The organism is Streptomyces sp. NPDC059455, assembly GCF_042750115.1.
Classification (GTDB): domain Bacteria; phylum Actinomycetota; class Actinomycetes; order Streptomycetales; family Streptomycetaceae; genus Streptomyces; species Streptomyces endocoffeicus.
Genome location: NZ_JBHYVB010000090.1, coordinates 1 through 42,572, shown reverse-complemented (window position 1 = coordinate 42,572; position 42,572 = coordinate 1). Strand labels below are relative to the sequence as shown.

The following is a 42,572-nucleotide window of genomic DNA, read 5'->3' as shown; positions in this document are numbered from 1 at the left end:
CCCCGGGGCCTGGGGCGGGAGCCCCGCCTTCCAGCCCCTCCGGCGATTGAGGAGCGGGGCCTGGGGCCGAGCCCCAGTTGTGGGAAGGGGCGGGGAGGGGAAAGCATCGATTTGCGGCTCCGCCGCGCGGCCCGCCGCAGGCGTCAGAGCCCGGCGGACGCCCCCTCGTTCGGCCAGCGGCTCAGCCCTTGGGAAGGCTCGGCGCCGCGCAACCGTGGTGTTCGGCCGAGGCGGCGGCGAACGCCGCCAGGGCGGCGCGTTCGTAGGCGAGGTCGGGGCGGCGGCGGGTCTCGCCGTCGGCGGCGTCGGCGCGGATGAGGTAGAGGGCGGACTCGGCGCCGCGCGGGCAGGTGGCACCGGCCCAGTAGGCGCTCTGGCCGAGCCGCCCGGCGGGCTTCTCGGCGGGGGTCACGTTCTCGTAGTCGTAGTCCCGGGTGTACTGGGAGCGGGCGTCCTCCGCGTACGGGCCGTAGTACGCCTCCAGCCGGTACAGCGGTGAGCCGTCCCGGGTGCCGAGGACGCAGCTCTCGCGCGGTGCCCGGTCACGGGCGGTCTCGCGGGCGGTGGAGACGGCGGAGCGGGAGGCGGTGGGGACGGCCGCGCAGGTGCCCTTGGCGCCGAGCAGCGGTTCGTACTCGTCCGCGTTCACCGGCAGGCCGACGGTGCGGACCGGCTTGCCCAGGCGCGCGCCGCAGCCCCAGTGGTCATTCGCCGCCTCGGCGGTCGCGGTGGCGGTGCGGACGAAGTCGGGGCGGACGGCGGGGTCGTCGAGGGTGGCGGCGCCGCGCAGCGCGGTCTCGACGGTGATCAGCAGACTGTCGCCGCGCCGGGCGCAGTCGAGCAGCACGGCGGTGGTGGCCGTGCCGTCCTCGGCGTCGTCCAGCCGTGCGGTGTCGGTGGCGAACAGGCCGGACCAGCCGTGGCCGAGGGGGACGGGGAGCGTGCGGCGGGCGGGTACGGCGGTGTAGAGGTCGTCGTACCCGTACTCGGCGCGGGGGCGGGGCGAGCCCGCGATGGAGACGGCGATATGGCCGGTGTCCTCGGCGGTGACACGGCAGTGGACGGAGAGGGAGTTGGCCCGCTTGGCGCCGCTCTCGTCGCTGTTGGCGCTCTTGGCGCTCTTGGCGCTCTCGCCGCTCTTGGCGCCCTTGGCGGCGCTGCCGGCCTTCTTGCCGAAGGAGCCCTCGGTGCGGTTCGTGACGTCCAGTTCGGTGTCGTCGCCGAGCACCGAGCGGACCTCGCCCACCGGAAGCACTCCGTCGCAGGCCCCCTCCAGCGCCCGGTCCTCGCTGCCCACGAACCAGACGAACGCCCCGGTGAGGGCGGCCAGCGCCACCGCGACGGCCACCAGGGCGCGGATCCGGCGGCGGGTGAGTGCGGGTCGGGTCAGTGCCACTGCTCGACCTCCCCGAGCACCTTGGTGTCGCGGCACTTCGCGGACGCGGGCCAGCCGTCGTCGGCGTCGAGATAGCGGTCCAGGACCGTACGCGCGGCGGTGGAGAGCCTGGCGCGGTCCTTGCTGCCGATGACGGCCGTCTCACCGTCCTCGAGCCGGATCTCGGGGAGCACGGCGACCCGGTGGTAGGTGGTGCGGCCACCGCACACCGACTGGGCCCACAGGGCGAGTTGGGGCCGTCCGGCGTAGGCGGAGACGCGGTCCTCCTGCCGGGTGTCAGCGCCCGCGTCCGTCTCGGAGTCCGTCTCGGAACCGGCCTCGGAGGGGCGCTTGTCGTCCTCCGCTCCCCACCCGGGCACATGGCCCTCGCGTTCGTAGGAGTCGTACGCCGACCGGCCGAGGATCCCCGACCAGCTGGCCGCCTCGACCTCGGTGACCCGCCACTGCTTCGGGCGCGGGCGCTCACCGGCGTTCTTCTCCGCGTCCCACTCCCCGGCACAGGCGCTCAGGCCGGTGGACTCCTGGAGATCGCCGAGGGTGGTCCAGGAGCCGGAGGCGACACCGGGGAGCGAGGAGCCGTCGATCCACTCGCATTTGCGCAGGCCCTGGCCGGGCGCGCCATGGGTCTCGTCCGTGTCCACCACGGCGGTGGGCGTCGTGAGCGGGCCGGAGCCGCAGTGCTGGGCCTTGGTGAGGGCGTTGGCCACGTGTACGGCGGTACGGAAGCCGAGGAGCGCGGCGGCGCGGTCCGGCTTGCCGCTGCCCGCCGTCGCCTCGTCGTCCTCGTCGGCCTCGCTGGCCTTGCCGGGCTCGTCCGCCGAGTCGGTCCCGTCAGTCCCGTCAGTCCCGTCAGTCACCCGGGCCGTCACATACAGATCGGTCGTGGGCCGGACCCGGCCGCCGAGCCCGCCCAGGCAGTCGGCCACCAGCCAGGCGCCCCGCTTCCCGTACTGGCCGGTGGTGCCCGGCGCCACGAACGTGCCACGGCCACCGGCCGGTTCGAGGAGGTCCCGGGTCTCGACGGCCTCGGGCACATCGGAGACCAGCGCCTCGGCGTGGACCGTGACCCCGTATCCGTCGCCCCACGACAGGGAGCAGTCCAGCAACGAGCGGCTCTCCTGGCCGGGGGCGAGCATCGTGCCGTGCTCTCTGAGCTCGCCCGGCCGCTCGTCACGCACCAGCCGTTCGAGGTCCCCGTACGGCAGGGTGCCGTCGCACGCCTTCCTCAACTGGGCCCGGTTGGCGGCGAGATGGCCGCCGCCGCTGTCCCGGGTCACGAGGACGGCCCCCGCGATCCCCACGACCGCCATCAGCACGACAAGGGGCGTGCGGCGCTGCCACACACGGCCCCATAAACCACGCATCCCGCCCTTAACTCCTTACATCCCCTGACCAGTTCCCCCCTTGATCAGGCGGGGACAGTATCAGAGGGCCGGGACCACGGCGGCGGCGCGGGCTACCCCTTCGTGCCCGACGGCCGCCCCTTCGCCCCGGAGCCCACCGGGTCGAAGCGGAAGACCTGCCCCGGGGCGTCGGACCGGCACGGCAGCTGGACCACATGGGCCCAGCGCCGGGTGGTGCCGCCGGGCAGCGCCAGACACTGGTCGGTGTGCGCGGGCCGCAGCCGGAACCCCTCGGCGGGCCGGTCGACGGCCTCCAGCCGGAACTCCTCGCCCGCTCCCCGGCTCTCGCAGTAGTCGTCGCCCAGCCAGGCGCCCTCGGCCTTGCTCTGGCCCATGATCCCGGAGCAGCCGGGGCCGTGCTCGGGGTGCAGGGTGGCGATCTGCCACAGCCCGTCGTCCAGGCGCTTGAGCGAGAACGAGGGGAAGACCTCCGCGCACGGCACCTGATAGACCCAGGAGGTCTTATCCGTCCGGCGTTCGGACAGACACAGCGAGGAGTGGACGGCCCGGATCCGGTACTTCCCGGGCGCGGGCGTGGGCGCCGAGTCGTCCGGGGAGACCGCCACGGACCCGCCCTTGTCGTCCCGTCCGCCGGGCCCTTCGCCCCCGCCCTCGTCGTCGTGCGCCCGCCAGACGAGCACGGCGGCGACGGCGGCCACGACGACCGTCAGCCCGAGCGCGGCGCTCAGCATCGGCATCCGTAAGCGCCGGGCGCCCGCCTCGGGCGTACGGGAGGAGGAGAGGCCGGTCGACGGTGCGGGCTCATCACTTTCACCACGCTCACCACTCTCGACCGGCTCGACCCGCTCGACCCGCTCGACCGGCTCGATCTCGGTGACGCCGGCGGCACGGGCCGCGAGGTCCTTACGGACGGCCAGCCACACGGTGAGCTCCGCGGGCCCCACCCCACAGGCCCGCACGAAGGCCGCGACCAGCTCCTCGCGGGGCAGCGTGGCGCGCCCGAGCATATTGGCGACCGTGCTGCGCGGCAGTACGTCCCCGACCGCGTCGGCCCGCGTGGTCAGCTCCCGGTAGGTCAGCCGGGACCAGTCCTTGAGCGCCTGCAGCGCGGCGATGAACTCCCCCGGGCTCCGCGCCCCCTGTGGATCCGGTGCTCTGTCCGCCTCGGCCATCTGTGGTTGTCTCCCCCGCCGTTGTGTCCCGGCCCTGTCCGGGACTGCTCCGGAACATGTCCCGGACAGGGGACAGCCTTGTTCACTCCGGCCGTTCGTTCAAGGCTGAACCTCGCCAACAGCGCACGGCCGCGGCGGTCTTGATCTTCCACGGGGGGATGATCAAGACCGCCGCGGCCGACGAGGACGAGAGACGTAGACGAGAAGGAGACGAGAGACGGGAAAGAGAGAGCCGGAGGCCGTGGCGGGTCAGAAGACCGACTCGGCCTCGTCCATCCGGTCCACCGGCACGGTCTTGAGCTCGGTGACCGCGTTGGCGATCGGCACCATCGTGATGTCCGTGCCGCGCAGCGCGGTCATCATGCCGAAGTCGCCCCGGTGCGCCGCCTCGACGGCGTGCCAGCCGAAGCGGGTGGCCAGCACACGGTCGTACGCGGTGGGCGTGCCGCCGCGCTGCACATGCCCCAGGATGACCGGGCGGGCCTCCTTGCCCAGGCGCCGCTCCAGCTCGGCCGCGAGGCGGTTGCCGATCCCGGTGAACCGCTCATGGCCGTACTGGTCGATCTCGCCCTTCTGGTACTCCATGGAGCCCTCGGCCGGGTGCGCGCCCTCGGCGACGCAGATGACGGCGAACTTCTTGCCGCGGGCGAACCGCTCCTCGACCATCTTCACCAGCCCGTCGATCTCGAAGGGCCGCTCCGGCAGGCAGATGCCGTGGGCGCCGCCGGCCATCCCGGACTCCAGCGCGATCCAGCCCGCGTGGCGCCCCATGACCTCGACGACCATCACCCGCTGATGGGATTCGGCGGTGGTCTTCAGCCGGTCCATGGCCTCGGTGGCGACGCCGACGGCGGTGTCGAAGCCGAAGGTGCGGTCGGTGGAGGAGATGTCGTTGTCGATCGTCTTGGGGACGCCGACGATCGGCAGCCCGGCGTCGGAGAGCATCCGCGCCGCGGTGAGGGTGCCCTCGCCGCCGATCGGGATCAGCACATCTATCCCGTAGTCGCGGGCGTGGTCCTTCGAGGTCTCGCACGCCTCGCGCAGCCGGGCGCGCTCCAGGCGGGAGGAACCGAGGATGGTGCCGCCGCGGGCGAGGATGCCGCTGACGGCGTCGAGGTCGAGCTTGCGGTGACGGCCGTCGAGGAGCCCCTTGAAACCGTCCTCGAATCCGATCACCTCGTCTCCGTGGCCGGCGACCGCGCGGTGCACCACCGACCGGATCACAGCGTTGAGACCGGGGCAGTCGCCGCCTGCGGTGAGAACTCCGATGCGCATCGTGCTGTGTCTCCTGCTCCCTACGGGTAGATGTGAGCCAGTCCGATTGTTTCATGGGCGGGGTGGTGCTGTATCCCCCGAGCAACAAGCGCCTTAATCACGGTCGCAGGTATTGTCAAGAGGACTGGGCCGGTCAATGTGGCCAATTTGTGTCCGATGGGCGCACATAACGAAAACACCGACGAACGCCAGAGGAACGGAGAGCACGCGTGACACGCAGCGTGTACGTGACCGGAGTCGAGCGTGGCGACGGACGCCAGGTCGTGGAGCTGGGAGTCATGGAGCTCCTGACCCGCCATGTCGACCGGGTCGGCGTCTTCCGCCCGCTGGTGCACGACGACCCCGACCGCCTCTTCGACCTGCTGCGGGCGCGCTACCGGCTCGGCCAGTCGCCGGAGTCCGTCTTCGGCATGCGTTACGAGGACGCGGCCACGCTCCAGGCCGAGCGGGGCACCGACGAGCTGGTCTCGCAGCTGGTCGGCCGCTTCCACGAGGTGGCCGACGCGTATGACTACGTCCTGGTGCTGGGCAGCGACTACGCGGCCACCAGCCTCCCCGACGAGCTGGGGCTGAACGCACGGCTGGCCAATGAGTTCGGCGCCTCGGTGATCACGGTGGTCGGCGGACAGCAGCAGACCGCCGAGTCGGCCGGCGCCGAGGCCCACAACGCCTACCGCGCCTATGAGGGGCGGGGCTGCGACGTGGTCGCGGTGGTCGTCAACCGGGTGGCACCCGGGGACCGCGCGGCCATCGCCGACCGGCTGGCCGCCAAGCTGCCGGTCCCCAGCTATGTGCTGCCCGAGGACGGGTCGCTGTCGGCGCCCACCGTCTCCCAGATCGTCCGCACCCTGGGCGCCGAGGTGCTGCTCGGCGATCACACCGGGCTCTCCCGGGATGTGCGGGACTTCGTCTTCGGCGGCGCGATGCTGCCGAGCTTCCTGCCCGCGCTGACCGAGGGCTGCCTGGTGGTGACGCCCGGGGACCGCGCCGACCTGATCGTCGGCGCGCTCGCCGCGCACAGCGCGGGCGCCCCGCCGATCGCCGGGGTGCTGCTCACCCTGGACGAGCGGCCGGGTCCCGACATCCTGGCGCTGGCCTCACGGCTGGCCCCGGGGACGCCGGTGGTGTCGGTGGCGGGCGGGTCCTTCCCGACGGCGGCCGAGCTGTTCGCCATCGAGGGCAAGCTCACGGCGAGCGCGCCGCGCAAGGCGGAGACCGCGCTGGGCCTCTTCGAGCGGCATGTGGACACCGCGGCGCTGACCGAGCGCATCTCGGTGGGCCGCTCCGGCCGGGTCACCCCGATGATGTTCGAGCGCGAGCTGATCGAGCGGTCCCGGTCGAACCGCCGCCGGGTGGTGCTGCCCGAGGGCGCGGAGGAGCGGGTGCTGCGCGCCGCCGACGTACTGCTCCGCCGCGATGTGTGCGATCTCACACTGCTGGGCGAGGAGGAGCCGATCCGCAAGCGCGCCGCCGAGCTCGGCATCCAGCTCGCCGAGGCGCAGATCATCGACCCGCAGACCTCCCCGCTGCGGGAGCGCTTCGCGGAGGGCTACGCGAAGCTGCGCGCCCACAAGGGCGTCTCCTACGAGCTGGCGTACGACGTGGTGGCCGACGTGTCGTACTTCGGCACCCTGATGGTCCAGGAGGGGCTGGCCGACGGCATGGTCTCCGGCGCGGTGCACTCCACCGCCGCCACCATCCGGCCCGCCTTCGAGATCATCAAGACCGCCCCGGGCGCCCAGATCGTCTCCTCGGTCTTCTTCATGTGCCTGGCCGACCGGGTGCTGGTGTACGGCGACTGCGCGGTCAACCCCGACCCGGGCGCCGAGCAGCTCGCGGACATCGCCATCCAGTCGGCGACGACGGCCGCCCAGTTCGGGGTGGAGCCGAGGATCGCGATGCTGTCGTACTCCACCGGCACCTCCGGCTCCGGCGCGGACGTGGACAAGGTCCGCAAGGCGACCGAGCTGGTCCGCGAGCGGCGCCCGGATCTGCTGGTCGAGGGCCCGATCCAGTACGACGCGGCGGTGGACGCCGCGGTGGCGGCGACCAAGCTGCCCGAGTCCGAGGTGGCGGGCAGGGCCACCGTGCTGATCTTCCCGGACCTGAACACCGGCAACAACACCTACAAGGCCGTGCAGCGCTCGGCGGGCGCCGTCGCGGTCGGCCCGGTGCTCCAGGGCCTGCGCAAGCCGGTGAACGACCTGTCCCGCGGGGCACTCGTGCAGGACATCGTCAACACCGTCTCGATCACCGCCATCCAGGCCCAGTCCCCGGCGACCGCCACCTCCCCGACGTCCCCGGCGTCCCCGACACAGAAGGCGCACTCCGCGTGAACGGCTCCCGAGTCCTCGTCCTCAACTCCGGCTCCTCGTCCGTGAAGTACCAGCTGCTGGACATGGCCGACGGCTCCCGTCCGGCCTCCGGCATCGTGGAGCGGATCGGTGAGGGCCCCGTCGCCGACCACTCGGCGGCCCTCAAGCAGGTGGCCGACGAGCTGGCCGCCAAGGGCCTGGGCCTCGACTCGCCCGAGCTGGCGGCGGTCGGCCACCGGGTGGTGCACGGCGGCACCCGGTTCACCGAGCCGACCCTGATCACCGACGAGGTGGTCGAGGAGATCGAGAAGCTGATCCCGCTGGCCCCGCTGCACAACCCGGCCAATGTCACCGGGATCAAGGTGGCCCGCGCGCTGCGCCCGGATCTGCCGCAGGTCGCGGTCTTCGACACGGCGTTCCACTCGACCATCCCGGAGGCGGCGGCGCGCTACGCGATCGACGTGGCGACCGCCGACCGCTGGGGGGTGCGGCGCTACGGCTTCCACGGCACCTCGCACGCGTATGTCTCCCGGGCCACCGCGGAACTGCTGGGCAAGGAGCCCGCGGAGGTCAACACGATCGTGCTGCACCTGGGCAACGGGGCCAGCGCCTCGGCGGTGCGCGGCGGTGTGTGCGTGGAGACCTCGATGGGGCTGACGCCGTTGGAGGGCCTGGTGATGGGTACCCGTTCCGGGGACATCGACCCAGCGGCGATCTTCCATCTGTCCCGGGTGGGCGGCATGTCGACCGATGAGATCGACACGCTGCTCAACAAGCGCAGCGGGCTGGCCGGGCTGTGCGGGGACAACGACATGCGCGAGATCGGCCGCCGGATGGGCGAGGGCGACCGGGCCGCCCAGCTCGCCTTCGACATCTACATCCACCGACTGCGGAAGTATGTGGGCGCGTACACCGCGGTGCTCGGACGGGTGGACGCCATCGCGTTCACCGCCGGTGTGGGGGAGAACTCCGCGGCGGTACGGGAGGCGGCGATGCGCGGCCTCACCGCGTTCGGCATCGAGGTGGACGGCGTCCGCAACGCGCTGCGCTCCGCCACGGCGCGGCTGATCTCCACGGAGGCCAGCCGGGTCGCGGTGGCCGTGGTGCCCACCGATGAGGAGCTGGAGATCGCCAGCCAGACGTTCGACCTGGTCAGCGCCTAGGCTCCGGTTCCGCTCCGCTGTGCCCTTGATTGAAATATTCCGCTCCGAAACAAACCCGATAGGATCTGCCTCATGCGCCGTTCCAAAATCGTCTGCACTCTGGGCCCCGCCGTCGACTCCTACGACCAGCTGAAGTCCCTGATCGAGGCCGGGATGAACGTGGCCCGGTTCAACATGAGCCACGGAAGCCACCCGGAGCACGAGGAGCGGTACCACCGCGTCCGCAAGGCTTCCGAGGAGACCGGGCACGCGGTCGGCGTCCTCGCCGACCTCCAGGGCCCCAAGATCCGTCTGGAGACCTTCAAGGACGGACCGGTGGAACTGGTCCGCGGGGATGAGTTCATCATCACCACCGAGGACGTGGACGGTGACCGGACCATCTGCGGCACCACCTACAAGGGGCTGCCGGGCGACGTCTCCAAGGGCGACCAGGTCCTGATCAACGACGGCAATGTCGAGCTGCGGGTCACCGCCGTCGAGGGCTCCCGGGTACGGACCATCGTCATCGAGGGCGGGGTGATCTCCGACCACAAGGGGATCAACCTGCCGGGTGCGGCGGTCAATGTGCCCGCGCTGTCCGAGAAGGACATCGAGGACCTGAAGTTCGCCCTGCGGATGGGCTGCGACATGGTCGCCCTCTCCTTCGTCCGGGACGCGTCCGACGTCCGGGACGTCCACCGCGTCATGGACGAGGTGGGCCGCCGGGTGCCGGTGATCGCCAAGGTGGAGAAGCCGCAGGCGGTCGCCAACATGACCGATGTCGTCGCGGCCTTCGACGGGGTGATGGTGGCCCGTGGTGACCTCGCGGTGGAGTATCCGCTGGAGAAGGTCCCGATGGTGCAGAAGCGGCTGATCGAGCTCTGCCGCCGCAACGCCAAGCCGGTGATCGTCGCGACCCAGATGATGGAGTCGATGATCACCAACTCCCGGCCGACCCGCGCCGAGGCGTCCGATGTCGCCAACGCGATCCTGGACGGCGCCGACGCGGTGATGCTCTCCGCCGAGTCCTCGGTCGGCTCGTACCCGATCGAGACGGTCAAGGTGATGTCCCGGATCGTCGAGGCCGCCGAGCAGGAGCTGCTCTCACGCGGTCTCCAGCCGCTGGTGCCCGGCAAGAAGCCGCGCACCCAGGGCGGTTCGGTGGCGCGTGCGGCGTGCGAGATCGCCGACTTCCTGGGCGCCAAGTCGCTGGTGGCGTTCACCCAGTCCGGTGACACCGCCCGCCGGCTGTCCCGCTACCGCGCCCAGCAGCCGATCGTGGCCTTCACCACCGACGCGTCCACCCGCAACCAGCTCACGCTGAGCTGGGGCGTGGAGTCCTACGTGGTGCCGTATGTCGAGCACACCGACGCGATGGTCGACCTGGTGGACGCCGAGCTGCTGAAGCTGGGCCGCTACTCCGAGGGCGACACCATGATCATGACCGCCGGTTCGCCCCCCGGCGTCCCCGGCACCACCAACATGGTCCGGGTCCACCACCTGGGCGGCGCGAGCGAGTAGCGCCGAACGCCCCGTAACGCGACCGTGGGGGCCCCCGCGCGCGCGGGGGGGGGGGCCCCCGGGGGGGGGGGCGGGGGGGGGGCGCGGGGGGGGGGGCCCCCGGGGGGGGCGCGCCGGGGGCCGCCCCCCCCCCCCCCCCCCACGCCCCGCGGCGCCCCGCCGCGCGGTGGGGGGGGGGCCCCCCCGCTCGTTTCCCTCCTCGCGGAGGGGCGTGCGGCTCCCGAACGGGTCGGCGGGGCGCGGGATCACTCCCCGGTCTTGAACAGATGCATACCCGGTACGGTCAGCGTGCCGCCGAACTGGCCGGCCTGCGTGACCGTGACATCGGTGAAGAACACCTCGGGGATGTTGACCGGCGGCGGGCTCTTGGGGCTGAAGGTGATCGGGATGAGCCCCAGCAGGTTCCCCTTCAGCTCCTCGGTGTACATGGTCACCGTGCCGTCGCGAATGGTCGAGGTGGACCCCTCGCGCGCCTGCACATGCGTGGTGGTCCCGGCCGGGCCCACCACCAGCTGGTGGAGGTCCTTGATGTCCACGCCCGAGGCGGTGAACTTCAGGACCTTCTTGATCTGGCCCCCCTGCGTCTTGACCTCCACGATGCCCTTGTAGTCCAGGCCGTGCAGGCTCAGCATCGTGCTCTTGAGGGTCCAGGGGTCCTCGGGCAGCAGGCTCGAGGTCGGGTCCGTCTCGGCGTTCTCGTACGCGTCGGCGTCGAACTTCGGGCAGGGGAACGCCTCCTTGCCGTCCGCGTCCTTCGAGGCGGACGCGGAGGGCTTGGGAAGCGCCTTGTCCGCCTTGTCCTTGGCGTCGTCGACGGTCTTGCCCACCTCGTCCACGGTGTCCTTGACGCCCTTGCCCACCTTGTCCACCGTGTCCTTGACCGGATCGGTGGGCTTGTCGGAGGACTTGGACGGGGACGGCGACGAGCTGGGCTTGTCGCTGGAGGACGGGCTCGGCGAGGCGCTCGGCTCGGCCGAATCGTCCCCGCTCTTCTCGCCGGGCGTGAGGACGTCGTGGAGCACGTCCCCGAGTCCCAGCGGGTCCAGCGGGTTCTTGGACTTGGAGGGGCTCGGCGAGGCCGAGGGCTCCTTCGACTCCTTCTCGTCCCCGGAGCCGGACGACGGAGCGGAGGAGGAACTGGACGGAGACGGCGTAGGAGCGGCCTTGTCGTCCCGGGACCCGGTCGGGCTGCCCGAGGGCTCCTCAGAGCCCTTGGAGCCGTCCTTGGAGTCCTTCTCGGACGAACCCTTGGCGTCCTTGGAGTCCTTGTCCTCGCCTTGGGCGTCCTTGCCACCCTTGGCGTCGTCCTTGTCCGCCTCGTCCGGCTGCGACACACACGGCCCGGGCTTGTAGCGGTCCTCGGGCCGGGGGTTGGCCGAGGCGAGCTGCGGAGTGAGCCCCATGCCCATCAGCACGGCCGTCGGCATGGCGGCCAGCGCTATGGCCTTGCCGGCGGGCACCTGAAGGCGGGTGAGTACCGACTTCTTCGGTGCCGCGTGCCGCGGGCCGGTTCTGACCCGGCGTGGGCTCACTCCCTCCGGCCGCTCGGGTCGGTCTTCACCCCGCACGGTGCCTCCCATTCCTGGCTTCCTGGTCCGACGCGGACCCGGCCCCGGCCGGCTCCGGCACGCTTCCACCGTTCCCGTCGTCCTCCGACGCGTTTCCCGGCCCCTCGGCCGGCTGCGCGGAGGGAGTCTCCCCGGGTGCCCAGGCGATGCTCATGCCGCCGCCGAACAGCGCGAGCAGGAATCCCAGCAGGAAGCCGCCGAAGTTGGAGACGGGGATCGACACCAGACCGAGCAGGATCGTGGCGACTCCGGCGAACACCCGCACCATGGGCTGGAACCACATGGTCAGGCCCAGGACCACCAACAGCACCCCGATGATCAGCGAGGCCGATCCGGCGGTGGTGGACATGTTGATGGTGAATCCACCGGCGTTGAGGTCGTTGTACGGGAAGTACATGATCGGTACGCCCGCCAGCAGGCTCAACAGCCCCGCCCAGAACGGGCGCTGCCAGCGCCATGCCCTGAAGGACCCCCGCCAACGGCTGATACGGTCACTCGCCCCCGGCGACTCGGCACTCATTGAAAACAGCTCCCTGGGGCTGGCGATCGGTGTGATCGCGGTTGTTCTGCAGCGGTACTAGCCTGGCGCATACACGCTGCGGGTCGATGCCCGGGTGAGGGGCAGCGCCGCGGCCCCCCACCCTTGGCTCAGCTGATCAGAAGCACTCGTTCTTACCCTTGCTGACCTTCATCGAAAGGCCAGAGAGCTTGAACGTGCCCGCACTGGTCGCCCAGGCGGTCTGCTTCACACCGGTCAGCGTGGCGGAATCGGACTGCTGGCCGAACGAACCGGGATCGGCCACATCGCCCTTGTTGATGCCGGGACCCTTGTGGGCGTCTCCCGCCGCGACACCGATGTCGATCCCACGGAACGTGGCGTCCGCGTTGAGCTGATCGAGATCGATGAAGAGGTTCTTGGCCTCAACCGTCTTGCTGCCATTGCCGGCCGTCAGCTTCAGCGACACATCGCCGAAAACGGGAACCGGGATCACGACGGACTGGCACAGGCCCTTGAGCTTCGCGCTCTTGAACGCCGACACCGCGACGGGGATCTTCTTGCCCCCGTGCTGGGTGTCAAGCGCGCCGTACTGCGCGAACCCGGTGCCGTCGAGCCGGTCGACCGAGACCTTGAACTGCTGACCGGACACGTTGAACGAGGCCGCGAGCGCACCCTGGGACAGGGCGACGCCGATCGCGGCCGTGGCAGCAACGCTCGGCACCATGACAACGGCGAACCGCTTCCATCTGGTGCCGCCACGAGCCACGGACTCCATGACTTTCCTCCTTCTCGGACGTACATCTCCGGCCGGGGCGGGGCCCCGGACCTGGGATGGGAGAAGTGCTACGTCCTCGGGAAGGAGAGCGCCCACGTCTCACAGGCGCACACCGCACCCGAAACACCGGCGATCACCCCCGAGCGACAACCACTGGCCACGCAATCTCGCGCAACCTCCTGGACAGGCCCTGCTTTGTGGGCAGAGACCCCCCTGTCCACGGTCGGCGCCACTGCCGCCGACCTGCCCGGTGGGGACCCAACCACACCGACGCGCCGACCGGATGCCGAGCTACGGGGGGATGGACCGAGCTTGGCCGATCGTGGTCCATTCCCGGCCTGGGCACAAGGGGCTCGTTACTAGCGAGTAACGGACGGATAACCGAACCGCGGCAGGACGGTCGAGATCGGGCACTCAGGGTTGCCGGAAAGTGACCGGAAAGAGAGGGAGATTTACTCCAAGACCGGACAAAGCCGGGGCTCGCATTTACTGGCAGTAACAGCGACCGCGTTTACCAAGTTTTGGCAAAGAGCGGTCGCTGTGTTGTTTGAGGAGCCGGAGGTCAGAACAGCACCCGCGCCAACGCGCCGCGCGCCGCCACCACTCGGGGATCCTCACCGCCGATCACCTCGAACAGACTCAGCAGATGAACGCGGGCCGCGTCCCGGTCCTCCCCCGCCGTACGGCGCACCGCGTCCACCAACCGGCCGAAGGCGTCCTCCACATGACCGCCCACCAGGTCGAGGTCGGCCGCGGCGATCTGGGCCTTGACATCCGCCGGGCTCTCCGCGGCCGCCTTGCGCACCTGGGTGGCGTCCAGTCCCGAGACGCGCTCCAGCAACTGGGCCTGGGCCAGGCCCAGCTTGGCCTCGCCGTTGCCGGGGTCGTCGGCGAGCAGGCCCTGGTACGCCCGCACCGCACCGCCCAGGTCACCGGCGTCCAGAGCCTGATGGGCCGCGGCGAGCGCGAGGTCCTGCGGCGACTCGGGGACCGCCGGAGCGGCCTCCTCGGCCTCCTCGTCCTGGTCGCCGGGCTCGACCGGTGTACCCACGATGCCGAACTGCTGCTCCGCCGCCTGGATCAGCTGGTCCAGCACCTGGCGGATCTGTGCCTCGGGCGCGGCGCCCTGGAAGAGCGGCACCGGCTGGCCCGCGATCACCGCGAAGACCGCGGGGATGCCCTGGACGCCGAACTGCTGGAAGAGCATCTGGTTGGCGTCGACGTCGATCTTCGCGAGGACGAACCGCCCCGCGTACTCCGTGGCCAGCCGCTCCAGGACGGGACCGAGCTGCTTGCACGGCTCGCACCACTCGGCCCAGAAGTCGATGACGACCGGCACTTCGGTGGAGCGCTGCAGGACGTCCTGCTGAAAATCCGCCTCGTCGACATTGAAGATCAGACGGCCGGACGCGGGCGCGCCCCCGGTGCGGGCCGCGTCGGCCCGCGCCCGCTCCGCCTTCTGCTTCGCTTCTCCGGCCGCCTTCACCGCGGCGAGGTCGACCACTCCACTCATGGACATGTTCCGTGGCTGCATGGTCCCATCCTCCCCTCTTCGCGCGGTGAAGGGAAAAGCGCATCGACCGATGGACCGGCCGTGGCACGCCCTTACGCTACGAGTCGTAGCGTAACTCACCCGGGACGATGCGCGGTACTGGCGGGTAGGGTGCCGCGCATGAGCCCGTCCGCACGCCGCACCGGGCGCCCGCGCAGCGCCGAGGCCGACCGCGCCATCCTGGGCGCGACGCGTGCCGCCCTGGTGGAACTGGGCTGGGCGAAGCTGACCCTGGGCGATGTGGCGGCCCGCGCCGGAGTGGCCAAGACGACCCTCTACCGCCGCTGGGCGAGCAAGTGCGAGCTGGTGGTGGACGCGGTCGCGGCGGTCTTCGACGAACACCTGGAAGCGGGCGACCACGGCAGTCTGCACGCCGATGTGGAGGCCGCGGTGATCCGGCTGGGGGCGCTGCTGGAGCGCCCCGAGACGGGCACCGCGCTGATGGCCGTCCTCGCCGAGGCCATGCACGACGAGTCGCTGCGGCGCCGGGTGCGCTCGGCCATCGTGGAGCGGCAGAAGCGGCTGGTGACGATCGGCCGGGAGCGCGCCCGGCTCCGTGGTGAGCTGCCGCGCGAGGAGGACCCGGAGGCGTCGGCCCGCAACGCGGACCTGATCTTCGACGCGGTCGCCGGGACGGTGCTCCACCGGCTGATGGTCAGCGCGGAGCCGGTGGACCCGCGCTGGGCGCGGGACTTCACGGATCTGCTGCTGTACGGGATGACCGGGGCGGACTCCGGGGGCACGGTGGCCGCCGGACCCGCGCCGGACGGGGCTCAGAAGCCGGCCGGCTCCGTGTAGACGCCCCACTCGTCGCGGAGGGCGTCGCAGATCTCGCCGAGCGTCGCCTCGGCGCGCACCGCGGCCAGCATCGGCTCGATCATGTTGGACCCCGCGCGGGCGGCGGCGATCATCGCCCGGATCCCCTTGGTGATCGCGGCCTCGTCACGCCCGGCCTTACGGCCGCCGAGCGCCCGCACCTGCTCGCGCTCGACCTCGTGGCCGACCCGCAGGATCTCCAGATCGCCGGTGACCGAGCCCTCGTGGCAGTTGACGCCGACGACCTTCTTGTCGCCCTTCTCCAGGGCCCGCTGGTAGCGGAAGGCGGATTCGGCGATCTCGCCGGTGAACCAGCCGTCCTCGATGCCCTGGAGGATGCCCGCGGTGATCGGCCACCGGGGCTCCCGCCCGTCCGGCACCGTACGGCGGCCGCGCTCCTTGATCTGCTCGAAGATCTTCTCGGCGTCGGCCTCGATCCGGTCGGTCAGCGCCTCGATGTACCAGGAACCGCCCAGCGGGTCGGCCACATTGGCCACCCCGGTCTCCTCCATCAGCACCTGCTGGGTGCGCAGGGCGATCTCGGCGGCCTGCTCGCTGGGCAGGGCGAGGGTCTCGTCCAGGGCGTTGGTGTGCAGCGAGTTGGTGCCGCCGAGGACCGCGGCGAGGGCCTCCACGGCGGTCCGCACCACGTTGTTGTACGGCTGCTGGGCGGTGAGCGAGACCCCGGCGGTCTGGGTGTGGAACCGCAGCCACTGCGCCTTCTCGGTGGTCGCCCCGTAGACATCGCGCATCCAGCGGGCCCAGATCCGGCGGGCGGCGCGGAACTTGGCGATCTCCTCGAAGAAGTCGACATGCGCGTCGAAGAAGAAGGACAGTCCGGGCGCGAAGGTGTCGACGTCCAGGCCCCGGGAGAGGCCGAGCTCCACATAGCCGAAGCCGTCGGCGAGGGTGTACGCGAGCTCCTGCGCGGCCGTGGCCCCGGCCTCGCGGATGTGGTAGCCGGAGACGGACAGCGGCTTGTACGCGGGGATGCCCTCGGAGCAGTACTCCATCAGGTCGCCGATCAGCTTCAGATGCGGCTCCGGCGGGAAGAGCCACTCCTTCTGCGCGATGTACTCCTTGAAGATGTCCGTCTGGAGCGTGCCGTTCAGCCGTGCGGTGTCCACGCCCTGGCGCTCGGCGGCGACCAGGTACATACAGAAGACGGGGACGGCCGGACCGCTGATGGTCATCGAGGTGGTGACATCGCCGAGCGGGATGTCCTTGAAGAGGATCTCCATGTCGGCGGCGGAGTCGATGGCGACACCGCAGTGGCCGACCTCGCCGAGCGAGCGCGGGTCGTCGGAGTCGCGGCCCATCAGGGTGGGCATGTCGAAGGCGACCGAGAGCCCGCCGCCGCCCGCCTTCAGGATCATCTTGTAGCGCTCATTGGTCTGCTCGGCATTGCCGAACCCGGCGAACTGGCGGATGGTCCAGGACCGGCCCCGGTACCCGGTGGCGTAGAGGCCACGGGTGAACGGGAACTCCCCGGGCCAGCCGATCCGCTCGAACCCGTCCACGGAGTCGCCCGGGGCGGGTCCGTAGACCGGCTCGACGGGGTCCCCCGACAGCGTGCTGCGCGTCCAATCCCTTGGGGGCCTCACCCCCGAACCCCCGACGGCGTCGCGCTTGCGGGCCGCGTCGTACCGGGCCTGCCAGCGTCGGCGGCCCGCCTCAATGCCTTCGGCGTCCATCCTTCAAAAGTACTTGGACGTCCTACTAATTGTCGAAGGAAGACACGCCGCACCCGGCCGATCGGGTGACCCCGGCCACCGCTTCCGCGCGCCTCGTCCGGGCTCGGACGGGACGCGCGGAGTACCCCGGAACCGCGGGTCAGACCTGCGCGGGCGTCGGTTCGGCGCCGCTGACCAGCGGCTCCACCTCATGGGTGACCTTGCGCTCGACGAAGAACGCGGCCGTCGGGATGGTGCCCGCCACCAGGACCCACAGCAGCTTGCCGAACGGCCATTTGGCCTTGGAGCCGAGGTCGAAGGCGAAGACCAGGTAGACGATGTAGAGCACACCGTGAATCTGGGAGACCACGAGCGTGAGGTCCTCGCCCGTGTCGAAGCCGTACTTGAACACCATGCAGGTGCAGAGCACGAGCAGCATCACTGCGGTGATGTAGGCCATGACCCGGTAGCGGGTCAGCACACTGCGTTTCATGCCCTGAGCGTAACCGCCCGTTCCGGGGCGATCTTCGCCGCCCCCGGTCTTCAGCGGCCGCCCCCGAAGCCCCGCTCAGTCGTCCTCGAAGTCCTCCGCCGAGACCCGCAGCGGGCGCAGCATCTCGAAGATCCGGCCGCAGTCCTCGGCGTCGTAGGCCCCGAGCCCGAACTCCATCGCCATCAGATCGCGGGTGGCCGACTCGACCACCTCACGGCCCCGGTCGGTGATCGAGGCCAGGGTGCCGCGGCCGTCGTTGGGGTTCGGCCGCTTGTCGACCAGACCCGATGTGACCAGGCGGTCCACCGTATTGGTGACCGAGGTCGGGTGGACCATCAGCCGCTCGCCGATCTTGGACATCGGCAGCTCACCGGCCTTGGAGAAGGTGAGCAGCACCAGCGCCTCATAGCGGGCGAAGGTCAGTCCGTAGGGTCTGACGACCGCGTCGACCTGGCTCAGCAGGATCTGGTGGGCCCGCATGATCGAGGTGATCGCGGCCATCGACGGCACGGAACCCCACCGCTGCTTCCAGAGCTCATCGGCGCGGGCGATGGGGTCGAACGACAGGCTGAGCGGCTTCGGCACACCACCGACCCTACCGGCCGGTCATATCGCGGTCAGCCCTATCTCACACTTCGGGCCGGACGGGCCCTTCAGACCGTACGCCGCACCTCCAGCGCCACCAGCAGCGAGCAGAGCGCCCCGCAGCCGCCCGCGGCCGCGGCCACCACATGGACCGGTACGAACTCGGCGACCGCGCCCGAGACCGCCATGCCGAGACCCTGCGCGGTCATCAGCCCGGCCGTCATCACCGTCATCGCCCGGCCGCGCAGCTCATCGGGGACGGCGGCGAAGAACCACTGGTCGAGGCCGAGGCTGTAGGCGATACCGCAGCCGGTCATCACCTGGAGGGCCAGCGCCCAGCCGAACGACGGATGGACGGCGTACCCCAGGGCGGGCAGCATCGCCGCGACGCCGACCGGCAGCGTCAGCCGGGCCCGCGCGCGCGGCCCCAGCAGCGAGCCCACCAGCGCCTCACTGGCGACCGCGCCCACCGGCATCCCGCACATCAGCAGCCCAAGCCCCGCCGAGCCGAGGCCCAGCCCATCGGAGTACGGCGTCAGCAGGACCTCGGGCATCACCACGAACATCGGCGGCACCCACGACAGCAGCATCAGCGCCCGGATCCGGCGGTCCGCGAACAGCCGCCGGATCCCGCTCAGCGAGTCCCCGAGCAGGGGGCACCTCCCAGCGGTAGCTGGGGGAGCCCCGCCCCCGGTCAGCTGCCGCGCCGGGCGGCGGCGGGTGCCGAAGCGGAGCACCAGCGCCGAGCCGACGAGCGCCGCCGCGGTGAGCGCCAGCGCGGCCCGCGGCGAGACGGCGGCGAGCAGCAGCCCGCCGACGCCGAACCCGGCGAGCTGCGCGGTCTGGGCGGTGATCCGGATGACCGAGCGGCCCAGCACGAAGGCGTCGCCCTCGCCGAGGATGTCGCCGAGCGTCGCCGACCGGGTGCCGCTGAACACCGGGGAGATCACGGCGGGCACACAGCGCAGCGCGAGCAGCGCCGCCACCGGCATCCCCGGCACCACCATCGCGGCCACGCACGCGGCGTGCACCAGATCGCAGACCACCAGCACCCGGCGGGCCGGGAAGCGGTCGGCGACGGAGGACAGCAGGGCGCCGCCGATCACGTACGGCAGCATCGACGTGGCGAACGTCAGGGCGCTCAGCAGTGGCGATCCGGTGAGCCGGAAGACCAGGACGGACAGCGCGATCTGGCCGACCACCTCGCCGAGCATGGAGACCAGGTGCGCGGCGAAGACGGCCCGGAACTCACCGACCGCGAACACCGCGCGGTAGCCAACGCTCCCCGGGCCCCGCGGCGGCCCCTCGTCGGCACCGGGCGCGAGCTCGGGTCGGGAGGCGGGCGCGTCGGGACGCGACTCGAGAGGGCCCGTGGTGCCGGGCCCGGGGGGCGTTGACATGTCGGAAGCCTGCCCGTGCGGGCGGGGCGGGCTCTAGTGTTTCGGACTGAGCCGAATCTTCGGGTCGGGAGTGACGCCATGCCACTGCATATGCAGTTCGGTGCCGACGATCTGCTGCGCTGCCGGTTCGCCATCTCGCCGCTGTGCCAGACCCATGAGGCGGTGCGCACCCTGCGCCGGACCGAGCGGCACGGCTATCACCTGCCGTGGCTGCGGCGGGTGCGGGCGGCGATGGCCGGGCTCGATCTGTCGGAGCTGTGGCTGCTGATGCCGGGGCGCGGCTACACCCCGGACTTCCTGGGCCCGCCGCCGGAGGTGCCGTACGCGCCGTTCGAGGACGAGCTGGCGCGGATGCGGGCCACGGACCCCGCCGCCGCCCGCCGTGAGCTGGTCCTGTCCCTGGAGTGCACCCCGGGGGCCGCCGACTCTCCCCGGGGCCGGGCGATGCTGGACGATCCGGCGCGGGCCGTCCAGCGGCTGGCGGATGTGACCGAACGGGCCTGGCGGGCCCTGGTGGAACCGGACTGGCCCCGGCTGCGGGCGCTGCTGGAGGCCGATATCGCCTATCGCTCACGGCAGCTGGCCGAGGGCGGCCTGGAGCGGCTGTTCGCGGATCTGCGCCCGGCGCTGCGCTGGACCGACGGCGCGCTCACCATCCGCAACTCCGTGGTGCCCGCCCAGACACAGGACCTCGACGGCCGCGGGGTGCTGCTGATGCCCAGCGTCTTCGTCTGGCCGGATGTGATCAGCGGCTTCGTCCCGCCGTGGCAGCCCACGGTGATCTATCCGGCGCGCGGGGTCGGCGGGCTGTGGCGGGAGCCGGACGCGGTCACGGCGGACGCGCTCGTACGGCTCCTGGGGGCCAGCCGCGCCGCGATCCTCTCCGGTCTGGAGGAGCCCGCGTCCACCACGGCCCTGGCCGCCCGGCACCGGCTGGCGCCCTCGTCGGTCTCGGCGCATCTGGCCGTGCTGCGCGCCGCCGGGCTGCTCAGCTCACGCCGCCAGGGCCATCAGGTGCTGTACGAGCGCACCCCGCTGGGCATGGCCCTGGTGGGCGGGGGCTGAGACCCCCGCCCGCACCGGGGCGCTCAGGGTCCTTCTGACGGACCTCCGTGGAGGAAGGACCCTAGCCGGAGAGGTGACGCTCGACCGTCTCGACCTTGGAGGTCAGGCCGTCCGTGACCCCCGGGCGGATATCGGCCTTGAGGACCACCGAGACCCTGGGCGCCCGCGCCTCCACGGCCGCGACGGCGCGCTTGACGACGTCCATGACCTCGTCCCACTCGCCCTCGATCGAGGTGAACATCGCGTCCGTACGGTTCGGCAGCCCCGACTCGCGGACCACCCGCACCGCGTCGGCCACGTACTCCCCCACGTCCTCGCCGACACCCAGCGGTGTTACCGAAAAGGCGACGATCATGCGTTGACCACGCCCTCCTTACGGGCGCGGGCCGCGATCACCCCGGCCTCGGTCTCCCGCTTGAGCTTGCGCTCGGCGAAGAAGCCGCCGGTGGGCAGGACGGAGAGGACGAAGTACAGGGCCGCGGTCTGCCACTTCCACTTGGCGCGGTTCCAGGCGTCCGCCCAGAAGACCACGTAGAGGATGAAGAGCACGCCGTGCACCATGCCCATCACCGGCACCGCGTTGAAGTCCGTGGTGCGCTTGAGCACCGAGCAGATGAGCAGCAGCAGGAACGACACGGCCTCGGGCGCGGAGACCAGGCGGAGCCGGCGCAGCGCGGTGGCGGTCTTGAAGTCCACGAGAGCACCTTCGTGTGAAGAGAGAGACACGGACCAGCTTGTGAAGGAATGCACAAGCTTTCGCCCATTGTCGCAGCCTCGCGGGCGATCTCCGCCCGGGGGGCACCTCATGCCCCCGGCGCTCCCTGTCCGCCGACGTCGCCGGACCGCTACCGTCGGCTCCGTGGCTCAGTTTCGGCTCCAGGGAAGCAGGGTGCTCGCGGTCGATCTGACCGGCGACTCCGTGAAGGCCAAGAACGGCGCGATGGTCGCCTACGAGGGGGATATGACCTTCAAGAAGAGGACGGGTGGCGGGGAGGGGCTGCGCGGGATGGTGACCCGGCGGCTCACCGGCGAGCAGATGGCGGTCATGGAGGTGAAGGGGCACGGCACGTGCTACTTCGCCGACCGGGCGAGCGAGATCAACCTGGTGTCGCTGCGGGGCGAGAAGCTCTATGTGGAGTCCAGCAATCTGCTGTGCACGGACTCCGCGCTGCGCACCGGCACCTCCTTCACCGGGCTGCGCGGCTCCTCGCAGGGCAACGGGCTGTTCACCACGACCGTCGAGGGCACCGGCCAGGCCGCGCTCGTCTCCGCCGGCACGGCGGTCGTACTGCGCGTCACCCCGCAGACGCCGCTGCAGGTCGACCCGGGCGCGTACATCGCCCACACCGGCGGTCTCAAGCAGCACTTCCAGTCGGGGGTGAACTTCCGCGCGCTGATAGGCGAGAGCGGCGGGGAGTCCTTCCAGATCCGCTTCGAGGGCGACGGGCTGGTCTATGTCCAGCCCAGTGAGCGCAACACGATCGGGGGTGAGGTGTGAGCAGGGGGCACCTCCCAGCGGTAGCTGGGGGAGCACGCGCGGCCGCCGGGCCGCAGACGGCGACGAATCCCGCACCTCTGCGCCGCGCGGGCGGAGAAGCGAACGAAATGGGGCGAGTGTGATGCCGTTCAAGGTGCTCACCTCGCGAATGGTCGAGGCCAAGGTGATACCCGGCCAGACCCTGTTCAGCCAGCGTGGCGCGATGCTCGCCTATCGCGGGGACGTCCACTTCACTCCCAGCATCACCGGCGGCCAGGGCGGGCTGCGGGGGATGATCGGGCGGCGGGTCGCCAATGAGGCCACCCCGCTGATGACCGTCGAGGGCCAGGGCACGGTGATGTTCGGGCACGGCGGCCATCACGTCCATGTGATCGACCTGGTCGGCGACACCCTCTATGTGGAGTCGGACCGGCTGCTGGCCTTCGACGGATCGCTGCGCCAGGGCACGATGTTCCTGGGCTCCCAGGGCGGGGTGATGGGCATGGTGCGCGGCCAGGTCACCGGCCAGGGGCTGTTCACCACCACCCTGGAGGGGCACGGCTCCGCGGCGGTCATGGCGCACGGCGGGGTGCTGGAGCTGCCGATCGTCCCGGGACGTCCGGTGCATGTCGATCCGCAAGCCTATGTCGCCCACCGGGGTGATGTTCGCAATAAGCTCTCGACGGCGATCGGCTGGCGCGAAATGGTGGGCCGCGGCTCGGGGGAGGCGTTCCAACTGGAGCTGTCCGGCACCGGCATGGTCTACGTCCAGGCATCGGAGGAGAAGCTGTGAACGGCCCCGTCATCCATGACGTCTGGACGCTGCCCGTCGACGACAACATCAATCCGTACGCCTTCAGCGTGGATCTGAACGGCCAGTGGTTCCTGCAGAAGGGGAAGATGGTCGCCTACTACGGGCAGATCGACTTCCAGGGCGTCGGACTCGGCCACCTCGACCACCTCATCGCCCACAGCTTCCACTCCCCGCTGCACGCGGCGGAGTGGGTGGTGGCCGAGGGGCAGGGCAAGATGGTGCTCGCGGACCGCGCCTTCGACGTCAACTCCTACGACCTGGACGACGGCAACCTCTCCATCCGGTCCGGCAATCTGCTCGCCTTCCAGCCCTCACTGTCCCTGAAGCAGTCCATCGTCCCGGGCTTCCTCACCCTCATCGGCACGGGGAAGTTCGTGGCCGCCTCCAACGGGCCCGTGGTCTTCATGGAGCCGCCGATCCGGGTGGATCCGCAGGCGCTGGTCGGCTGGGCGGACTGCCCGACGCCGTGCCACCACTACGACCACCAGTATCTGCGTGGCATCCTCGGGGCCGTCCGGTCCCGTACGGGCATCGGGGGCGCCTCGGGCGAGGAGCACCAGTTCGAGTTCGTGGGCGCGGGGACCGTACTGCTCCAGTCCACGGAGGAGGTCGTCGCCGAGATATCGGTCGGCGAGACGGGGGGTACCGGTTCGTGAGCGCGAAGGTGCGGAGTGTAACGTCGAACAGGTGACCTCTAGCCCGATACATCCATTGGTTCGGAATTCAACTTCTGTAGGTAGAATACATCCCATGGAGACCGAGAACGGCACGCGCTGGCTCAGCGACGAGGAACAGCGCGCCTGGCGCACCCATCTGGACGTCAGCCGGCTGCTGACCTACCAGCTCGAAAAGGACCTGCAGCCGTTCGGCCTGACCATGAACGACTACGAGATCCTGGTCAACCTCTCGGAGTCGGAGGACCACCGGATGCGGATGAGCGATCTCGCCTCCGCGACCCTGCAGTCCAAGAGCCGGCTGTCGCACCAGATCACCCGGATGGAGAACGCCGGCCTGGTCCGCCGCGAGAACTGCGAATCGGACCGGCGGGGGCTGTACGCCGTGCTGGCCGAGCACGGCTGGGACACCATGCGCAAGGTCGCCCCCCATCATGTGGCGTCCGTGCGCAGGCACTTCATCGATCTGCTCGCGCCGGAGGACCTCAAGGCGCTGCACGGATCGCTGGTGCCCGTCGCGGAGCATCTGCGCACCCAGCGGGGCCGGGTCTGAGGGGCCCGCCGGACGCCCCGTAGGCCGGACCGGCCGCACGACCTACGTCGGCAGCCGCAGCTCGAACAGGGCGCCGCCCTCGGGGGCCGCCCGGACGGTCAGCGTGCCGCCGTGGCGCACCGCCACGTCCCGCGCGATGGCGAGGCCGAGCCCGGCCCCGCCATCGTCGCGGCTGCGGGCGTCGTCGAGCCGTACGAACCGCTCGAAGATCCGCTCCCGCTCGGCCTCGGGCACCCCCGCGCCATCGTCCGCGACCTCCAGCACGGCCCACCGGCCCTCCTCGCGCACCGCCACCCGCACCCCGCTCCGGGCGTGCCGCTGGGCGTTGTCGACCAGATTGCCCAGCACCTGGGCCAGCTGCCCGCGCGAGCCCTCCACCGCGACCGGCGCCGCCTCGTCCCGCACCGGCACCCGGTCCGCCACCCGCTGGGCCAGCTCCTCGCGCACCAGGGCGTCCAGCGCCACCGGCGTCCCTCCGGCGGGCCGCTCCCCCGCGTCCAGCCGGGCCAGCAGCAGCAGATCGGCCGCGAGCCGCTGGAGCCGCACCACGTCCGCCACCGCGCCGTCCAGGTCCAGCAGCTCCGGATGGGCGGCGCCCACCTCCAGCTGGGTACGGAGCGAGGCCACCGGGGAGCGCAGCTCATGAGAGGCGTCGGCCACGAAGGCCCGCTGCCGCTCCACGGACGCCTCCAGCGCCGTGAGCGTCTCGTTGGTGGTCCGGGCCAGCCGCGCCACCTCGTCGTGCGACCCCGGCTCGGGCACCCGCCGGGCCAGGTCCGTGCTCGCCGTGATGGCGGCCATCTCACGCCGGATGCCCTCCACGGGCCGCAGCGCGCGCCGGGTCACCAGCCAGGTCACGGCCGCCACGACCAGCAGCAGCAGCGGCAGCCCGAGCAGCATCGCGTCCCGCACCGTGGTGACCGCGCCGCGCTCGGTGGCCAGCGGGGCGCCCGCGTAGACGGTGACGTCCTCGCCGGATGTGTCGGTGGCCTCCACGGCCGCCCAGACGTAGTCCGCGGTCTCCCCGTCGACACGGGCGGAGCCGTCGCCGTACTCCTCCCCGGAGGAGACCTTTCCGGCGGCTCGGTCGTCATCGTCGGTGTCGTCGTCGCTCTCAGGGGCGGGCGCCACGGGCCTCACGGACGCGCTCCCGGTGCCCTTCACGGCCTCCAGATCCTCGCTGACCGCCCGCACCCGGCCGTCCTCGTCCACGACCTGCACCGGGACGCTCTCGTCCAGCTTCAGCGCCCCGTAGCCCGCCCCGGCGGCTATCTTCGACGCCACCTCCCGCGCGTCCACCTGGGCCTTCAGCCGCGCCTGGTCCCCCAGATCGGCGCGCAGCACCTGCAGCAGCGCGATCCCCGCCGCCACCAGGGCCACCGCCACCACCAGGGTCGCCCCGAGCGCGGCCCGCGCCCGTACCGAACCGAACACCTTACGCACGGAGCCGGTACCCCGCTCCCCGTACGGTCTCGATGAGCCCCGCGCCCAACTTGCGGCGCAGGGCGCTCACATACACCTCGACGATGTTGGGGTCACCGTCGTAGGCGAAGTCCCACACATGCTCCAGGATGTCCGGCTTGGAGACGACGTCCCCCGCCCGCGTCGCCAACTGCTCCAGCACGGAGAACTCCTTGGCGGTCAGCGGCACCTCCCGGCCGTCCCGCTCCACCCGGCGCGCGCCCCGGTCCACCGTGAGCGGCCCCACCCGCACCACGGGCGAGGCCCCGGGGCCGCGCCGCCGCAGCAGCGCCCGGATCCGCGCCACCAGCACCACATACGAGAACGGCTTGGTCAGATAGTCGTCCGCCCCGGTGTCGAGCCCCTCCGCCTCGTCGTACTCGCCGTCCTTGGCGGTGAGCATCAGGATCGGGACGTCGTGCCCGGCCGCCCGGAGCGCCCCGCACACGCGGTAGCCGTTCAGCCCCGGCAGCATGATGTCGAGGACGACGAGGTCGTACACCCCCTCCTGCGCACGGTGCAGCCCCTCCCGGCCGTCGTGCGCCACATCGACGGCGAACCCCTCCGCCCGCAGCCCCTTGGCCAGCGACAGGGCCAGCCGCCGCTCGTCCTCCACGATCAGCAAACGCATGCGGCCAGCGTCGCAGAGCGAACCTGAAGATCTCTTCAGGCGGCTTCAGGTGGGCTTCAGCATGGATCGGCCAGGGTGGTTGGCGTCCGAACACGAATGGGGAGGAACCCACATGAAGCGCATCATCATCGCATCTGTCGCCGCGGCCGCCCTGGTCGGCGGCGGTACGGCCGTCGCGGTGGCGGGCACCCAGTCCTCGTCCCCGGCGGCCCAGTCCTCGTCCCCGGCGGCCCGGTCCGCGTCCCCGGCGGCCGCGCCCACCGGCGCCTCGCTGACCCAGGCGGCCGACGCCGCGCTGAAGGCCGTCCCGGGCACGCTGGACTCCATCGACCGCGACCACGGCCGCTGGGAGGCGGACGTCCTGGGCAAGGACGGCAAGTGGCACGAGGTCACGCTGGACGCCAACGGCAAGGTGATCGGCCAGCACGTCGACAGGGACACCGACCCCGAGGACGCCGCCGAGGCCAAGGCCCTGCGGAACGCCGACGTCTCGGCCATCGAGGCGGCCCGGAAGGCCGCGCCCCAGTCCACCGTGACCTCCGTGGAGTTCGACGGCGACCACACCCCGGTGTGGGAGGTCGAGACCGTCAAGAACCACAAGGAGCGTGACCTGACCGTAGACGCCCACTCGGGCAAGGTCACCCAGGCCCCGGCCGACGACGACCACGGCGACGACGACAGCGACGACGACTAGGGAGAGCCGCCGACGAGACAGGAGGGGACGGGGTCGGAGGGGTGGGGTCCTGGACGCTTACGTGTATTTGTGGCGCCAATCACCGGCCAACCCAACGGTCATCGGCCGTCGGCGCCGTAAATATACGGTCCAGGGCCCCGCCCCGGAGGCCCCGGCCCCGCACCCGGAACGCACCCTCGGCGCACCCGAACGCACGCGCTAGCCCTGTTCGGTCACCGCCGCCACCAGCTCGTCCGCCGCCGTGTACGGGTCCAGCTCGCCCGCGACGACCCGCTCGGCGAGCGCGCCCAGGCGGCGGTCGCCGTGCAGATCGCCGATCCGCTCCCGCAGCGCGGTCACCGCGATCGTCTCGACCTCGCCCGCCGCCCGCCGCATCCGGCGCTCCGCGAGCACACCATGCTCCTCCATCCACGCACGGTGCTTCTCCAGCGCCTCGACGACCTCCTCGATCCCCTCGCCGCGCGCCGCCACGGTCTTCACGATCGGCGTCCGCCAGTCGCCCGGCGACCGCGACTCGCCCAGGCCCAGCATGTGGTTGAGCTCGCGGGCCGTGGCGTCGGCACCCTCCCGGTCGGCCTTGTTGACCACGTACACATCGCCGATCTCCAGGATCCCGGCCTTGGCCGCCTGGATCCCGTCGCCCATCCCCGGCGCGAGCAGCAGCACGCTGGTGTCGGCCTGGGCGGCGATCTCGACCTCGGACTGGCCGACGCCCACCGTCTCCACCAGGATCACGTCGCAGCCGGCCGCGTCCAGCACCCGGATGGCCTGCGGGGCGGCCCAGGCGAGCCCGCCGAGGTGGCCGCGGGTGGCCATGGAGCGGATGTAGACGCCGGGGTCGGAGGCGTGCTCCGACATCCGTACCCGGTCACCGAGGAGCGCCCCGCCGGAGAACGGCGAGGAGGGGTCCACGGCGAGCACGCCCACCCGCTTGCCCGCCCGCCGATAGGCGGAGACGAGCGCGGAGGTCGACGTGGACTTGCCGACCCCCGGCGAGCCGGTCACCCCGACCACATACGCGCCCCCGGCCAGCGGAGCGAGCGCGGCCATCACCTCGCGCAGCTGCGGCGAGGCGCCCTCGACCAGCGAGATCAGCCGGGCGACCGCACGCGGCCGCCCCTGCCGTGCCTGCTCCACCAGCGTGGGCACATCAGCCATGGGAGCCGTACTCCTCACTCGCTCGAGCACAATCGCTTGATCACAATCGCTTGCCCACAACGGAAACCGGATTCCCGCGCGGGGACCGTCCGCTTCCCGTCTACTTCCCCGCCGGCACCCGCAGGATCAGCGCGTCGCCCTGCCCGCCGCCACCGCACAGCGCCGCCGCGCCGGTTCCGCCACCGCGCCGCCGCAGCTCCAGCGCCAGATGCAGCGCGATGCGCGCACCGGACATTCCGATGGGGTGGCCGAGGGCGATCGCGCCCCCATTCACATTCACCTTTTCGGGGGAGACGCCCAGGTCCTTCATTGACTGCACGGCGACCGCGGCGAACGCCTCGTTGATCTCGATGAGATCGAGGTCGTCCACCGTCAGCCCGTCCTTGCCCAGGGCGTGCGCGATCGCGTTGGACGGCTGCGACTGGAGGGAGTTGTCGGGTCCCGCCACATTTCCGTGGGCGCCGATCTCGGCGATCCACTCCAGCCCGAGCTCCTCGGCCTTGGCCTTGCTCATCACGACGACCGCGGCGGCACCGTCCGAGATCTGCGACGACGTGCCCGCGGTGATCGTCCCGTCCTTGGTGAACGCGGGCCTCAGCCGGGCCAGCAGCTCCGCGGTGGTCTCGCCGCGGATGCCCTCGTCCTTGTCGAAGACCACCGGCTCGCCCTTGCGCTGCGGGATCTCCACCGGGGTGATCTCGGCGTCGAAGAGGCCGTTCTTCTGCGCGGCGGCGGCCCGCTGGTGGGACTGGGCCGCGAACTCGTCCTGCTCGGGGCGCTGGATGCCCAACCGGGTGTTGTGCTTCTCGGTGGACTCGCCCATGGCGATGTGCTCGAAGGCGTCCGTCAGCCCGTCGTACGCCATCGCGTCGAGCATCTCGACCGCGCCGTACTTGTACCCCTCACGGGACTTGGGCAGCAGATGGGGGGCGTTGGTCATGGACTCCTGGCCGCCCGCGACCACGATGTCGAACTCACCGGCGCGGATCAGCTGGTCGGCCAGGGCGATCGCGTCCAGCCCGGAGAGGCAGACCTTGTTGATCGTGAGGGCGGGCACGCTCATCGGGATACCGGCCTTGACCGCCGCCTGACGTGCGGGGATCTGCCCGGTGCCGGCCTGGAGCACCTGCCCCATGATCACGTACTGCACCTGCTCGGCACCGACCCCGGCCCGCTCCAGCGCGGCCTTGATCGCGATCCCGCCCAGGTCCGCGCCTTCGAACGAGCGCAGACTGCCGAGAAGTCGTCCCATGGGCGTGCGCGCGCCCGCCACCATCACAGAGGTCGTACGAGTCATTGGTGCGTCCCCTTCACGAGGAGAAGGAAGTTAACGAGGGTTATCGTCAATGTACTGACGAGTACCCGCGCGGTCACCGGCCCATCGGTGTGATCGCGCGCACGTTGCGTAACCGACCGTACGGCGGTGCACTGTTCCCATGCTGACGAGAATCGACCACATCGGGATCGCCTGTTCCGACCTCGACAAGACTGTCGAGTTCTACCGTGCCACGTACGGCTTCGAGGTGTTCCACTCCGAGATCAACGAGGAGCAGGGCGTCCGCGAGGCCATGCTCAAAATCAATGAGACCTCCGACGGCGGGGCCTCCTACCTGCAGCTTCTCGAGCCGATCCGGGAGGACTCCGCGGTCGGCAAGTGGATGGCCAAGAACGGTGAGGGGGTCCACCACATCGCCTTCGGCACCGCCGACGTCGACACCGACTCCGAGGCCATCCGCGACAAGGGCGTCCGGGTCCTCTACGAGCAGCCCCGCCGTGGCTCGATGGACTCCCGGATCACCTTTCTCCACCCCAAGGACTGTCACGGTGTGCTGACCGAGCTCGTCACCGCCGCGAATCCCGCCGCGCACAAGGACTGAAGAGGATCACTGAAGCGGACCACTGACCTACCCCTTCCCCGGCCGGTAGAGTGCTGCATCGGCCGGGGTACGGAAACGGAGAGGGTTCGGGGTCCGGCCCGGGCTTCGCCGATGATCTGACACCATTTCTCGGAAGGGCCAGCTCCGGTCCGACCCGGCACGCACCTCGCCTGGTCGGTACCGCAAGGGAACCCGTCGAGGGACCCCGGGGCACCGCAAGGGACCACGGGAACCCGGAGGGTTACGGAGCCGGCCGCCAATGCGACCAGGGGACGGATGGGACCGCGCAGTGCGGGGCTACGACCGCTACGAGCCTGACGATCAGCTCTCGAAGTTCGAGGCCGAGATGGAGCGGCTGAAGACCGAGCGGGAGAAGGCCGTCCAGCACGCCGACGACCTCGGCTACCAAGTCGAGGTGCTGCGCGCCAAGCTGCATGAGGCGCGCCGTAATCTGGCGGCCCGCCCCGCCTACGACAGCGCCAACGCGGGCTACCAGGCTGAGCAGTTGCTGCGGGACGCGCAGCTCCAGGCGGACCAGCTGCGCGCCAACGCCGAGCGGGAGCTGCGCGAGACCCGGGCCCAGACCCAGCGGCTGCTCCAGGAGCAGGCCGAGCGGCAGTCCCGGCTCGAGGCCGAACTGCACGCCGAGGCCGTGGCCCGGCGCCAGCGGCTGGACCAGGAGCTGGCCGAGCGCCGCGCCACCGTCGAGTCCCACGTCAACGAGAACGTGGCCTGGGCCGAGCAGCTGCGGGCCCGTACCGAGGCACAGGCCCGCCGGCTCATGGACGAGTCCCGGACGGAGGCCGAGCACGCCCTGGCCGAGGCCCGCGCCGAGGCCCAGCGGATGACCGAACAGGCGCGCCAGCGGCTGGGGTCGGAGGCGGAGGCCGCCCGCGCCGAGGCCGAGGCGATCCTGCGCCGGGCCCGTACCGACGCCGAGCGGCTGCTGACCAACGCCGGCACCCAGGCCCAGGAGGCCACCGACCACGCCGAGCAGCTGCGCACCTCCACCGCCAGCGAGGCGGACCAGGCCCGCCGGGCCGCGGTCGAGCAGACCCGCGCCGCCGAGCAGCGGATGCACGAGGCCGAGCAGGCGCTGCGGGAGGCGCGCAGCGAGGCCGAGAAGGTGGTCACCGAGGCCAAGGACGCGGCGGCCAAGCGGCTCGCGGCCGCCGAGTCGGACAACGAGACGCGCACCCGTACCGCCAAGGCGGAGGTCGCCCGGCTGGTCGGCGAGGCCACCAAGGAGGCCGAGCGGCTGCGGGCCGAGGCCGAGCAGCTGCGGGACGACGCCCGCGCCGAGGCCGACCGGATGATCGCCGAAGCGGGCGACGACGCCCGCGCCAGGGCCGCCGAGGACTCCGCGGCCCAGCTGGCCAAGGCGGCCCGGAGCGCCGAGGAGGTGCTGACCCGCGCCTCGGAGAAGGCGCAGAGCACCACCAAGGCGGCCACCGACGAGGCGGAGCGGATCCGGCGCGAGGCCGAGGACGAGGCCGACCGGCTGCGGGCCGAGGCGCACGACACCGCCGAGCAGCTCAAGGGCACGGCCAAGGACGACACCAAGGAGTACCGCGCCAAGACCGTCGAGCTGCAGGAGGAGGCCCGCCGGCTGCGCGGCGAGGCCGAACAGCTGAAGTCGGAGGCGGCCGCCGAGGGCGAGCGGGTCCGGGCCGAGGCGCGCCGTGAGGCGGTCCAGCAGATCGAGGAGGCGGCCAGCACCGCCGAGGACCTGCTGACCAAGGCCAAGGCCGACGCCGAGGAGACCCGCTCCGGTGCCACCGCCGAGAGCGAGCGGGTGCGCACCGAGGCCATCGAGCGGGCCAACGCGCTGCGCCGGCAGGCCGATGAGCTGCTGAAGCGGGCCCGTGGCGAGGCCGATGAGCTGGTGACCTCGGCCGAGGAGCAGGCCGAGCGGGTCAAGTCGGAGGCGGCCACCGCGGCCGAGGAGCTGCGCGAGGAGGCCGAGCGGGCCGCCCAGGACCGCCGCGCCGAGGCCGAGGGCGAGCTCAACCGGCTGCACCAGGAGGCCGAGCAGCGGCTCTCCTCCGCCGACCAGGCGCTGCGGGACGCCCGCGAAGAGGCGGAGCGGCTGCGCAAGGAGACCGCCGAGGAGATCGAGCGGCAGCGCACCGAGTCCGCCGAACGGCTGAACGGCCTGCGTCAGCAGGCCGAGGACGAGGCCGCCCGGCTGCGCGACGAGGCCGCCGCGGACGCGTCGAACGCGCGCGCCGAGGGCGAGTCGGTGGCCGTACGGCTGCGCGGCGAGGCCGCCGCGGAGGCCGAGCGGCTGCGCTCGGAGGCCCAGGAGACGGCCGACCGGGTGCGCGCCGAGGCGGCGAGCGCCGCCGAGCGGATCGGCACCGAGGCCGCCGAGGCCCTGGCCGCCGCCCAGGAGGAGGCGGCCCGCCGCCGCCGCGAGGCCGAGGAGCTGCTCGCCGACGCCCGCGAGGAGGCGCAGGCGGAGCGTACGGCGGCGCGGGAGCAGAGCGAGGAGCTGCTGGCCGCCGCCCGGAACCGGGTCGCCGAGGCGCAGGCCGAGGCACAGCGGCTGGTCGAGGAGGCCGAGCGGCGCTCGGCCGACCTGGTGGCCGCCGCCGAGCAGACCGCCCAGCAGGTGCGGGACTCGGTCGCCGGGCTGCACGAGCAGGCCGAGCAGGAGATCACCGGGCTGCGCAACACCGCCGAGCACGCCGCGGAGCGGGTGCGCGACGAGGCGCAGGCCGAGGCCGACCGGGTCCGCGCGGACGCCTACGCGGAGCGGGAGCGCGCCTCGCAGGACGCCACCCGGGTGCGGCGGGAGGCCACGGAGGAGTCCGAGGCCGCCAAGGCGCTCGCGGAGCGCACGGTCGCGGAGGCGATCGCCGAGTCGGAGCGGCTGACCGAGCGGGCCCGCGAGGAGGCGAACCGGCGCCGCGCGGATGCCGCCGAGCAGGCGGACCGGCTGGTCACCGAGGCCACCCACGAGGCCGAGCGGCTGCGCGCCGAGGCCAACGAGACGCTCGACGACGCGCGGCGCTCGGCCAACAAGTCCCGTGCCGAGGCCGCCGAGCAGGCCGATACGCTCGTCAGCGGCGCCACCGAGGAGGCCCAGCGGCTGGTCTCGGAGGCCACCACACGGGCGCAGGCACTGCGTACGGAGGCGGCCGACGCGCGGGCGACCGCGGAGCAGGACGCGGCCCGCACCCGGGCCCAGGCCCGCGGCGACGCCAACAACATCCGCTCGGAGGCGGCCGAGCAGGCGGACCGCCTGGTCACCGAGGCCCGGAACGAGGCCGACCGGCTGCGCGCGGAGGCGAGCGGCGAGGCGGAGCGGCTGCGCAGCGAGGCCGCGGAGACCGTCGGTTCGGCGCAGCAGCACGCGGCGCGCATCCGCGCCGAGGCCGAGCGGGTCGAGACCGAGGCGGCGGCCGAGGCGGAGCGGATCCGCAACGAGGCGCAGGCCGAGTCGGACCGGCTGATCGACCGGGCGCGCGAGGACGCCAACAAGCGGCGCTCGGACGCCGCCGAGCAGGCCGACCGGCTGATCACCGAGTCCTCGGCGGAGGCCGAGCGGCTCACCTCCGAGGCCCAGGAGGCCGCGCTGCGCGCGGCGACCGCGGCCGAGGAGCAGGCGGACACCATGGTGGGCGTGGCCCGCCATGAGGCAGACCGGCTGGTCGCCGAGGCCACGGCCGAGTCCAACGCCATGGTGGAGAAGGCCCGTACGGACTCCGACACCATGCTGGGCGAGGCCCGGGGCGACGCCACGGCCATCCGGGAGCGCGCCGAGGAGCTGCGCGCCCGTACCGAGGCCGAGGTCGAGGAGTTGCACGAGCGGGCCCGCCGGGAGTCCGCGGAGCAGATGAAGTCCACCGGCGAGCGGGTGGACAAGCTGGTCGCGGCGGCCACCGCGCAGCTGATGAAGGCCGAGGAGAAGGCCAGGTCGCTGGTCGCGGAGGCGGAGAGCGAAGCGAGCCGGGTGCGGATCGCGGCGGTGAAGAAGGCCGAGGGTCTGCTGAAGGAGGCCGAGCAGAAGAAGTCCGAGGCCGAGCGGGAGGCGGACCGGCTCCGGACCCAGGCCACGGACGAGGCGCAGCAGATCGTGGACGAGGGCAAGCGCGAGCTGGAATTGCTCAAGCGCCGCCGCGAGGACATCAACGCGGAGATCTCCCGTGTCCAGGACGTCCTCGAGGCGTTGGAATCCTTCGAGACCCCCGCGTCGGGTGGCGCGGGCGGCAAGGAGAACGGCCAAGTCAAGACAGCGGCGGGTGCGGGTGCGACGAGGAGTGGAAAGCGGTCGGAGGGGTAACCGTATCCGGGGGGACGAGTCTCAGCTGTGCCTATCGAGGTTTCGCTTAAGTCTCGCGTCGGTTTCGCGTAAGTCTCGCGTCAGGCTGCGTCCATCACGGCATGTCCGTATCATCCCGACGAGTGACGGGGTCTCCGTCTTACCGCCACTCAAAAGGCTGGACATTCTGCAGATCAAACAGACGTTGACTCGATGACACGCCGTTCGGCCCCCTAGGATTCCCTCTATCACCTCACCGGTCTCTTTCGACAGGAACCCCATGAGCGACACTTCCTCCCCCTTCGGCTTCGAGCTCGTGCGGCGTGGGTACGACCGCGGTCAGGTGGACGACCGCATTTCCAAGCTCGTCGCCGATCGTGACAGTGCACTGGCCCGTATCACCTCTCTGGAAAAGCGCATCGAGGAGCTGCACCTCGAGACGCAGAACGCTCAGGCCCAGATCAACGATTCGGAGCCGTCCTACGCGGGGCTCGGCGCCCGGGTCGAGAAGATCCTCCGTCTCGCCGAGGAAGAGGCGAAGGATCTGCGCGAGGAGGCTCGCCGCGCCGCCGAACAGCACCGTGAGCTGGCCGAGTCGGCCGCCCAGCAGGTCCGCAACGACGCCGAGACGTTCGCCGCCGACCGCAAGTCCAAGGCCGAGGACGAGGGCGCGCGGATCGTCGAGAAGGCGAAGGGCGAGGCGGCCACGCTGCGCCAGGAGGCGCAGAAGGACGCGCAGTCCAAGCGCGAGGAGGCGGACTCCCTCTTCGAGGAGACCCGCGCCAAGGCCGCGCAGGCCGCCGCCGACTTCGAGACCAACCTCGCCAAGCGCCGCGAGCAGTCCGAGCGCGACCTGGCCTCGCGTCAGGCCAAGGCCGAGAAGCGGCTCGCGGAGATCGAGCACCGCGCCGAGCAGCTGCGCCTGGAGGCCGAGAAGCTGCGCACCGACGCCGAGCGCCGCGCCCGCCAGACGGTGGAGACCGCGCAGCGCCAGGCCGAGGACATCGTGGCCGACGCCAACGCCAAGGCGGACCGCATCCGCAGCGAATCCGAGCGCGAGCTCGCGGCCCTCACCAACCGCCGCGACAGCATCAACGCCCAGCTGACCAACGTCCGCGAGATGCTGGCCACGCTGACCGGCGCGGCGGTGGCCGCGGCCGGTGCCCCGGGCGAGGACGAGGCGGCCACCCGCGGCGTCCCGGCCCAGCAGTCCCGGTGACCCTCGATCACACCGGAGCGCCCGATGCCCCGCGCCGCCCAAGCGGCGCGGGGCACGCGCATGTTATGGGCAAGACTTGCCTTCCCGGCCAGGCTGGCTATGGCATTGGCCGCGCCCCGACGCGAAGAGTTCCAGGACCGGGGCAACCCGCCCTCCCTGGGGGCGCGGCACGGACAACCAGCCCCTTCGGGCGACCAATCCAGCGGCCCTCCTGGCGAACAATCCGTCCCCTCCAGAGGAACAATCCAGCCCCTCCAGGGGAACAATCCAGCCCCTCCGGCGATTGAGGAGCCGAGGTCCAGGGGCGGAACCCCCGGCGGGGCCGGGCGGGGCCCGGTTTCGGGGAGGGGCGGGGTGGGGCAGGCAACCCCCCGTGACCGACCGCACCCTCAAAACCCTCGGCTTCGCCGACATCCCCGCCCAACAACCCCTCACCTACCCCGGCCGCCCCATCACCCACCCCACCCTCCTCACCACCGGCGAGCTCTGGGACCTCACCCCCACCCCAGGCCCCCTGGGCACCTGGACGGTCAGCCCACGCCCCGGCAACAACGAAGCCCCCCAAGAGCCACTGGACGCCGTCCTCACCCGCCTCGGCCACCCCCCAACCCCCCACCGCCACCCCGTCATCGCGGTCGGCTCCAACGCCTCCCCCGCCCAGCTCCACCACAAGCTGTCCCGCCCCGGCCACCCGGCCACCGTCCCCATGGTCCCGGTCGACGTACACGGCATCGCGGTCGGCTGCTCGGCCCACATCGGCCGGTACGGCTACGTGGCCTCCGCCCCGTACACGGCGCCCGGCGCCCGTACCCCGCTCGTCATCAGCTGGCTGGACGCCGAGCAGCTGGCGGCCGTGGACGCCACCGAGTACCCCAACTACCGCCGCGTCCTGCTGCCCGGCAGCCAGTACCCGATGGTCATGCCGTCCGGCGAGCGGCTCCGCGGCGCGTACCTCTACGTCGGCGAGCGCGGAGTGCTGATGTCCCCGGACGGCACCGAGCGCCCCCTCCCCGGCGGCGGCGACCAGAGCGCCCTGCTCACCCGCCTGCTCGCCGGCTCACCACGGCTGCGCGCGCTCCTCGGCCCGGACCCGCGCGCCTGGGTCACCCGCGCGGGCGCCGACCCCGCCGTCCGCGGAACCGGCACCCGGATCTTCCAGGAGGAGGGCTGGGCGCTGCCGCAGCCCGACCTTCTCCGCTGTCCGGAGGACGGGCAGCACGGCGGGCCCGGAGGGTGCGGCGGCCCCAAGAGTTACGATGCGCTCTCATCTCCCGAGTAACGGGAACCGTCAAGGCGCCGTTAGGCTCCTAAGCCTCATCGGGGGCGAGCACGCCCGACCCATGCTCATGAGGGGCGGAGAATGATCGAGGCAGTCGGTCTGACGAAGCGCTACGGCGCCAAGACGGCCGTGTACAACCTGTCCTTCCAGGTGAGGCCAGGTGCCGTCACCGGCTTTCTCGGACCCAACGGGTCGGGCAAGTCCACCACTATGCGAATGATCTTGGGCCTCGACGAGCCCACCGCCGGCCATGTCACGGTCGGCGGCTACCCGTTCCGCAAACTCCCCAACGCCCCCCGCCAGGTGGGCGCGCTGCTCGACGCCAAGGCGGTGCACGGCGGCCGCAGCGCCCGCCAGCACCTGCTCTGCCTGGCCCAGCTGTCCGGCATCCCGGCCCGCCGGGTGGACGAGGTGCTGGGCGTGGTGGGCCTCCAGAACGTGGCGCGCAAGCGCTCCAAGGGCTTCTCGCTCGGCATGGGCCAGCGGCTGGGCATCGCGGCCGCCCTCCTCGGCGACCCGCAGGTGCTGCTCTTCGACGAGCCGGTCAACGGTCTGGACCCCGAGGGCATCCTCTGGGTCCGCAACTTCATGAAGCAGCTGGCCTCCGAGGGCCGCACCGTCTTCGTCTCCAGCCATCTGATGAGTGAGATGGCGCTCACCGCCGACCATCTGATCGTGATCGGGCGCGGGCAGCTGCTCGCCGATATGAGCGTCAAGGACTTCATCTCCTACAACTCCGCGGACTTCGCTCGCGTCCGCACCCCCGAGGGCGACCCGGGGCAGCGCGAGAAGCTGACCGCCGCGCTGAGCGAGGCGGGCGGCCAGGTGCTGCCGGAGCAGGACGGCGCGCTGCGGGTGACCGGGCTGCCGCTGCCGCGCATCAGCGATCTTGCGCATGGGGCGGACGTCCGGCTGTGGGAGCTCTCCCCGCACCAGGCGTCGCTGGAAGAGGCGTACATGCGGATGACGCAGGGCGCGGTGGACTACCGCTCGACCATCGACGAGCGCGCCGCACTGCAGCAGCAGATGCCGGGCGCGGTGCCGCAGGGCGGGCCGTACGGCTATGCGCCGGGCGCCCCGGCACAGCAGATGGGCTTCCCGCCGGGGACCATGCTGCCGGGCTACGCCGAACCCCCGGCCCCGCCACAGCAGCACGCCCCGGGCGCCCCGCACACCCCGGGCGCCCCGATGCCCACCACACCGGCGCCCCCGTCCGCCGCTCCGGCCGCCCCCGCGATGCCGCCCACCGCTCCCCCGGCTCAGCCGCCCGCGGCGCCGTCCGCCCCCGCCGATCTGACCAAGAGCGACACCGAGGACGCCCGATGACGACCCCGTACCAGCAGCAGTACCAGGCGCCCGTCCCCCCGCAAGGTCCTCCGCAGGGCGGTCCGCAGGGTGGTCCTCCGCAGATGCCGCCGCAGATGCCGCCGCAGTCGGCCCCGCACCAGCCGGTGCCCTCCGGGCCTCCGTCGCAGCCGTATGCCGGTGTCGGCCCGTACACCTCGCCGATCCCGGTCCGCCAGACCCACCTCGGCAATGCCCTCGCCTCCGAGTGGACCAAGATCAAGTCGGTGCGCTCCACGATCTGGACGCTGAGCGTGATGGTCGCGCTGGTGGCCGGGATCGGCCTTCTGGTGTCGGCGAGCACCAGCGACAGCGACTACCAGACCGTCCCCACCACCCTCCCCGGGTTCTTCGGCACCCTGCTCGGCCAGCTGTGCATCGTCACCCTCGGGGTGCTCGTGATCACCTCCGAGTACGGCACCGGGATGATCCGGACCACCCTCACCGCCTCCCCGCAGCGCTCCCGGGTGCTCACCGCCAAGGCGCTGGTGTTCTTCACCCTCTCGTTCACCACCACGACCCTCGCGCTCGCGCTGGTGGCCTTCGCCAGTGCCGGGATGCACAGCGGTCCGGGTGTCCAGGAGCCGACGAGTGACCAGCTCCTGGGCTCGACGATCGGCGCGGGGCTCTATGTGTCGCTGCTGGGGCTGCTCTCGCTGGCCGTCGGCTCCATGCTGCGGCACTCCGCGGGCGCGATCACCACGATGCTCGGTGTGGTGCTGCTCCCGGCCATCCTCCCCGCGTTCCTGATGATGTCGGACAGCCTCCGCGAGCTGGGGGAGAAGATGCAGGAGTACTCCTCGCCCCAGGCGCTGGCCTCCCTCTTCCGGATCGACGAGAGCCTGAACAGCGGCTGGCCCCAGCTGTGGGGGCTGGCCGGAGTCACGGCGGGGGCGATGATCGCCGCCTATGTGCTGCTGGAGAAGCGCGACGTGTAGGGCTCGCGGCGCCTGAGCCGGATGCGCGGCCCGAGCCGGATGCGGGGCGCCCGAGCCGGACGTACCGCGCCCGAGTCAATGTCGCGGTGCGTTACGGGACCGCTGGAGCTTCGCGCTCCGGCGGTCCCGTGCGTTCCAGCACGCCTTGTGCCAGTGGCGGCGGTCGTCCGCGCCCATGTGCTGCTGCCAGGCGACCACATGCGCCACCCCCGGCGGAATCTCCTGGTCGCAGCCCGGGCAGCGGTAGTGCTTGGCGGCCGCCCCGCCGCCGACCTGCCGGACCACCCACTCCTCCCCCTGCCAGGTCTCCATGCTGTCGAGGCCATAACGGTCCGTGCTCTCGTGGCCGACGGGCTTCTCGCCGCCTCGCGAGCGGTTTCGGCGTGGAGACACGGGGCACCTCGACAGAGCTTGAGCTAACGGGCTGTGACCAGCGTACGCGCTACGGTCACCCTCCGGGAAAGCCGTCGTCCACACCCGTCCTCTGATCATCATGAAAACTTCATGCCCGGCCGTGCCCTTGGCACGTGTCAGGCGTTAATGCCTATGGGGGGATGCCCGCGCCGGCACTTCAGCCGCGACAAGGAGGCAGTTTCACGATGGATGTGGGGGCTTTCATCCTGGCCGCTCAATTCCCAGGCCAGGGACAGGAGGAGGCGCTGCACCGGGCGGTGCGGTCGGCCGAACTCTCCGAGGAGACCGGGCTGGACGCGGTCTGGGTCGCCGAGCACCACTTCGTTCCATACGGCGTCTGCCCGTCCGCGGTCACCCTCGCCGCGCTGCTGCTGGGACGTACCCGCCGGATCGGCGTCGGTACGGCGGTGAGCGTACTGCCGACCGCGCATCCCGTCGCGCTGGGTGAGCAGGCGGCACTGCTCCATCTCCTGTCCGGGGGCCGGTTCACGCTGGGTGTCGGCCGCGGCGGGCCCTGGGTGGACCTCGAGGTCTTCGGCTCGGGTCTGCGGGCATACGAGCGGGGCTTCCCCGAATCGCTCGATCTGCTGCTGCGCTGGCTGCGCGAGCCCCGGGTGGGGGCCGACGGCGAGCGGTTCGCCTTCCGCGAGGTGGCGGTGGTGCCGCGCCCCGACGACGCCCTCGCCGGGCCGGTGGTGGGCGCCCCGCCGGTGGTCGTCGCCTGCACCTCGCCCACCAGTGTGCGGCTGGCCGCCGAGCGCGGGCTGCCCATGCTGCTCGGCATGCACTGCGGGGACGAGGAGAAGGCCGAGGTGGTCGGCCTGTGGCGGAAGTCCGCGCTGGCGGCGGGCCGTTCACCGGAGCACGTCGAGGCGGTGGCGGCGCGCCATGTCTCGGCCGGGGTGGTGCAGATCGCGGACACCCGCCCCGCGGCGGCCGAGATCCTGACCAAGGCGATGCCCGGCTGGCTGCGGCAGGGTCTTGAGGCGCATGTGACGGTCGACGGCCGGGAGCGCCGGATGCGCGACCCGGTGGCCTACGCGGAGCTGCTGTGCGAGCTGCATCCGGTGGGCTCGCCGCGGCTGTGCGCCGACCGGCTGGCGGCGACCGCCGAGCGCACCGGGATCCACCGGTTCGCGCTGCTGGTCGAGGGGTCGGGCGATCTGACGGCCACGGAGGAGAACGTACGACGGCTCGGTGGTGAGGTGCTGCCGCTCCTGCGCTGATACACCTCCCCCTGGTGGAGCGGCAGCGTACGTCCCGTCAGCAGTCGCGGAGTTCGGGTGACTGGTTGAGCAGTTGCCCCCGGACCGAGGTGAAGCGGGCGAGGCGCTCGTCGGCCGATGCGTCCATCGGGAAGACCGCCACCCGGTGACAGTTCTGGAAGGCCAGCCGCACCCCGAAGTGGCGCTGCAGCGCGCCGCGTATCGCGTCGCTGGCGAGTGCGCGGAGCAGTTGACCGCGTGCCTGCTCATCGGGCGGCGGCGTCTGGTTGTCGGCGAACTCCCCGCCGTCCACCTTCAGCTGGGCCACCAACGAGCTGATCATCTCCCATGCGTACGGTAGGGAGTTCCGGACGCAGTCGACGAAGGCCGCTTCGTCGACCTCGCCTCGCTCGGCCTGTTCGAGCAGGGCCGGTGAGACGTCGAGCGACATGGGTTCTCCTCTCGCGACCCCGCGCGCGGGGTCTCAGGGATGGGAAGGGCGGACGGCGACGCAGCGTACCCGTCCGACGACCGCCCGCTTCAACGGTAATTCGGCCACTGCGCCCGCACCAGGAGAATGGGCACACAACCAGCCATCGCCGAAGGGGTCCATCGGCGGACGAATCGCGTGCGGCGGTGGTGGTCGAGTAGCGTTGCCGACCATGCGTCTCGTCATCGCCCGGTGCTCGGTGGACTACGCCGGCCGCCTCACCGCCCACCTCCCCTCGGCACCCCGTCTGATCCTGGTCAAGGCCGACGGCAGTGTGTCCATCCACGCGGACGACAGGGCTTACAAACCCCTCAACTGGATGTCTCCGCCGTGCACGCTGAAGGAAGGCGACGACGATGTGTGGACGGTCGTGAACAAGGCGGGCGAGAAGCTCATCATCACCATGCAGGAGGTCATCCATGACTCCTCGCACGAACTCGGCGTCGACCCCGGCCTGATCAAGGACGGTGTCGAGGCCCATCTGCAGGAGCTGCTCGCCGATCGTATCGAGACACTTGGCGATGGCTGGACGCTTATTCGGCGTGAATACCCCACAGCCATCGGCCCCGTGGACATTCTCTGCCGCGACTCGGACGGGGCGACGGTCGCCGTGGAGATCAAACGCCGTGGTGAGATCGACGGTGTCGAGCAGCTCACCCGCTATCTCGAACTCCTCAACCGGGACCCGCACCTCGCCCCGGTGAAGGGCATCTTCGCCGCCCAGGAGATCAAACCCCAGGCGCGCGTCCTCGCCACGGACCGGGGCATCGGCTGTGTGGTGCTGGACTACGACGCGCTCCGCGGCATCGAGGACGACAAGCTCCGGCTCTTCTGACGCGGGACCCACTCGGACGCGAGAGGCCGGGGCCGCGAGGCCCCGGCCTCCTTGCCGTCGTACGGCCTCACGCCCGGCCCTCGAAGCCGGGCCCCGACGAGGCGCCCGGCGGCCCACCCGGGGGAGCCGCACAGCGTTGCTTTCCCCTCCCCGCCCCTTCCCGCTACCAAGGGCTCCGCCCCTGGACCCCGAAGTCTCGGGCAGCCCCGGTGCGGGGCGTGGGGCAGAGCCCCGATCCGGGGCCTGAGGCGGAGCCTCGATCCGGGGCCTGGGGCAAAGTCAGGACCTGGGGCGGAGCCTCGGTCCGGGGCGGAGCCTCGGTCCGAGGTCTCGGGCGGCCCGATCCGAGGCCTGGGGCGGAGCCCCAATCCGGGACCTGAGGCAGAGCTCCCACCCGAGGTCCGGGGCCACCCGGGACCTGGGGCGGAGCCTCGGTCCGGGGTCTCGGGCGGCCCGATCCGAGGCCTGAGGCAGAGCCCCGAACCGGGGTCCGGAGCGGAGCCCCCATCCGGGACCTGGGGCGGATCCCCCGTCCGGGGTCTCGGGCGGCCCGATCCGAGGCCTGAGGCAGAGCCCCATCCGGGGCCTGGGGCGGATCCCCCGTCCGCGGTCTGGGCAGAACCCCGATCCC

General features: G+C 71.8%; 38 protein-coding genes. 18 read left to right on the top strand and 20 right to left on the bottom strand.

The window, feature by feature from the left end; translation table 11 throughout:
- Nucleotides 1–181: 181 nt before the first annotated feature.
- The 4 genes from ACFXB5_RS28665 to ACFXB5_RS28650 all read right to left on the bottom strand — a co-directional run bounded on the left by ACFXB5_RS28665 (nt 182) and on the right by ACFXB5_RS28650 (nt 5,207).
- A complete protein-coding gene (locus ACFXB5_RS28665; protein ID WP_385212848.1) occupies nt 182–1,396 on the bottom strand; it encodes a hypothetical protein in 1,215 nt (404 codons plus the stop codon).
- Nucleotides 1,387–2,760 carry a hypothetical protein gene (locus ACFXB5_RS28660; protein WP_385212846.1) on the bottom strand — a complete coding sequence of 458 codons (1,374 nt, stop codon included), beginning with the start codon at nt 2,758–2,760 and terminating at the stop codon, nt 1,387–1,389. The genes ACFXB5_RS28665 and ACFXB5_RS28660 overlap by 10 nt, the downstream gene beginning before the upstream one ends.
- Before the next feature lie 92 nt (nt 2,761–2,852).
- Nucleotides 2,853–3,932, bottom strand: a complete 1,080-nt coding sequence (locus ACFXB5_RS28655) for a hypothetical protein (protein WP_385212844.1) — start codon at nt 3,930–3,932, stop codon at nt 2,853–2,855.
- A gap of 249 nt (nt 3,933–4,181) precedes the next feature.
- Complete coding sequence (locus tag ACFXB5_RS28650) at nt 4,182–5,207, bottom strand: 6-phosphofructokinase (protein WP_385212842.1); 1,026 nt, start codon at nt 5,205–5,207, stop codon at nt 4,182–4,184.
- A gap of 209 nt (nt 5,208–5,416) precedes the next feature.
- Here ACFXB5_RS28650 and pta point away from each other — a divergent pair, with 209 nt between their 5' ends.
- From pta to pyk, 3 genes are all read left to right on the top strand, one after another.
- A complete protein-coding gene (pta, locus tag ACFXB5_RS28645) occupies nt 5,417–7,543 on the top strand; it encodes a phosphate acetyltransferase (protein ID WP_385212840.1) in 2,127 nt (708 codons plus the stop codon).
- The gene (locus ACFXB5_RS28640) at nt 7,540–8,685 is read left to right on the top strand and encodes an acetate kinase (RefSeq protein ID WP_385212838.1); all 1,146 of its coding nucleotides are present in this window, start codon (nt 7,540–7,542) and stop codon (nt 8,683–8,685) included. The genes pta and ACFXB5_RS28640 overlap by 4 nt, the downstream gene beginning before the upstream one ends.
- A 72-nt stretch (nt 8,686–8,757) precedes the next feature.
- Nucleotides 8,758–10,185, top strand: a complete 1,428-nt coding sequence (pyk, locus tag ACFXB5_RS28635; RefSeq protein WP_385212836.1) for a pyruvate kinase — start codon at nt 8,758–8,760, stop codon at nt 10,183–10,185.
- 245 nt (nt 10,186–10,430) lie between these two features.
- Here pyk and ACFXB5_RS28630 read toward each other — a convergent pair whose 3' ends face one another.
- The 4 genes from ACFXB5_RS28630 to ACFXB5_RS28615 all read right to left on the bottom strand — a co-directional run bounded on the left by ACFXB5_RS28630 (nt 10,431) and on the right by ACFXB5_RS28615 (nt 14,561).
- Nucleotides 10,431–11,765, bottom strand: coding sequence for a hydrogenase expression protein HypF (locus ACFXB5_RS28630; protein WP_385212834.1), 1,335 nt, complete (start codon nt 11,763–11,765; stop codon nt 10,431–10,433).
- Nucleotides 11,743–12,273, bottom strand: coding sequence for a DUF6114 domain-containing protein (locus ACFXB5_RS28625; protein WP_201851211.1), 531 nt, complete (start codon nt 12,271–12,273; stop codon nt 11,743–11,745). The genes ACFXB5_RS28630 and ACFXB5_RS28625 overlap by 23 nt, the downstream gene beginning before the upstream one ends.
- A 136-nt stretch (nt 12,274–12,409) precedes the next feature.
- On the bottom strand, nt 12,410–13,027 hold the full coding sequence (locus ACFXB5_RS28620) for a DUF6230 family protein (protein ID WP_385212831.1): 618 nt from the start codon (nt 13,025–13,027) through the stop codon (nt 12,410–12,412).
- Nucleotides 13,028–13,589: 562 nt separating this feature from the next.
- Nucleotides 13,590–14,561 (bottom strand): tetratricopeptide repeat protein, encoded by a 972-nt coding sequence (locus tag ACFXB5_RS28615; RefSeq protein ID WP_385212829.1) that lies wholly within the window; start codon nt 14,559–14,561, stop codon nt 13,590–13,592.
- Nucleotides 14,562–14,699: 138 nt separating this feature from the next.
- Between ACFXB5_RS28615 and ACFXB5_RS28610 the strand changes: the two genes are divergently transcribed.
- Complete coding sequence (locus ACFXB5_RS28610; protein WP_385212827.1) at nt 14,700–15,377, top strand: TetR/AcrR family transcriptional regulator; 678 nt, start codon at nt 14,700–14,702, stop codon at nt 15,375–15,377.
- Here the strand turns inward: ACFXB5_RS28610 and ACFXB5_RS28605 are convergent.
- The 4 genes from ACFXB5_RS28605 to ACFXB5_RS28590 all read right to left on the bottom strand — a co-directional run bounded on the left by ACFXB5_RS28605 (nt 15,353) and on the right by ACFXB5_RS28590 (nt 19,546).
- Nucleotides 15,353–17,089 carry a methylmalonyl-CoA mutase gene (locus ACFXB5_RS28605; RefSeq protein ID WP_385212825.1) on the bottom strand — a complete coding sequence of 579 codons (1,737 nt, stop codon included), beginning with the start codon at nt 17,087–17,089 and terminating at the stop codon, nt 15,353–15,355. The two genes, ACFXB5_RS28610 and ACFXB5_RS28605, sit on opposite strands and share 25 nt — an antisense overlap.
- A 139-nt stretch (nt 17,090–17,228) precedes the next feature.
- Nucleotides 17,229–17,561, bottom strand: coding sequence for a DUF3817 domain-containing protein (locus ACFXB5_RS28600; RefSeq protein ID WP_385212823.1), 333 nt, complete (start codon nt 17,559–17,561; stop codon nt 17,229–17,231).
- A 75-nt stretch (nt 17,562–17,636) separates the two neighbouring features.
- Nucleotides 17,637–18,146: a MarR family winged helix-turn-helix transcriptional regulator gene (locus ACFXB5_RS28595; protein WP_201851221.1), complete on the bottom strand. Its 510-nt coding sequence runs from the start codon at nt 18,144–18,146 to the stop codon at nt 17,637–17,639.
- 68 nt (nt 18,147–18,214) lie between these two features.
- Nucleotides 18,215–19,546: an MFS transporter gene (locus ACFXB5_RS28590; RefSeq protein ID WP_385212821.1), complete on the bottom strand. Its 1,332-nt coding sequence runs from the start codon at nt 19,544–19,546 to the stop codon at nt 18,215–18,217.
- Nucleotides 19,547–19,624: 78 nt separating this feature from the next.
- On the opposite strand from ACFXB5_RS28590, the gene ACFXB5_RS28585 reads away from it, so the two are divergent.
- On the top strand, nt 19,625–20,611 hold the full coding sequence (locus ACFXB5_RS28585; RefSeq protein ID WP_385212819.1) for a DUF5937 family protein: 987 nt from the start codon (nt 19,625–19,627) through the stop codon (nt 20,609–20,611).
- Nucleotides 20,612–20,672: 61 nt separating this feature from the next.
- On the opposite strand, the gene ACFXB5_RS28580 is transcribed toward ACFXB5_RS28585, so the two are convergent.
- The gene (locus tag ACFXB5_RS28580; RefSeq protein WP_385212817.1) at nt 20,673–20,966 is read right to left on the bottom strand and encodes an MTH1187 family thiamine-binding protein; all 294 of its coding nucleotides are present in this window, start codon (nt 20,964–20,966) and stop codon (nt 20,673–20,675) included.
- Nucleotides 20,963–21,307: a DUF3817 domain-containing protein gene (locus ACFXB5_RS28575; protein ID WP_020868373.1), complete on the bottom strand. Its 345-nt coding sequence runs from the start codon at nt 21,305–21,307 to the stop codon at nt 20,963–20,965. Before ACFXB5_RS28575 ends, ACFXB5_RS28580 begins: the two co-directional genes overlap by 4 nt.
- 163 nt (nt 21,308–21,470) lie before the next feature.
- Here ACFXB5_RS28575 and ACFXB5_RS28570 point away from each other — a divergent pair, with 163 nt between their 5' ends.
- The 4 genes from ACFXB5_RS28570 to ACFXB5_RS28555 all read left to right on the top strand — a co-directional run bounded on the left by ACFXB5_RS28570 (nt 21,471) and on the right by ACFXB5_RS28555 (nt 24,129).
- The gene (locus ACFXB5_RS28570) at nt 21,471–22,109 is read left to right on the top strand and encodes an AIM24 family protein (protein ID WP_385212815.1); all 639 of its coding nucleotides are present in this window, start codon (nt 21,471–21,473) and stop codon (nt 22,107–22,109) included.
- A gap of 121 nt (nt 22,110–22,230) precedes the next feature.
- Nucleotides 22,231–22,881 carry an AIM24 family protein gene (locus ACFXB5_RS28565; protein WP_385212813.1) on the top strand — a complete coding sequence of 217 codons (651 nt, stop codon included), beginning with the start codon at nt 22,231–22,233 and terminating at the stop codon, nt 22,879–22,881.
- A complete protein-coding gene (locus tag ACFXB5_RS28560; RefSeq protein WP_385212811.1) occupies nt 22,878–23,558 on the top strand; it encodes an AIM24 family protein in 681 nt (226 codons plus the stop codon). Before ACFXB5_RS28565 ends, ACFXB5_RS28560 begins: the two co-directional genes overlap by 4 nt.
- Nucleotides 23,559–23,652: 94 nt before the next feature.
- Nucleotides 23,653–24,129: a MarR family winged helix-turn-helix transcriptional regulator gene (locus tag ACFXB5_RS28555; RefSeq protein ID WP_385212809.1), complete on the top strand. Its 477-nt coding sequence runs from the start codon at nt 23,653–23,655 to the stop codon at nt 24,127–24,129.
- Nucleotides 24,130–24,171: 42 nt separating this feature from the next.
- Here ACFXB5_RS28555 and ACFXB5_RS28550 read toward each other — a convergent pair whose 3' ends face one another.
- Together ACFXB5_RS28550 and ACFXB5_RS28545 are read right to left on the bottom strand one after the other, a co-directional pair.
- Nucleotides 24,172–25,572 (bottom strand): ATP-binding protein, encoded by a 1,401-nt coding sequence (locus tag ACFXB5_RS28550; RefSeq protein WP_385212807.1) that lies wholly within the window; start codon nt 25,570–25,572, stop codon nt 24,172–24,174.
- Nucleotides 25,565–26,221, bottom strand: a complete 657-nt coding sequence (locus ACFXB5_RS28545; protein ID WP_201851239.1) for a response regulator transcription factor — start codon at nt 26,219–26,221, stop codon at nt 25,565–25,567. Before ACFXB5_RS28545 ends, ACFXB5_RS28550 begins: the two co-directional genes overlap by 8 nt.
- 112 nt (nt 26,222–26,333) lie before the next feature.
- On the opposite strand from ACFXB5_RS28545, the gene ACFXB5_RS28540 reads away from it, so the two are divergent.
- Nucleotides 26,334–26,915: a PepSY domain-containing protein gene (locus tag ACFXB5_RS28540; protein WP_385212805.1), complete on the top strand. Its 582-nt coding sequence runs from the start codon at nt 26,334–26,336 to the stop codon at nt 26,913–26,915.
- Nucleotides 26,916–27,113: 198 nt separating this feature from the next.
- On the opposite strand, the gene meaB is transcribed toward ACFXB5_RS28540, so the two are convergent.
- Complete coding sequence (meaB, locus tag ACFXB5_RS28535) at nt 27,114–28,073, bottom strand: methylmalonyl Co-A mutase-associated GTPase MeaB (protein ID WP_385212803.1); 960 nt, start codon at nt 28,071–28,073, stop codon at nt 27,114–27,116.
- A gap of 100 nt (nt 28,074–28,173) precedes the next feature.
- Nucleotides 28,174–29,352, bottom strand: coding sequence for an acetyl-CoA C-acetyltransferase (locus ACFXB5_RS28530; RefSeq protein WP_121825405.1), 1,179 nt, complete (start codon nt 29,350–29,352; stop codon nt 28,174–28,176).
- Nucleotides 29,353–29,509: 157 nt separating this feature from the next.
- On the opposite strand from ACFXB5_RS28530, the gene mce reads away from it, so the two are divergent.
- The 6 genes from mce (at nt 29,510) to ACFXB5_RS28500 (ending at nt 38,997) form a co-directional block, all read left to right on the top strand.
- Complete coding sequence (gene mce, locus ACFXB5_RS28525) at nt 29,510–29,950, top strand: methylmalonyl-CoA epimerase (RefSeq protein WP_385212801.1); 441 nt, start codon at nt 29,510–29,512, stop codon at nt 29,948–29,950.
- 259 nt (nt 29,951–30,209) lie between these two features.
- Entirely contained in the window at nt 30,210–34,238 is a 4,029-nt protein-coding gene (gene scy / locus ACFXB5_RS28520) for a polarized growth protein Scy (protein ID WP_385212799.1), read from the top strand.
- Between the two features lie 259 nt (nt 34,239–34,497).
- Nucleotides 34,498–35,436 (top strand): cellulose-binding protein, encoded by a 939-nt coding sequence (locus ACFXB5_RS28515; protein ID WP_385212797.1) that lies wholly within the window; start codon nt 34,498–34,500, stop codon nt 35,434–35,436.
- 373 nt (nt 35,437–35,809) lie between these two features.
- Nucleotides 35,810–36,715, top strand: coding sequence for a hypothetical protein (locus ACFXB5_RS28510; RefSeq protein WP_385212795.1), 906 nt, complete (start codon nt 35,810–35,812; stop codon nt 36,713–36,715).
- A gap of 81 nt (nt 36,716–36,796) precedes the next feature.
- On the top strand, nt 36,797–38,041 hold the full coding sequence (locus ACFXB5_RS28505; protein ID WP_385212793.1) for an ABC transporter ATP-binding protein: 1,245 nt from the start codon (nt 36,797–36,799) through the stop codon (nt 38,039–38,041).
- Nucleotides 38,038–38,997 carry an ABC transporter permease gene (locus ACFXB5_RS28500; protein WP_385212791.1) on the top strand — a complete coding sequence of 320 codons (960 nt, stop codon included), beginning with the start codon at nt 38,038–38,040 and terminating at the stop codon, nt 38,995–38,997. The genes ACFXB5_RS28505 and ACFXB5_RS28500 overlap by 4 nt, the downstream gene beginning before the upstream one ends.
- Before the next feature lie 75 nt (nt 38,998–39,072).
- On the opposite strand, the gene ACFXB5_RS28495 is transcribed toward ACFXB5_RS28500, so the two are convergent.
- On the bottom strand, nt 39,073–39,390 hold the full coding sequence (locus tag ACFXB5_RS28495; protein ID WP_385212789.1) for an ATP/GTP-binding protein: 318 nt from the start codon (nt 39,388–39,390) through the stop codon (nt 39,073–39,075).
- Between the two features lie 206 nt (nt 39,391–39,596).
- Here ACFXB5_RS28495 and ACFXB5_RS28490 point away from each other — a divergent pair, with 206 nt between their 5' ends.
- Nucleotides 39,597–40,637, top strand: coding sequence for an LLM class flavin-dependent oxidoreductase (locus tag ACFXB5_RS28490; protein ID WP_385212787.1), 1,041 nt, complete (start codon nt 39,597–39,599; stop codon nt 40,635–40,637).
- A gap of 37 nt (nt 40,638–40,674) precedes the next feature.
- On the opposite strand, the gene ACFXB5_RS28485 is transcribed toward ACFXB5_RS28490, so the two are convergent.
- On the bottom strand, nt 40,675–41,067 hold the full coding sequence (locus ACFXB5_RS28485; protein WP_037951008.1) for an SCO5389 family protein: 393 nt from the start codon (nt 41,065–41,067) through the stop codon (nt 40,675–40,677).
- Nucleotides 41,068–41,278: 211 nt separating this feature from the next.
- Between ACFXB5_RS28485 and nucS the strand changes: the two genes are divergently transcribed.
- Nucleotides 41,279–41,941, top strand: a complete 663-nt coding sequence (gene nucS / locus ACFXB5_RS28480; protein ID WP_385212785.1) for an endonuclease NucS — start codon at nt 41,279–41,281, stop codon at nt 41,939–41,941.
- Nucleotides 41,942–42,572: the final 631 nt, after the last annotated feature.

Coding starts and splice junctions, on each gene's coding strand:
- ACFXB5_RS28660 (WP_385212846.1), bottom strand. CDS start 2,760: ATGCGTGGTTTATGGGGCCGTGTGTGGCAGCGCCGCACGCCCCTTGTC.
- ACFXB5_RS28655 (WP_385212844.1), bottom strand. CDS start 3,932: ATGGCCGAGGCGGACAGAGCACCGGATCCACAGGGGGCGCGGAGCCCG.
- ACFXB5_RS28650 (WP_385212842.1), bottom strand. CDS start 5,207: ATGCGCATCGGAGTTCTCACCGCAGGCGGCGACTGCCCCGGTCTCAAC.
- pyk (WP_385212836.1), top strand. CDS start 8,758: ATGCGCCGTTCCAAAATCGTCTGCACTCTGGGCCCCGCCGTCGACTCC.
- ACFXB5_RS28630 (WP_385212834.1), bottom strand. CDS start 11,765: ATGGGAGGCACCGTGCGGGGTGAAGACCGACCCGAGCGGCCGGAGGGA.
- ACFXB5_RS28625 (WP_201851211.1), bottom strand. CDS start 12,273: ATGAGTGCCGAGTCGCCGGGGGCGAGTGACCGTATCAGCCGTTGGCGG.
- ACFXB5_RS28620 (WP_385212831.1), bottom strand. CDS start 13,027: ATGGAGTCCGTGGCTCGTGGCGGCACCAGATGGAAGCGGTTCGCCGTT.
- ACFXB5_RS28615 (WP_385212829.1), bottom strand. CDS start 14,561: ATGCAGCCACGGAACATGTCCATGAGTGGAGTGGTCGACCTCGCCGCG.
- ACFXB5_RS28610 (WP_385212827.1), top strand. CDS start 14,700: ATGAGCCCGTCCGCACGCCGCACCGGGCGCCCGCGCAGCGCCGAGGCC.
- ACFXB5_RS28605 (WP_385212825.1), bottom strand. CDS start 17,089: ATGGACGCCGAAGGCATTGAGGCGGGCCGCCGACGCTGGCAGGCCCGG.
- ACFXB5_RS28600 (WP_385212823.1), bottom strand. CDS start 17,561: ATGAAACGCAGTGTGCTGACCCGCTACCGGGTCATGGCCTACATCACC.
- ACFXB5_RS28590 (WP_385212821.1), bottom strand. CDS start 19,546: ATGTCAACGCCCCCCGGGCCCGGCACCACGGGCCCTCTCGAGTCGCGT.
- ACFXB5_RS28585 (WP_385212819.1), top strand. CDS start 19,625: ATGCCACTGCATATGCAGTTCGGTGCCGACGATCTGCTGCGCTGCCGG.
- ACFXB5_RS28580 (WP_385212817.1), bottom strand. CDS start 20,966: ATGATCGTCGCCTTTTCGGTAACACCGCTGGGTGTCGGCGAGGACGTG.
- ACFXB5_RS28565 (WP_385212813.1), top strand. CDS start 22,231: ATGCCGTTCAAGGTGCTCACCTCGCGAATGGTCGAGGCCAAGGTGATA.
- ACFXB5_RS28555 (WP_385212809.1), top strand. CDS start 23,653: ATGGAGACCGAGAACGGCACGCGCTGGCTCAGCGACGAGGAACAGCGC.
- ACFXB5_RS28545 (WP_201851239.1), bottom strand. CDS start 26,221: ATGCGTTTGCTGATCGTGGAGGACGAGCGGCGGCTGGCCCTGTCGCTG.
- ACFXB5_RS28540 (WP_385212805.1), top strand. CDS start 26,334: ATGAAGCGCATCATCATCGCATCTGTCGCCGCGGCCGCCCTGGTCGGC.
- meaB (WP_385212803.1), bottom strand. CDS start 28,073: ATGGCTGATGTGCCCACGCTGGTGGAGCAGGCACGGCAGGGGCGGCCG.
- mce (WP_385212801.1), top strand. CDS start 29,510: ATGCTGACGAGAATCGACCACATCGGGATCGCCTGTTCCGACCTCGAC.
- scy (WP_385212799.1), top strand. CDS start 30,210: ATGCGACCAGGGGACGGATGGGACCGCGCAGTGCGGGGCTACGACCGC.
- ACFXB5_RS28515 (WP_385212797.1), top strand. CDS start 34,498: ATGAGCGACACTTCCTCCCCCTTCGGCTTCGAGCTCGTGCGGCGTGGG.
- ACFXB5_RS28505 (WP_385212793.1), top strand. CDS start 36,797: ATGATCGAGGCAGTCGGTCTGACGAAGCGCTACGGCGCCAAGACGGCC.
- ACFXB5_RS28500 (WP_385212791.1), top strand. CDS start 38,038: ATGACGACCCCGTACCAGCAGCAGTACCAGGCGCCCGTCCCCCCGCAA.
- ACFXB5_RS28490 (WP_385212787.1), top strand. CDS start 39,597: ATGGATGTGGGGGCTTTCATCCTGGCCGCTCAATTCCCAGGCCAGGGA.
- ACFXB5_RS28485 (WP_037951008.1), bottom strand. CDS start 41,067: ATGTCGCTCGACGTCTCACCGGCCCTGCTCGAACAGGCCGAGCGAGGC.
- nucS (WP_385212785.1), top strand. CDS start 41,279: ATGCGTCTCGTCATCGCCCGGTGCTCGGTGGACTACGCCGGCCGCCTC.